Genomic DNA, 50,650 nt, shown 5'->3' with positions numbered 1-50,650 from the left:
CGGCCGGGGCGGGGGCGGAGGCGGGGGCGGAGGGGGAGGCGGAGGCGGCGCCGACTCCGGACGGCCGGCGTCCGCCACCGGCGGCCGGCCGGGCACGGCGGAATCCCGGGTCGGCGCCGGATCGGCAGGCCGGGCCGGCACAGGCGTGGCCGGGGGGAGCGGCGGGGCGGACGGCGGTTCGGGGCGGGGGTTCGGGAAGGCGGCCCGCGACGGCTCCGGCGGCCATGCGGGCGGCAGCGGCGGCACGGCCGGTTCCGGCGGCGCGGCGGCCGGGTCCGTGGTCAGGACCGACGCAGAGCGGAACCGGTTGTCCAGGGTGTCCCCCGGGTCGGCCTCCGGTCCCGCCTCCGGGTCCTCGTAGAGCTTCTGCCACCAGTCGTCCGCGCCCGCGCCCTGCTGACTCATGCCCTCATTCTGGGCCTCCCGCACGGACCGAAAACGTCGAATGCGCGAAAAAAGTCCACCGGGCCCCCGCCCGGTGGACCCCTTCCGCATGACCCGTACGGATGAGCGGACGTCGTACGTCCGCGCGACCGGCTGGGTGACCGAAGCGCCGTTCGCGTCGGTCAGTTCGACCTTCAGCGACACCGGCCTGCCGCCGGCCCCGGCATGGTCCACGACTGCGGTCCACGTGCCGCCGCGCTCGCTCATCTTCGCCGCCGTCAGTTCGCAGCGGCCCTCCTCGGCCGGGATCTCGAAGACGCCGAACGGGTACCAGCTGTCCCCGATGACCTCGCCGTTGCGCTTGAGCACGGGCCCGCCGACGTCACCGAAGGAGCCCTGCTGCGCGGCGTGGCCGCTGTCGCCCCACATCGCGGGGGCGAAGCCGATCAGGTTGCCCTGCCGCTCCGCGGCGAGGGTCTCCTGGCCCGAGAGGTCCCGCGGCTCGGCCGGGTCGATGACCCCGTCGTACCAACTGGCCGTCGTCTTCTGGCCCTTGTGTAGGTGTGCTGCGCGCTGGCCTGCCGGTGTCGAGGACGGCGACCGTGGTGCCCTTGCCGTCGTAGCCGGCGGCCCAGGCGGCGGGGGCGTCCACCTGCTTCGTGGAACGCTCCAGGTTCGCTTGGACCTTGCCGTCCAGCCCGAGCTTGTCCAGGCCGCCGGACACGGAGCCGTCGTAGACCGCGATCAGGGGGAGCGTTTTGGTGTGGGCGTCGTCGTGGCCCTGCCGGATGAGGCCGGTGACGTTGAAGAGTTCGTGGTCGGCCTTGCCCGCGGCGAGCGCCTGACCGCGCTTCGGGTAGATGTACGGGTCGTTGCCGCCCTGGCGGGTCTGCACGAGCGGCTGCGAGCCGTCCGGCCGCGGCATGGCGGTGGCCGCTGTGCGGCCCGCGGTGTCGGTGGAGACCAGGATCCGGTCTCCGGTGACCAGGGTCACGGTGACGGGCGCGGTGGACTGCTTTCCGGCCGCCCCGCTCCCGACGACGGGTCTCCTGTCCGGCGCTCCGCCGCTCGGCTGTGCCGTGGACGGGCCCACGGCGGAGACGGCCAAGGGGGCCGCGGTGGCCGTTCCCAGTGCCGTACGCGATATCGGCGCATCGCTCTCCGCAGGCGAATTCCGGCCAACTACGGCAATGCATGGCAAAGGTGCCGCGCAACTGGCTTCCGGCCGACGGATGTTGGTGCTGCGGCGGCGTCACCTTGGCAAAGGGGCGGGGGGTGCGGCGATGATGGCCCGGGCGGGTTTGCGCCATGGCCGCTTCCCGCCAGGCGCAGGGCGAAAGGGAGGGTGGACGCGTTGCTGGGTGCGATAGGCCTGGACGAGGGCCAGGAGTCGGCGTACCGGGCCCTGGTGGCGCTGGGGGCGGCGGAGGTGCCCGACCTGGCGCACCGGCTGGCGTTGCCGGTGCCGCAGACGGAACGGGCGCTGCAGCACCTGGAGCGGCAGGGGCTGGCCGCGCAGTCCTCGGCGCGGCCGGGGCGCTGGGTCGCGGCGCCGCCCGGGGTCGCCCTCGGGGCCCTCCTCACCCAGCAGCGGCACGAGCTGGAGCAGGCGGAGCTGGCGGCGGCGCTGCTGGCCGAGGAGTACCGGGCGGAGGCCTCCGAGCCGGCCGTGCACGACCTGGTGGAGGTGGTCACGGGCGCGAGCGCGGTGGCGCACCGCTTCCACCAGCTCCAGCTGGGCGCGGTGGAGGAGGTGTGCGCGCTGGTCAGCGGCCGTCCGCAGGTGGTGGCGGGCCCCGACAACGGGGCGGAGGAACGGGCCTCCGTACGGGGCGTCGACTACCGGGTGGTGATCGAGCGGGAGGTGCTGACCGGGCCGAGCGGCATCCGGGAGGCGTCGACGGCGCTGGCCCGGGGCGAACAGGTGCGGGTGACGGGCGAGGTCCCGACGAAACTGGTGATCGCGGACCGGACCCTCGCCATGGTCCCGCTGACCAAGCGCGGCGCGGAGCCGGCGGCGCTGGTGGTGCACGCGTCGGGGCTGCTGGAATCCCTGATGGGACTGTTCGAGGCGGTGTGGCGGGAGTCGCTGCCGCTGCGGCTGGGCGCGACCGGCGCGCCGGAGGAGTCCGACGGCTGTCCGGACGCCACGGACCTGGAGGTCCTGACCCTGCTGTTGGCGGGGATGACGGACGCGAGCGTGGCGAAGCACCTGGAGCTGGGCCTGCGGACGGTACAGCGCCGGGTGAAGGGGCTGATGGAGCTGTCCGGGGTCACGACGCGGCTCCAGCTGGGCTGGCACGCGTACGAACGGGGCTGGGTGGCCCGATAGCCCCTGGTCGGTCACGCTGGGCAGATGGATCTGCCTCAGCTGCTTCTGGTGGGGCTGGTGCTGCTGCTCGGGGTGGTCGGCGTGCTGGTCCCGGGTGTGCCGGGCACTTTGCTGGTGTGGGCGGGGCTGATGTGGTGGGCGCTGCACGAGCGGTCGGCGGCGGCGTGGGCCCTGCTGGTCGCGGCGACGGCCCTGCTGCTGGTGGTCCAGGTGGTGAAGTGGCAGCTCCCGCCGCGGCGGCTGCGGGGGGTGGGGGTCACCCGCCGGATGGCGGTGTTCGCGGGCGCCGGGGCGGTGCTGGGGTTCGTACTGGTCCCGGTGCTGGGGGCGGTCCCGGGTTTCCTGGGCGGCATCTACCTGTGCGAGCGGCTCCGCCTGGGAACGCACGGGGAGGCGTGGGCTTCGGCGCGGGCGGTGATGCGGGCGGTGGGCACGAGCGTGCTGGTGGAGCTGTTCGCGTGCCTGCTGGTGGTGGGGGCGTGGCTGGGCTCGGTGGCAGCGGGGGTCTGACGCCCCCGACCCCCAGGCGGGGCCCCGAGCGCGCCGGTGCGGCTCACCAACCGGGGCTCCGCCCCGCACCCCGCGCCTCAAACGCCGGCGGGGCTGGTTTTGGGCCGGCATCCGCCGTCAGGTGCGGCTCAAAGACCCTCGGGCCCGACAGGGCTGGCCGGCACCGGCCGTCGGTGCGGCTCAAGGACCAGTGGGCTGCTGCGCCCCACCGGGCGGCACGTCACAGGGCAGCTCATCCAATCCAGCCCCGCCAACGCTTGAGGCGCACCCACCCAGCCCCGCCGGCACATGCGCGACACACCCACCCAGCCCCGCCCGCGCATGAGGCACACCCACCCAGCCCCGCCCGCGCATGAGGCGCACCCACCCAGCCCCGCCGGCGTTTGAGGCGCGGGGGTCCGGGGGCTGGCCCCCGGCAGCGGCGCCGCAGCCGGAACCCGGGCCGGAGCCCCGACCCCCGGCCCCGCCGGCGTTTGCGGCGCGGGGGCTCGGGGGCGGAGCATCCGCTGCGGCGGCGCCGGCGGGGGGACGGGGCCCCGGTCGGGTCAGGCGCGGCCGCCCCGCTTGGCGGCGTAATTGGCCCGGCCCTGCGCCGTCTTCAGCCGCCAGTCCCGCCGAAGGTCGGCCCGCAGCCGCGCATCCGTCTTCGCCACGATCCGCTGGTTCTCCCGCAACAGCTTCCGGTAGCTCTCCAGGCGGCGTTCCGGCAGCATGCCCGCCTCCACCGCCCCCAGCACCGCACACCCCGGCTCCGCCTCGTGCGCGCAGTCGTGGAAGCGGCACCGCTGCGCGTACGCCTCGATCTCCGAGAAGACCTGGCCGACCCCGGCCTCGGCGTCCCAGAGTCCCACCCCCCGCAGCCCCGGGGTGTCGATCAGGACGCCGCCGCCCGGCAGGGCGAGCAGGTTGCGGGTCGTCGTGGTGTGCCGGCCCTTGCCGTCGACCTCGCGGGCCTCCTGGACCTCCATGACCTCGGCCCCGAGCAGCGCGTTGGCCAGCGTGGACTTGCCGGCGCCGGAGATGCCGAGCAGCACGCTCGTACCGCCCCCGAGGACGGCGGCGAGGATGTCCGTGCCCTCCCCGGTGACGGCGGACACGGTGAGGACCTGGACCCCCGGGCCGGCGGTCTCCACGTCCTGGACCAGGTGGCCCAGCGTCGCCGGGTCCGGGACCAGGTCCGCCTTGGTGAGGACGACCAGCGGCTGCGCCCCCGATTCCCACGCCAGGGCCAGGAACCGCTCGATGCGCCCCAGGTCCAGTTCGACGGCGAGGGAGACGGCGATGATCGCGTGGTCGACGTTGGCGGCGAGGATCTGCCCCTCGGACCGCTGGGAGGAGGTGGACCGTACGAAGGCGGTCCGGCGCGGCAGGTACGCCTTCACGTAACGCGGGTTTCCGGACGCCTCCACGGCCGCCCAGTCACCGGTGCAGAGGACCCGGAGCGGGTCGTGCGGGGTGACGAAGGCGGTGTCGGCGCGGACGATGCCGTCCGCGGTCATGACGTCGCACTGACCGCGGTCGACGCGTACGACCCGGCCGGGCACGAGGCCCTGCTCGGCGTACGGGGCGAACTCGGCCGCCCACGCGTCGTCCCACCCGAAGGGGGTGAGGACGTGCGAGAGCGAGGCCTGCGGGAAAGAAGAGGAGTAAGACAAGGGGAACCCTTCACAGGGTGGCCCCGGCAGCACGCGCGCTCGCTCGGCGGCGCGCGGAGAAGTGTGAGGTCAGCCGGAGACCACGGAAGTGACATTGATGGTCTTCTGAGTGCGGGCAGCGCCCTGCGCAACGACAGTCATCAATGAACTCACCTCCTGGTCAGGCACGCGCCGGTGTTCTCCGGCCGATCGGCGGGAACGGATCCACCGTAACAAGGCCCCGCGCGCCGGGGCCAATTGTTTTTTCGGCGAGTCCCGGGAGGACGGGCGTTTCGGCGTGCGCGGCGGCTCCTGCGTGGGCGACCGTGGACCCGCCCCTGGCGTTGTCGCACTCCCGAGGAGACCTGCCGTGAACTGGACGCTCGAAGTCGTTCTGGTCCCTGTCACCGACATGGACCGGGCGAAGGAGTTCTACGCCGACAAGGCCGGCTTCCAGGTCGACCTCGACGACGAGGTCGCCCCCGGCGTCCGCATCATCCAGCTCACCCCGCCCGGCTCGCGGTGTTCGATCGCGCTGGAACACGGCATGCCCGCGGCGCCCGGCACGAAGAAGACGGCCCCGGGCACCCTGCAGGGCCTCCAGCTCTGCGTCACGGACATCGAGGCGGCTCGCGACGAGTTGGTCACCCGAGGCGTGGCCGTCTCCCCGGTCCGCCACCTCGGCACGACGGGCTGGGCGGACGGCAAGGGCGACACCTGGAACTCCTTCCTCACCTTCGAGGACCCGGACGGCAACGGCTGGGTGGTCCAGGAGGCACCGTCGGAACTCTCGGAACGCTGACCTGCTCCGTAGGAGGCCTCGGCGCGGCCGACGGCGGCCCGCAGGTCCAGGGTGCGCGGGGAGGCCGGGTCGTGGAGTGCGGGCGGGGTCTCGCAGCGGCCGCCGGTCGCCTCGCAGGTGACGCGGAAGCGGGTGGCCGCGGGCACGGTGAGCGCCACGCGGCCCGAGCCGGCGCGGGCGGTCACGTGGTCCGGCGGGGTGAGGAAGGCCGCGGCGGCCCGGCCGGAATCGACCCGGATGTCGGCCTCGGCAGAGGTGAGGCCGGTGGCCACCAGGTTGCCGGAACCGACCTTGGCGCGCAGGGCCCCGCGGAGCGCCGTGAGGCTGACCCGGCCGGAGCCGATGTCCGCGTCGACGGTTCCGCCGAGGCCGCTGATGTCGACCTGGCCCGATCCGGCCGTCACCTTCACCGGGATGCCGACGGGCACGGTGACGCCCAGCAGGACCGCGCAGCCGGCCCCCGAGGCCGGCCAACTGCCCATGCCGGGGCAGTGCGGGGTCAGTCTCAGCGTGTCGCCGAGCCAGCTCTCCTCGATCGCGGGCGCCTTCAGCGACCAGCTCATCTCGGCGCGGTAGCCGACCTCCTGGTCCGCGCGCGGGGTGACGGTCACGTTCGCGCCGCCGGCCACGATCTCCAGCGCGGTCACCGGGCGGCCGTCGCTGCCGCCGTTCACGACGCGGCTCCGGGAGGTCGTGTACGACCACGCCTGCCAGGTGGCCGGCGCCACGACCAGGAGGGCGCTCAGGATCGCCGCGGTGATCCACGCCGTACGCTGCCATGCGCGGGCCGGGGCGGCCTGGCCGGTCGGGGTCACGGTGTGCCGTCCAGGAAGCGCAGGACCGCGAGGACCCGGCGGTGGTCTCCGTCCGCCGGCGGTAGGTCGAGCTTGGCGAAGATGCTGTTGATGTGCTTGGCCACCGCGCTCTCGCCCACCACGAGTTCGGCCGCGACCCCGGCGTTGGAGCGGCCCTCGGCCATCAGGGCCAGCACCTCGCGCTCGCGTGGGGTGAGGCGTTCGAGGGGGTCCGGACCGCCACCGCGGCGCAGCAGGAGCTGGGCGACGACCTGCGGGTCGAGCGCGGTGCCCCCGGAGGCGACGCGCCGCAGGGCGTCGATGAAGTCCTCGACGTCGGCGACCCGCTGCTTGAGCAGGTAGCCGATGCCCGAGCCGCTCTGCGCGGCCAGGAGGTCGGCGGCGTACCGCTCCTCGACGTACTGCGAGAGCAGCAACACCGCTGTGCCGGGGCTCTGTTGGCGGATCATCAGGGCCGCCCGCACCCCCTCGTCGGTGAAGCCGGGTGGCATCCGTACGTCCACGAGCGCCAGTTCGGGGCGGTGTTGCTCCACCGCGGCGAGCAGCGCCTCGGCGTCACCCGTCTCGGCGGCCACCTCGAATCCGGCCATTTCGAGGACTTTGACAAGTCCTATGCGCAGCAGGACGGAGTCCTCGGCGATCACAGCCCGCACGGCAGCTCCACAGTGATGACGGTCGGGCCCCCGAGGGGGCTGTCGATCATGATGGTTCCGTCGACCGACCCTACGCGTTTGCGCAGGCCCACCAGCCCGGTGCCGCGCCCCGGGTCGGCTCCGCCCACCCCGTCGTCGGTGACGGTGACGGTCAGGACGTCGCCCCGGCGGCCCGCCGCTCGTGTGATCCGTACCGAACAGTGGTCCGCTTGGGCGTGCTTGGCCACATTGGCCAGGGTTTCCGAGACCACGAAGTAGGCGACGGCCTCCACGGTGGCCCCCGGGCGGGACGCGAGGTCCACGGTCAGCTCGACGGGGAAGGGGGCGCGGGCAGCGATCCCGGAGAGCGCGGCGTCCAGGCCGCGGTCCTCCAGCACGGCCGGATGCAGGCCGCGTACGAGGTTGTTGAGCTCCTCGATGGCCTCCTTCGCCTCCCGGTGGGCCTCGTCGATGACGGCCTTGGCCTCGGGCGGCAGGTCGGGCAGGGTGGCGCGGGCGATGCCGAGGTTCATGGCGAGGGAGACGAGCCGCTGCTGGGCTCCGTCGTGCAAGTCCCGCTCGATCCGGCGGCGTTCGAGGTCTGCGGCGTCGAGCACCCCGGCCCGGCTCTCCGCCAGGTCCTCGACGCGCCGCTCCAGTTCGCGGGCCCGGTTCGGGCCGAGGAGGGCGGCCGCGGCGAAGGCGTCCAGGCGGGTGCAGAGCGCGGCGAGCCAGGGCGCGGCCAGGAGCAGCAGGATGCCGCCGGCGGTGATGAGGTCGTAGTCGGCGGTCCAGCCGGGAGTACGGGTTTGCGCGGGCAGGATCCAGAACCAGCCATAGGCGCTCGCGGCGGCCGCGCCGAGCGCCCAGGCCAGGACCACCAGGGCGCCGGCGACGGCAGCGAGCGGGCTGACGAGGAGGTGGTAGCCGTACTGCCGCCAGGTCGCCTCGGAGCGCACCCGCTCGACCAGCCCGCGCGGGCTCGGCCACGGGCTCTGCCGCACGATCGCCGGCACGTCGAGGCCGAGCAGCGCCCGGAAGCGGCTGCGCTGGAGCAGGGTGAGCAGCGGGGACAGCGCCAGGATCAGCAGCAGCGGGACCACGCTGTGCCCGGGCGCCATCGCCGCGTAGGCGAGGCCCAGGAGGGCGGGGAGGGCCGGCGGGATCGCCGCCACCGTGAAGGCGGTGTGGCGCCAGGCCCACGCCGACCACGGTGCGTGGCCCGCGGTCCAGGTGTACGCACGCCGCAGCGGGCCGGGAGTTGCCATGTCCGTACGGTAATCGCACTGATCAGGGGCCTGCCATCACGCTGGTGCCCGCCCGGGGGTGTACCTGGCACCACCCCCGGTTCGGACCGTGGGGTTACTGATCTCGGCGGCCCGGCGGGCGAGGCTGGTGGTGTGCCCAGGGGACGGACCGCCGGGCCGGAAGGAGACCCGCAGCCATGGCACTTGTCACCCCTCAGGCCCGCGCCTGGCGCACCCGGCGCACCCCCGGGCCTGCCAACCCCCGGCCTGTCGACGCCCGGCCGGCCAACGCCCGGCTCGCCACCGCCCTGACCGGAGCCGGTGTGGCGCTGGTGCCCTGGATGCTCGTCCTGGCCAAGACCGTGCCGCAGACCGCCGAGGTCTCGAACTGGGCCACCGCGTGGATCGGGCTGGACCTGATGCTGGCCGCCGGGCTGACCGGGACGGGGATGCTGCTGCGCAAGGGGGACCCGCGCGTCTCCCCGGTGGCGGCCGCGACCGCCGCGCTGCTCGTGACGGACGCCTGGTTCGACGTCACGACCTCGGCCGGGACCGGCGGCCAGGGCATGGCGCTCCTGCTGGCGGCGGGGGCGGAGCTGCCGCTGGCGGTGGTGTGCGCCGTGGTGGCCGCACGCCGCCGGGGCTGAACCACCGTCCGCGCCCCGGCCCCGGACCCCCGTGGCTCAAACGCCGGCGCGGCTGAGATTGCGCTTCGCGGCCCGCAGCAACGGGCTGACGCCGGGCAGAATCCAGCCCCGCCGGCGTTTGAGGCGCGGGGTCCGGGGCGGAGCCCCGGCCACGGCGCCCGGCCAGACCCAGGGGCAGGGCCCGGGAGCCGGCCCCGAGCCGGAGCCAGCCGTCAGGCCCCGGCACGGTTCCCGGCCAGGGCGGCCCCCCGGCCCGCGCGCGGGTCAGTGCTTGCGCAGCCGGGACGAGTAGTCCTCCGGCGGCAGGAACCTCGACCAGCGCTCCGGGAACTCCGACGGCATGCCCTCGTCCTCGTCGTCCTCCGACTCGCCCTCCGCCATCGCCCGCCAGGCGGCGGCCCGCGCGATCAGCTGCGCGGCCTCCGCTTCACGCGCCCGCTCGTTCGCCTCGCGCGCCGCCGCCGTGGCCACGGACGGCCAGACCCGGTCGATGGCCGCGTTCACGGCGGCGCCCACGAGCACCGCGAAGGCCGAGATGCCGATCCACAGGAGGACGGCCACCGGGGCGGCCAGCGAGCCGTAGATCGTGGGCCCCTCCACCGTGTTGGTCAGGTAGATCCGCAGCAGGAACGAGCCCAGCACCCACATGGCGAGGGCCACCAGCGAACCTGGCACGTCCTCGATCCACGGCGAGCGCACCGGCACGGACACGTGGTAGAGCGTCGTCAGGAAGGCGATGGACAGCAGGGTCACGGTCGGCCAGTACAGGACGGCGATGACCTCGGTGCCCCAAGGCACCAGCCGGACCACCGCGTCCGGTCCGACCACCATCAGCGGCAGCACGATCGCGCCGATGAGCAGCGCGATCACGTACAGCAGGAAGGCCAGCAGCCGGGTCTTGACGATCCCGCGGTGCCCGTCGAGCCCGTACATCACGGTGATGGTGTCGATGAAGACGTTCACGGCGCGCGAGCCGGACCACAGGGCGAAGGCGAAGCCGAGCGAGATCAGGTCCGGGCGCCCGCGGCCGGTGACGTCGTCGAGCAGGGGCCGGGCGATGTCGTTGACGCCGCGGTCCGAGAGGACCGTGCCGACGGCCCGCAGGATGTTCTCCTCGATGCTGGCCACGGTCTGTGTATCGGTCCAGCCGTCCACGTAGCCGAGCAGCCCGAGCAGGCCGAGGAAGAGCGGGGGCAGGGAGAGCAGGGTGAAGAAGGCCGCCTCGGCCGCGAGCCCGAGGATCCGGTACTCGATGCACGAGTTGACGGTGTCCTTCAGCAGCAGCCAGCCCATCTTCCGTTTGGAGACGTTCCGGTAGAGGGCGCGGGCCCGGTGGAGCCGTCCATGGCGTCCTGGGATCCCCTCGGGTGTTTCTTTTGCTGGCTGCACGTCCTTACGGTATCCGTATGGCAGCCACCACCCACACAGTCACCAATCAGGCCCCGCCCCTGGTGGGCTACGACGTCTACGGGGGCGACCGCGCCCTCACCGAGGGCGTGGAGCGTCATCTCGCCTCCGCGGACCCCGAACTCCTCGGCGAGGTGCGCGCGGAACTCACCGGACTGGGGCGTACCGCAGGTTCCGCCCAGGCCCAGGAATGGGGGACCCAGGCGAACGAGAATCCGCCGAAGCTGCGGACGCACGACCGCTACGGCAACCGGATCGACGAGGTGGAGTTCCACCCGGCCTGGCACCGGCTGCTCGGGCACGCCGTGTCCGCCGGGCTGACCGACGCCTGGGGGCGGCCGGCGGGGCATCTGCGCCGCGCCGCCGGATTCTTCGTGTGGTCCCAGGCCGAGTCGGGGCACGGCTGCCCGGTCTCGATGACGCATGCCGCCGTACCGGCGCTGCGGGCCGATCCGGAGCTGGCCGCCGAATGGGAGCCCCGGCTGACCTCGCACGTGTACGAGGAGGGGCTGCGGCCGGCCGCGCAGAAGGCCGGTGTGCTCTTCGGCATGGGGATGACGGAGAAGCAGGGCGGGAGCGACGTACGGGCGAACACGACGGCGGCGGTGCCGCTGGACGCGTCCGGCGAGTACCTGCTGACCGGGCACAAGTGGTTCTGCTCGGCGCCGATGTGCGACGGCTTCCTGGTGCTGGCGCAGGCGCCGGGAGGACTGACCTGCTTCCTGGTGCCGCGCGTGCTGCCGGACGGCACGCGCAACGTTTTCGCGATCCAGCGACTGAAGGACAAGCTGGGGAACCGGTCGAACGCGTCGAGCGAGGTGGAGTTCGACGGGACGTGGGCGCGGCGGGTGGGCGAGGAGGGCCGGGGGGTGCGGACCATCATCGAGATGGTGGCGGCGACCCGGCTGGACTGTGTGATCGGCTCGGCCTCACTGATGCGGCAGGCGCTGACGCAGGCCGTCCACCACACGGAGCACCGCTCTGCTTTCGGAGCACCGCTCATCGACCAGCCGCTGATGCGCAACGTCCTCGCCGACCTCGCCCTGGAGTCGGAGGCGGCCACCACCCTGACCCTGCGCCTCGCGGCCGCCTACGACGCCGGCACCGAGCAGGAGAAGGCCTTCCTGCGCCTCGCCGTGCCCGCCGCCAAGTACTGGGTGACCAAGCGCTGTACGCCGATGGTGGCGGAGGCCCTGGAGTGTCTGGGCGGCAACGGCTACGTCGAGGAGTCCGGGCTGCCGAGGCTGCTGCGCGAATCCCCGCTGAACTCCATCTGGGAGGGGTCGGGCAACGTCCAGGCCCTCGACGTGCTGCGGGCCCTCCAGCGCGAGCCGCAGGCACTGGCGGCCTTCCTCCAGGAGGTCGGGCTCGCCCGGGGCGCCGACCACCGGCTGGATTCGGCCATCAAGGACCTGCTGACCGACCTCGCCGACCTGGAGGGCATCGAGGCCCGGGCCCGCCGGGTGGTGGAGCGCATGGCGCTGGTGCTCCAGGGCTCGCTGCTGGTGCGGTGGGCTCCGCCGGAGGTGGCGGACGCGTTCTGCGCCTCGCGGCTGGGAGGCGACTGGGGCACGGCCTTCGGCACGCTGCCGCACAGCCTCGACCTGCGGGGAATCGCGGAACGGGCGCGGATCGCGGGCTAGGAGGGGGAGCCGGGGACCCCCCAAGGTCCCCACGACCCCTCCGAGCCGGGATCCGGGCCCGTCGACCGGGAACAGAGGTGGCGCCGCGCCGACTCGGCACCACCCCTGATCCGAGAAGCCCCGAGGAGGAGCTGTCACGCCGCTGGGCGGCGTCCGGACAGTTTCGGTCGGGTGACCGGGACTTGGCGAGAGTTGCATAGCGTTGCAACCTTTGAATCGGCAGCCGCCCGCGGGGGGGTCGGGGGAATCGGTCTTCGCGGACCGCCCGGGCGGCTTCCGTCGCACGTCCTGACGTCCGCACGTCCGTAGGCCTTACGTCCGTAGGCTTTACGTCCGTAGGGCCTACGTCCGTACGTCCAGTTCGCACGGGGAGGTTCTGGTGGCCAACACCGCTGGCAGCGCGGTCGACGTGGCGCGCATCTCGGCCATGGACGCGCGGGAGGCCGCGCGGCTGCTCAAGGGGGTACGGGCGGCCGCGCTGGCCGGGGACCGGCCGCCGGCCGCGCCGCGCCCGGAGATCGCCGAGTCCTGGCGCCGGATGATGGCGGGCGGGGTGCATCCGGACCGGGACGCGCGCTCGCGGATGCTGTCGGCCGCCGAGACCGAGGAGCGGCGGCACGTCTCGCCCCTGCGGGAGGTCCTTCCGGTACTGCGGGAGGGGCTGCTGCCGGCGCTGGACGAAGCCCTGCACATCATGGTCATCGCCGACGCCGACGGGCGGCTGCTGTGGCGGGAGGGCCACAGCTCCATCCTGCGCAAGGCGGACCGGCTCGGCTTCGCCGTGGGGGCCCACTGGGACGAAGCCGTGGTCGGCACGAACGGGGTGGGCACCGCGCTGGTGGCCCGGCGGCCGGTCCAGGTGTTCTCGGCGGAGCACTTCGTCTCCAGCCACCACGACTGGACCTGCGCGGGGGCGCCCGTACGGGACCCGCGGGACGGGCAGCTGCTGGGCGTGGTCGACGTCAGCGGGCCGCTGGCCACCATGCACCCGGCGACCCTGACGTGGGTGAGCTCGGTGGCGCGGCTCGCCGAGCGGGAGCTGCGCATCCGGCACCTGGAGTCGCTGGAGCGGTTGCGGGCGGTGGCGGCCCCGCTGCTGGCGCGGCTGCCGGGGCGGGCCCTCGCCGTGGACGCGAACGGCTGGACGGCGGCCGTGACGGGCCTGGCCCCCGTGGACCGCGTCCCGCTGCCGAAGTCCCTGGGGCCGGGCCGGGTGTGGGTGCCGCAGCTCGGGGACTGCGCGGTGGAGCCGCTGCCGGGCGGCTGGCTGCTGCGGATCGCGCAGGACCGTACGGGTACGGGGGTGACGCGGGTCGTGCTGGACCTCAGCCGGGCCGGATCCTGGTCGGCGACGGTGTACGGGGCCGCCGGGAGCTGGTCGCAGGAGCTGAGCCCGCGCCACGCGGAGCTGCTGTTCCTGCTGGCGGAGAGCCCGCGGGGCCGCTCGGCGGCCGAGCTGGCGGCGGAGCTCTTCGGGGATCCGACGCGCACGGTGACGATCCGGGCGGAGCTGTCGCGCGTACGCCGCCACCTGGCGGGCGTCCTGACGCACCGGCCGTACCGGTTCGCGGAGGACGTGGAGGTGGAGCTGATCCGCCCCCAGGACCCGGCGGCGCTGCTGCCCCACTCCACCGCGCCGGCGGTGATCCGGGCCCGGCTGGGCCGTTCGGGGCCCGGCGTGGTTCCCTGACGTGCATGAGCACCATCACCCTCACCACCTGGTCCCTGGAGATGACCTCTCCTTCGGACCTGATACCGGCGGCTCCCCCGGGCCCGGAGATCACCATCGCCCGGGCGGAGGTCCCCTCCCCCGAATTCAGCCGCTTCCTCTACGCGTCGGTCGGCGGCGACATCCACTGGACGGACCGGCTGTCCCTGACCCGCGCCGAGTGGGTGGAGCAGCTGGGGCGGCCGGGCGTGGAGACGTGGGTGGCGTACGACCGGGGCACGCCGGCGGGGTACGTGGAGTTCGACCCCCAGGACGACGGGGTGGTGGAGATCGTCTACTTCGGCCTCCTGCCGGATTTCCGGGGCCGGCGGATCGGGGGGCACCTGCTGTCGGTGGGGGTCGCCCGGGCGTGGGACCTCGCGGAGCGGTGGCCCGGCCGGGCCCCGACCCGGCGGGTCTGGCTGCACACGTGCAGCCTGGACGGCCCTACGGCGATGGACAACTACCTCCGGCGCGGCTTCAAGGTCTTCAAGACGGAAATCGAACCGAAGCCGCAATCCCCCACCCCGGGCCCCTGGCCGGGCGCCTCCGCCTGACCCGGCCGGACCCGTGCACCCCGCGGGGGTGAGCCGCATCGCGGCCGGTCCGTCAACCCCTGCGAGGGCACACTCGGCCTCGCCGGCGCTTGAGGCGCGGGGTCCGGGGCGGAGCCCCGGTCCTGAAGCCGCACCCGCGTACTCAGGCAGGGCATACTCAGCCCCTCCGGTGTTTGAGGAGCGGCGTGCGGGGCGGAGCCCCGGTCTTTGAGGCGCGCGGGACCGCTCGGCCGCACCACCAGCCAGCCCCGTCGGCGACCGAGGCGCGGGGTGGGCCACGGGACGGGCGGCGGGGTTCGCGGGGTGACCCCGGTCACGCCATCCCGCGATGCGAGACGAGTTCGTCCGGATCCTGGACAGTAGTGGACTCCTCCAATCGGCACATGACACGCTTCCGCCATGAATGGAGCTGGAATTGCCTTGGTGAGTCGGCGGCACGTCGACCTCGGCCGCATGTCCAGCGCCATCTGTCCGGCTCGCTGACGGAACCAGCAACCGCCGCACATCGCCACAATCCCGGCATCGTCGCCGCGGAAGTGTCGATCACCGCAGTCCCCTGAAGGCCGATACCGCCCTGCCCGCCGGCCACCCCGGCAAAGGTGCGGCGATCAGCCACACCCGCTCAGCGTCTCTGACCTGACAGGGGCTCGCCGCGCACCCCTCCCCTGCCCCTGCCCTGAGCCGCCGAAGAAGGACGTACCGCCATGGCCGCCACCCCCGAAACGCCCGCAGCCGCCCCCGCAGCCGCCGCGCGCCGCAAGACCGGCCGTCACCGCGGTGAGGGTCAGTGGGCCGTCGGACACCACACGCCCCTCAACGGCAACGAGCAGTTCAAAAAGGACGACGACGGTCTCAATGTGCGGACACGCATCGAGAACGTCTACTCCAAGACGGGCTTCGACTCGATCGACCCCAACGACCTCCGCGGCCGCATGCGCTGGTGGGGCCTGTACACCCAGCGCAAGCCCGGGATCGACGGCGGCAAGACGGCGATCCTGGAGCCGGAGGAGCTGGACGACAAGTACTTCATGCTGCGCGTCCGCATCGACGGCGGCCGGCTGACCACCGAGCAGCTCCGCGTCATCGGCGAGATCTCCGAGGAGTTCGCGCGCGGCACCGCGGACCTCACCGACCGCCAGAACGTGCAGTACCACTGGATCCGGATCGAGGACGTCCCCGAGATCTGGCGCCGCCTGGAGGCCGTCGGCCTGTCCACCACCGAGGCCTGCGGTGACACGCCCCGCGTCATCCTCGGTTCGCCCGTGGCCGGCATCGCCCAGGACGAGATCATCGACGGCTCCCCCGCCATCGACGAGATCCAGCGCCGCATCGTGGGCAACCCGGCCTTCTCCAACCTGCCCCGCAAGTTCAAGTCCGCGATCTCCGGCTCGCCCCTGCTCGACGTGGCGCACGAGATCAACGACATCGCGTTCGTGGGGGTGAACCACCCCGAGCACGGCCCCGGCTTCGACGTCTGGGTCGGCGGCGGTCTCTCCACCAACCCCAAGCTGGGCGTGCGCCTGGGCACCTGGGTCTCGCTCGACGAGGTCCCGGACGTCTACGAGGGCGTCATCTCGATCTTCCGCGACTACGGCTACCGCCGCCTGCGCACCCGCGCCCGCCTGAAGTTCCTCGTCGCCGACTGGGGCCCGGCCAAGTTCCGCCAGGTCCTGGAGGACGAGTACCTGAAGGGCAAGCTGACCGACGGCCCCGCGCCCGAGCAGCCCAGCGGCCAGTGGCGCGACCACGTCGGCGTGCACCAGCAGCAGGACGGCAAGTTCTACGTCGGCTTCGCGCCCCGCGTCGGCCGCGTCGACGGCGCCATGCTGACCAAGATCGCGGACGTCGCCGAGCAGCACGGCTCCGGCCGCCTGCGCACCACCGCCGAGCAGAAGATGATCGTGCTCGACATCGAGGCGGACCAGGTCGACTCCGTCGTCGAGGCACTGGAGGCGCTGGACCTGCGGGTCAAGCCGTCCCCGTTCCGCCGCGGCACCATGGCCTGCACCGGCATCGAGTTCTGCAAGCTGGCCATCGTCGAGACGAAGGCGCGCGGCGCCTCGCTGATCGACGAGCTGGAGCGCCGCCTGCCGGAGTTCGCCGAGCCGCTCACCATCAACATCAACGGCTGCCCGAACGCCTGCGCCCGTATCCAGGTGGCGGACATCGGTCTCAAGGGCCAGCTGGTCCTGGACGAGGACGGCAACCAGGTGGAGGGCTACCAGGTCCACCTGGGCGGCGCCCTCGGCCTGGAGGCCGGCTTCGGCCGCAAGGTCCGCGGCCTCAAGGTCACCTCGGCCGGTCTGCCCGACTACGTCGAGCGGGTCGTCACGCGCTTCGAGGAGCAGCGTGAGGACGGCGAGCGCTTCGCCGCCTGGGTCGGCCGTGCGAAGGACGAGGACCTCTCGTGAGCGAGCGCGCCGCACCGTTCTACTGCCCGTACTGCGGCGACGAGGACCTGTTTCCGAACGAGACGGGTCACGGCGCCTGGGAATGCAGGGCCTGCAACCGAGCCTTCCAGCTGAAGTACCTCGGGCTGCTGGCCCGGGGCGTTCAGTCGAACACCGCTGGAGGGGACGAGATATGACCACCACTCAAGACACGGGTCTCAAAGCGCTGGCCGAGCAGGCCGGACGGGACCTCGAGGACGCCTCCGCGCTGGAGATCCTCACCTGGGCGGCCGAGACCTTCGGCAAGAAGTTCTGCGTCACCTCCTCCATGGAGGACGCGGTCGTCGCCCACCTGGCGTCCCGCGCCTTCCCCGGCGTGGACGTGGTCTTCCTCGACACCGGCTACCACTTCGAGGAGACCATCGGCACCCGCGACGCGGTCGAGGCCGTGATGGACGTCAACGTCATCACCCTCACCCCGCGCCGGACCGTGGCCGAGCAGGACGCGGAGTACGGCCCCAGGCTGCACGACCGCGACCCCGACCTGTGCTGCGCGCTGCGCAAGGTCAAGCCCCTCGAAGAGGGCCTGACCGCGTACGACGCGTGGGCGACGGGCCTGCGCCGCGACGAGTCCCCGACCCGGGCGAACACTCCGGTGGTCGGCTGGGACGAGAAGCGGCAGAAGGTCAAGATCTCCCCGATCGCCCGCTGGACCCAGGACGACGTGGACGCGTACGTCGCGGAACACGGCGTGCTCACGAACCCGCTGCTGATGGACGGTTACGCCTCCGTCGGCTGCGCCCCCTGCACCCGCCGGGTGGCGGAGGGCGAGGACGCGCGGGCCGGCCGCTGGGCCGGGCGGGGCAAGACCGAGTGCGGACTGCACGGCTGATGACGACCGAGCGTACCGAAACCGAACGTACGGAACTTACGGAGACAGAGCAGATGAGCGTGAGCGACCAGGGCGCCACCGTGTGGCTGACCGGGCTGCCGAGCGCGGGCAAGACCACCATCGCCTACGCGCTGGCCGACCGGCTGCGCGCCGAGGGCCACCGCGTGGAGGTCCTCGACGGCGACGAGATCCGCGAGTTCCTCTCCGCCGGCCTCGGTTTCAGCCGTGAGGACCGGCACACCAACGTGCAGCGGATCGGCTTCGTCGCCCAGCTCCTCGCGAGCAACGGCGTCAAGGCGCTGGTGCCGGTGATCGCGCCGTTCGCGGACAGCCGTGAGGCCGTCCGGGGGCGCCACGCGGCCGCCGAGACGAACTACCTCGAAGTGCACGTGGCCACCCCGGTCGAGGTGTGCTCCGAGCGTGACGTGAAGGGCCTGTACGCCAAGCAGGCGGCGGGCGAGATCTCCGGTCTGACCGGGGTCGACGACCCGTACGAGGCGCCGGAGTCCCCGGACCTCCGTATCGAGTCGCACACGCAGACCGTCCAGGAGTCGGCTTCGGCCCTGCACGCGCTGCTCACCGAGAGGGGTCTGGCATGACGGCCACCGTCGCACACGTCCACGACGCTGCAGATGATTCTTTGGGGTCCGCGCCCTACGCGCTGTCGCACCTCGACGCCCTCGAATCCGAGGCCGTGCACATCTTCCGCGAGGTGGCGGGCGAGTTCGAGAAGCCGGTGATCCTCTTCTCCGGCGGCAAGGACTCCATCGTCATGCTGCACCTGGCGCTGAAGGCGTTCGCGCCGGCGCCGGTGCCCTTCACGCTGCTGCACGTCGACACGGGCCACAACTTCCCCGAGGTGCTGGAGTACCGCGACCGCACGGTCGAGAAGCACGGCCTGCGCCTGCACGTGGCGTCCGTGCAGGACTACATCGACGCGGGCAAGCTGCGCGAGCGCCCGGACGGCACGCGCAACCCGCTGCAGACCGTCCCGCTGACCGACGCGATCCAGCAGCTCAAGTTCGACGCCGTCTTCGGCGGCGGCCGCCGCGACGAGGAGAAGGCCCGCGCCAAGGAGCGGGTGTTCAGCCTGCGCGACGAGTTCTCCCAGTGGGACCCGCGCCGCCAGCGCCCCGAGCTGTGGCAGCTCTACAACGGCCGCCACGCCCCCGGCGAGCACGTGCGCGTCTTCCCGCTGTCCAACTGGACCGAGCTGGACGTCTGGCAGTACATCGCCCGCGAGGGCATCGAGCTGCCGGAGATCTACTTCGCCCACGAGCGCGAGGTCTTCCAGCGGGCCGGCATGTGGCTGACGGCCGGCGAGTGGGGCGGCCCGAAGGAGGGCGAGACGCCCGAGACCCGTCTCATCCGCTACCGCACCGTCGGTGACATGTCCTGCACCGGCGCCGTCGACTCCGACGCCGCCACGCTGGACGCCGTGATCGCCGAGATCGCCGTCTCCCGCCTCACCGAGCGGGGCGCGACCCGCGCCGACGACAAGATGTCCGAGGCCGCGATGGAAGACCGCAAGCGCGAAGGGTACTTCTAAAGATGACCAGCACCACCGATCAGGTCGCCCACCTGGCTGACCTCGCAGCGACCACCCTGCTGCGCTTCGCGACCGCCGGATCCGTCGACGACGGCAAGTCCACGCTGGTCGGCCGCCTGCTGCACGACTCCAAGTCGGTCCTGACCGACCAGATGGAGGCCGTCGAGGCCGTCTCCGCCCAGCGCGGCCAGGAGGCCCCCGACCTCGCGCTGCTCACCGACGGCCTGCGGGCCGAGCGGGAGCAGGGCATCACCATCGACGTCGCGTACCGCTACTTCGCCACCGCGCGCCGCCGGTTCATCCTCGCGGACACCCCGGGGCACGTGCAGTACACGCGGAACATGGTCACCGGCGCCTCCACCGCCGACCTGGCCGTGGTCTTGGTCGACGCCCGCAACGGCGTGATCGAGCAGACCCGCCGGCACGCGGCCGTCGCCGCGCTGCTGCGCGTCCCGCACGTGGTGCTGGCCGTCAACAAGATGGACCTGGTGGGCTACGAGGAGTCGGTCTTCGCGGCGATCGCCGAGGAGTTCACCGCCTACGCATCCGACCTGGGCGTCCCGGAGATCACCGCGATCCCGATCTCGGCCCTGGCCGGGGACAACGTGGTCGAGCCCTCCGCCAACATGGACTGGTACGGCGGCCCGACGGTGCTCGAGCACCTGGAGACCGTCCCGGTCAGCCACGACCTCACCGCGTGCCCGGCGCGCTTCCCGGTGCAGTACGTGATCCGCCCGCAGTCCGCCGAGCACCCCGACTACCGCGGCTACGCGGGCCAGATCGCCTCCGGCGTGCTGCGCGTCGGCGAGGCCGTGACCGTGCTGCCCTCGGGCCGTACCAGCACCATCGTGGGCATCGACGCGCTCGGCGAGAGCGTCGACATCGCCTGGGCCCCGCAGTCGGTGACCCTGCGCCTGGCGGACGACATCGACATCTCGCGCGGCGACCTGATCGCGCCGTCCGCGAGCGCCCCGGCCACCACGCAGGACGTCGAGGCGACGGTCTGCCACGTGGCGGACCAGCCCCTGGCCGTGGGCGCCCGGGTGCTGATCAAGCACACGACGCGCACGGTCAAGGCGATCGTCAAGGAGATCCCCTCGCGGCTGACCCTGGACGACCTGTCCCAGCACCCGAACCCCGGGCAGCTGGTGGCCAACGACATCGGCCGCGTGGTCGTCCGCACCGCCGAGCCGCTCGCGCTCGACGCGTACGCCGACTCGCGCCGCACCGGGTCCTTCCTGCTGATCGACCCGGCCGACGGAACCACTCTGGCGGCGGGCATGGCGGGCGAGTCCTTCGCCTCCAAGGCCGAGACCACCGTGCAGGCGGATGAAGAAGGGTGGGACTTCTAGATCATGCTCGACATCTACTCCACCTTCGCCAAGGAGGGCGGCCGCGTGGGCAGCGGCGCCCTCGGGAGCGGCCAGGGAGGGGTGGCGCGATGTGTGCGATGACCGAATTGCCGTCGGCATCCCGCCTTCGCGCCCTCACCCCCCACGAGCCGTACCCGCCCCTGTTCCACAAGCGAAGACGTGCGTCATGAGATGACCACGTCACGAGAGGAAGTCCTCCCGTGCCTGCCATCCGCACCCCCCGAACCACCCTGCGCGGCGTCGCCGCCGCTGCCGCCCTGCCGCTGCTGATCGGCGCGCTCGCCTCCTGCGGCTACGGCTCCCAGGCCGAGAAGGCCGAGGACAAGCAGGCGAACGCCGCGACCGGCGGCAAGAAGCTCTCGGCCCCCGAGGTCCGCATCGGGTACTTCCCGAACCTGACGCACGCCACCGCTCTGGTCGGCCTCCAGGAGGGCCTGATCCAGAAGGAACTGGGCGGAACCGCGATCAAGCCGCAGTCCTTCAACGCCGGCCCGTCCGAGATCGAAGCCCTCAACGGCGGCTCTCTCGACATCGGCTTCATCGGCCCCTCGCCGTCGATCAACGGCTACGTGAAGTCCAAGGGCTCCAACCTGCGGATCATCTCCGGCTCCGCCTCCGGCGGCGTCAAGCTGGTCGTGAACCCGGACAAGATCAAGACCCTGGACGACCTCAAGGGCAAGAAGATCGCCACCCCGCAGAAGGGGAACACGCAGGACGTCGCGTTCCTCAACTGGATCGCGGAGAAGGGCTGGACGGTCGACCCGGAGTCCGGCAAGGGCGACGTCTCCGTCGTCCGTACGGACAACAAGGTCACCCCGGACGCCTTCAAGCAGGGCTCGATCGACGGCGCCTGGGTACCGGAGCCCACGGCCTCCAAGCTCGTCTCCGACGGCGGCTCCGTCCTCCTCGACGAGACCAGCCTGTGGCCCGACAAGAAGTTCGTGATCACGAACGTCATCGTGTCCCAGAAGTTCCTCAAGGCGCACCCGGACGTGGTCGAGGCCGTGCTCCAGGGCACGGTGAAGACCAACGAGTGGATCAACGCCAACCCGGACAAGGCGAAGGCGTCCGCGAACGCGAAGCTGGCGGCGGACGGCGGCAAGCCGCTCGACGCGAAGATCATCGACCCGGCGTGGTCGAGCATCCTCGTCACCGACGACCCGCTGGCCGCGACGCTGCAGAAGCAGGCCGACTCCGCGGTCAAGTCGAAGCTCATCGAGCAGCCCGACCTGGCCGGCATCTACGACCTGACGCTCCTGAACAAGGTCCTGAAGGCCGCCGGAAAGCCCGAGGTCTCCGACGCCGGCCTCGGCGCCAAGTAATCCCGTAATCCCAGCTATCCCAGGAGGTGACGACCATGGCCACCACGCTTGCCAAGGCTGCCGAGGGCACCGTAGCGGAGCAGCTCACGCACGCCGCGCGCATCGAGCACGTCTCGAAGTCCTTCTCCGGCCCGGCCGGATCGCAGCTCGTCCTGGACGACATCAACCTCGATGTCGCTCCCGGAGAGTTCGTCACCATCCTGGGGGCCTCCGGGTGTGGAAAGTCCACCCTGCTGAATCTGGTCGCGGGCCTGGACAAGCCGTCCGCGGGGTCCATCGAGACCCCCGGCGGCCGGCCGGCGCTCATGTTCCAGGAGCACGCCCTCTTCCCGTGGCTGACCGCGGGCAAGAACATCGAACTCGCCCTGCGCCTGCGCGGGGTGGCCAAGGCCGACCGCAAGCCGGAGGCCGAGCGGCTGCTGGAGCTGGTCCGGCTCGGCGGCGCGTACGGCAAGCGCGTGCACGAGCTGTCGGGCGGCATGCGCCAGCGCGTGGCCCTGGCCCGGGCGCTCGCCCAGGACAGCCGGCTGCTGCTGATGGACGAGCCGTTCGCGGCCCTCGACGCCATCACCCGTGACGTGCTGCACGGCGAACTGACGCGCATCTGGGCTGAGACGGGGCTCTCCGTCCTCTTCGTCACCCACAACGTCCGCGAGGCCGTACGGCTCGCCGAGCGCGTGGTCCTGCTGTCCTCGCGGCCCGGCCGGGTCGCGAAGGAATGGACCGTGGACATCCCGCAGCCGCGCCGCATCGAGGACGCGGACGTCGCGGAGCTGTCCCTTGAGATCACTGAACACCTGCGTGGGGAGATCCGCCGCCATGGCCAGCACTGACACCACCCCGAAGGTCGCGGCCAAGGGCAAGACCGAGGACCTGGCGGGCCTGGAGGCCGGCCTGGACGCCCTCGACGCCGTCGAGACCCACCGCACGCCCGTCCGCGAGGTCCTCGTCAAGAAGGTCCTGCCGCCGTTCCTGGCCGTGGGCCTCGTGCTCCTGGTCTGGCAGATCCTCGTCGCGGCGAAGGTCACCGAGGAGACCAAGCTGCCCGCGCTGTCCGCGGTATGGGACAGCCTGTCCGACATGTGGCTCAAGGGCACCCTGCTGGAGGTCGTCTGGACCAGCGTCTCGCGCGGTCTGCTCGGCTTCCTGCTGGCCCTGGCCATCGGCACCCCGCTGGGCCTGCTCGTCGCCCGGGTGAAGTTCGTCCGCGCCGCGATCGGCCCGATCCTCCAAGGCCTCCAGTCGCTGCCGTCGGTGGCCTGGGTGCCGCCGGCCGTCCTGTGGTTCGGCCTCAACGACGCCATGATGTACACGGTGATCCTGCTGGGCGCCGTCCCGTCCATCGCCAACGGCCTCGTCTCCGGCATCGACCAGGTCCCGCCGCTGTTCCTGCGGGCCGGCCGCACCCTCGGCGCCACCGGCCTGCGCGGGGCCTGGCACGTCGTCATGCCGGCCGCCCTGCCGGGCTACCTGGCCGGTCTGAAGCAGGGCTGGGCCTTCTCCTGGCGCTCGCTGATGGCCGCCGAGATCATCGCCAGCTCCCCCGACCTGGGCCTCGGCCTCGGCCAGCTGCTGGAGAACGGCCGCAACAACATCGACCTGCCGGGCGTGTTCCTCGCCATCATCCTGATCCTGGTCGTCGGCATCGCGATCGACCTGCTGATCTTCAGCCCGGTCGAGCGGTGGGTACTGCGCAGCCGCGGCCTGCTGGTCAAGAGCTGACCGCCATGTCCCGCACACCCGCACTCCTGGTCATCGCCCACGGCAGCCGCGACCCGCGGCACGCCGCGACCGTGCACGCCCTCACCCGGCGTGCGCGGGCGCTGCGGCCCGGGGTGCGGGTGGAGACGGCCTTCCTGGACTTCAACGCCCCGTCGGTCGGGCAGGTCCTGTCCTCGCTCCACCTGTCGGGCGTACGCGATGTCGTGGCCCTCCCGCTCCTGCTCACCCGGGCCTTCCACGCGAAGTCCGACATCCCGGCGGCGCTGGCCGAGTCGACGGTCCGGCTGCCGGGGCTCTGCATGCGGGTGGCCGATGTCCTCGGACCGTCCCCGCTGCTGCTCTCGGCCCTCGAACTCCGGCTGGCCGAGGCCGGAATCACCCCGGCGGACCGCGCCACCACCGCGGTGGTGCTCGCGTCCGCCGGATCCACAGACCCGGAGGCGATCGCAGCGATCGCTGAAACCGCGCGGGAGTGGCGGCACACCGGTTGGTGCGCCGTGCGGCCTGCGTTCGCCTCCGCTGCCCTTCCTCGGACGGAGGACGCCGTACGGGCCCTGCGCGCCGAGGGCTTCGCCCGCGTGGCGGTGGCCCCGTACGTCATAGCCCCCGGCCGGCTGCCGGACCGTATCGCGGCGGGCGCCGCGGCGGCGGGCGCGGATGTCGTCGCGGACGTCCTGGGCGCGGCCCCGGAGCTGGCCCGTCTCCTGCTGCGCCGCTACGACGCCGCCGCTCAGGCCCCGGCCCGTCTCCCGGCCCTGACGGCCTAGCCCAGGCCTGGGCTGCAGCCCGGCGTCTCCCCGGCCCGGCGCACCGCCGGGTCGTCCGAATGGGCTAGGCCGACCGAGGCCGCCCCGGCTCCGGCACGGTCCTACGCACGCGCCGCGGCCTCGTCGGCCAGGGCCGTGAGGTCCTCGATGGACATCGCGCCCGGGGGCAGGCCTTCCCGCGCGAAGATGTTCGCGGCGTGCCGCAGGACGTCGTTGACCGGGGTCGGCACCCCGTGCAGGCGGCCCAGCAGGCAGATCTCCCCGTTCAGGTAGTCCGCCTCCACCGAGCCGGTGGCGCGGGCCAGGCTCTGCCAGGAGGAGCCGCCGCGGACGCCGGGCGGCTGTTCCACCTTGCCGTCGCGCGCCGCCGCCTGCTCGGCCTCGGAGGCGTAGGCGATGCCCGCGGCCCCGAAGGCGGCCTTCGCCTCGCGGACGGCCCGCAGCAGCAGCGCCCCCTTCGCCGGCTCCGGGTCCGGACCCGTCGTCGCCTGGATCGCGTTGCCGAGGTTCCCCAGCAGCTTCGCGTACTTCCACCGCATCACGTCCCCGACCACCGGCGCCTCGAAGCCGGCCTTCCCCAGGTCCGCCGCGACCGCCCGGGCGAGCGCGTCCGTGCCGCCCGCCGCCGGGCCCAGGTGCAGGATGCCGGTCAGCGGCGCGCACAGCGCGGAGACCACGCCCGGCTCCAGGAAGGTGGCGGGCAGCCATACACACATCCCGTACACGCGCGCGAAGCGCCGTAGGGCCAGCCTCTCGCTCTCCACGCCGTTCTGCGCGCACAGCACCGGCAGCCGCTGCGCCGCCGTCCCGCCGCCCGCGACCTCCGCGTCGCCCCACGCGTCGAGCGCGGCGATCGCGTCCTGGGTCTTGACGGCCAGCAGCAGGACGTCGTCCGGCCGCAGTTCGCCCAGTTCGGCCGGTCCGGTGACCACGGGCAGCCGGTGTACGCGCTCCCCGTCCGCCGTCGTGAGCCGCAGCCCGTCGGCCCGCAGGGCCTCCGCGTGCGCGCCGCGGGCGACGAGGACGACCTCGCCGCCCGCCTCCGCGAGCCGTCCGCCGATGGTGGCGCCCACCGCGCCCGCGCCGATGATGATGTAACGCATGCCATGAGCCTGGCACATCCGGCGCCCTGCGTTACGGTCGGGGCATGGCGGAAGAGATATTCACCGTGGGCGGGGATCTGCCGGTACGGCGGCTCGGGTTCGGCACGGGCGGTCTCGTCGGCCCGGGCTACTGGGGCCCGCGCGGCGGTCGGGCGGAAGCCCGGGAGCTGCTGCGCACGGCGGTGGAGCGCGGGGTCACCCTCATCGACACGGCCGACAACTACGGCCCCGAGGTGGCGGAGGAGCTGATCGCCGAAGCCCTGCACCCGTACGGGGAGCAGCTGGTCATCGCCACCAAGGGCGGGGTGGTGCGTACCGGCCCCGACCAGTGGCATGTGGCGGGCCGCCCGGAGCAGCTGCGGGAGATGTGCGAGGCGAGCCTGCGGCGGCTGCGGGTGGAGCGCATCGACCTCTACCAGCTGCACCGCTTCGATCCGTCGGTCCCGATGGCCGAACAGCTCGGCGCTCTCGCGCAGTTGCGGGCGGAGGGCAAGATCCGGCACATCGGGCTGGACACCGTCACGGCCGGGCAGCTGCGGCTCGCGCTGGAGTCGGTCCCGGTCGCCTCGGTCCAGAACGCGTACAACCTGCTGGAGCGCGGCTCGGCGGAGGTGCTCGCGCTGTGCGAGGAGCGGGGGATCGCCTTCCTCCCGTACTACCCCCTGGGCAGCGGGTCCCTGACCCGGGAGAGCGCGGCCGCCGTCACCGCGGTGGCCGCGGCGCACGGCGCGGGGACGGGCCAGGTCGCGCTGGCGTGGCTGCTGCACCACTCCCGGGTCCTGTGCCCCACGCCGGGCACCGGTTCCCCTGAACACCTGGCGGAGAACCTGGACGCGGCGACGATCCACCTGTCGCCGCGCGAGCTGGCGGTGCTGGACGTGCTGTAGGCCGGCCGGTCAGCTTGCCGCCGCGGCCGTCAGTCCGACGAGTTTGGCGACGGTGTTCCAGTTGCGGCTGGTCGCGTCGATGCCCTTGGTCACGGCGGGCTTGGCGAGGGCCTCGGCCAGTTTGGAGCGGCCCAGGCCTTCGGGAGCGTAGAGGTAGAGGACGCGGTCGCCGAGCCGGTACTCCTCCGGGAGGAACGCGGCCCGGTCGATCCCGGCGAAGCGTTCCGCGCCGGGCTGTTCGGAGAAGAAGGTGACGTGGAGCTGCCTGCCCTCCAGCTCGGCGGCCGGGAAGGGACAGGCCTCGGCGACGGCGCGGAAGTACGGGCCGTCGACGACCAGGCACGCCACCCGGAAGCCGAAGTGGTCCTCTATGGCGGCCTCCAGCTCCCGGGCGAGCGCCACGGTGTCCTTCTTCGCGCTGCTGAAGACGGCATTGCCGCTCTGCAGGTACGTCTGCACGTCGCGGTGCCCGAGCCCCTCCAGCACCGAGCGCAGCGCCGCCATCGGCACCTTCTTGCTCCCGCCGACATTGATGCCGCGCAGCAGCGCCGCGTAGGTGGTCGGCGCGGCTTCCTTCGTCTCCGCCTTCTTCGTCATGGGGCAAGCCTAGGGACCGGCTCTGACAGTTCGGCCTCGATCAGGTCGGCGGCCTGCCGCGTGCCGCCCTCGGTGGCCATCTGCGCGCGGACGGCCTGGCAGCGGGCCGCGACGGCGGGGTCGGACACGAGGGCGAGGACCGCCTCCCGGAGGGTCGCGGCGTCCGCGTCCGCCATCGGGACGTGCCGGGCCACGCCGAGCGAGGCCAGCATGCCGGCGTTGCCGAACTGGTCGGCGGCCTGCGGGACGGCGACCATGGGGGTGCCGGTGGCGAGGCCCTCCTGGCTGCCGCCGGCGCCCGCATGGGTGATGAAGGCGTCGGCCTGGCGCAGGATGTCCAACTGGGGTACCCATCGGTGCACTTCGACGTTGGCGGGGACGGGGCCCAGCTCGGCCTCGTCGGTGAACCTGCCGATCTGGAGGACGACGTACCAGTCGGGCAGGTCCCCGAAGGCCTCGACGCAGGCGCGGTAGAAGGCGGGCTGCTTGGTGAAGGTGGAGCCGAGCGAGACCAGCAGCAGCTTCCTGCCCTCGGCGGCCGCCGGCCGCTGCCAGGCGTCCTGGGCCGCGGTGCGGTCGTCGCCCTGGCAGGCGCCGACGAAGGTGTACACGGACGGGTCGACGCGGTCGGCGTGCGGCTGGAGCGCCTTGGGGATCAGGACGATGCTGCGGCGCGGGCGGCCCTGGAAGCGGTCGACCTGGCCGTCGAGGCCGTTCTCGGTGAGCCAGGCGGCGAAGCGGGCGTAGTACGCCTGCCCGCGCTCGGAGGCCTTGAGTTCGGCGAACATCGGCTCGGCCACCTCCTCCTCGTACCCGTCCCAGGCGACCAGGTTCGGGGAGAGGGAGACGGCGGGGACGCCCCAGCGGTGGGCGAGGACGGGCGCCGGATAGGAGGTGATGTCGTGGAGGACGAGGTCCGGCTCGTCGCCCTCGAAGGCGGCCGCGAGCTGCGGGAGGGCCTGGACGGCGTCGTTGAGGAACGTCTCCAGGTTGTCGATGAGTTCGGTGCCCCAGGCGTCCGGGTCCTCGTCGGCGGGGAGGGTGGAGCGGTATACCACCGGCGTGGCGCCGGTCTCCGCGATCTTCTCGGCGAAGGGTGCCGGGATGGCGTAGCTGACGCGGTGGCCCCGGGCGACGAGTTCCCGGATCACTTCGATGCTCGGGTTCACGTGCCCGTGGGCGGCGATGGAGAACATGGCGAGGTGTGCGGGCTTGGCTGAGGTCATGCACCGACCCTAACGAGACGATACGTCTCGTACAATGCATTTTTCCGGCCGCCTCCTTTACCTCTGGTACCGAGCCAGCACCCGGTTCCCGTCCCCCACCAGGCGTTTCTCCAGCTCCGCGAGGTCGATGGCGCCGCTGTAGAACTCCTGGAGGGCCGGGGTCGCGACCTTGTCCTTCCACTCCGGATAGCCGCGCACGGACTGGGCCGGCGCGGGGCGCAGGGCGCCCGCCAGCGCCACGCCCGTGGCCCAGCCGAGCTCGGGGGTGTGCAGGGCGGGGTCGGCGAGCGCCTGCGTACCGGTGGGCAGCATCCAGTCGCCGCGGGCGAGGCGGACCATGTTGGCCGGGCGCAGCAGGAAGTCGACGAAGGCCGCCGCCTCCTTCTTGTACGGGCTGTCCTGCGCGATGGAGAGGGTCTGCGGGCTGACCCCCTGCGCCAGGCCGTCGGCGCCGGCCGGGGGCGGCAGCACCTGCCAGGCGAAGCCGGGCGGCGCCTGCCGGACGATCTGCTGGCGGTACGAGAACCCGAGCGGCACCATCGCGTACCGGCCGCCGAAGAAGCCGGGCAGGGTGTCGGAGCCACCCGTTCCGAGGGTGGTCCGGGAGGCGCTGTGGTCGGTGTCGATCTGGGCCCGGATGGTGGCGGGGACCACGGCGTCGCCCTCGGACCAGCGCAGGACGGCCTTCCCGTCGGCCTCCCGGTGGAAGAGCCTGCCGCCCGCGGAGAGGCCGAGGTTCAAGGTGGCCGACACCGGGTCCTTGAGCGGCCAGGCCACCCCGTACCGGCCGTCCTCCGTCAGCCGCTCGGCGGCGGCGCGGAACTCCTCCCAGCTCCAGGGGGCTTCGGGGGTCGGGACGCTGACCCCCGCGGCGCGCAGCAGTGTGGTGTTGGCCATCAGGACCCGGGGTTCCTGGAGGAAGGGGATCCCGTAGATCCCGTCGCCGAAGGTGGTGGTCTCCCAACTGCGGGCCGGGATGTCGGCCTTGAGGCGGTCGGAGAGCAGCGGGCGGAGATCGGCGAGGTAGCCGCCGTAGGCGAAGTCGGCCAGGTCGTCGGAGGCGTCGTGGATGACGTCGGGGGCCTCACCGCCCTCGAAGGAGGTCAGGAGCTGGTCGTGGATGCTGCTCCAGCTGCCCTGGACGTACTGGACCTGGATGTCGGGGTGGGTGGCGTTCCATTCGGCGACCAGGGCCCTGTTGGCGTCGACGGACTCCTTCTGCCAGGCCAGGGACTGGAACCGGATCCGCACCTTCCCTCCGGCTGCGCCGGCGGCACCGCCGCCGGAGCAGCCGGCGAGCAGGAGCGCGGTGGCCGTGACGGCGGCGACCAGAGCCCGGAGCGGGAGCCGGAGCGGGAGCCGGAGGGAGGCCATCAGCTCTTCACCGCCCCTGCCATCATGCCGCCGGTGATCCGCTTCTGGATCACCGAGAAGATCACCAGGGAGGGAAGGGTCGCGAGGAACGCGGCGGCGGCGAGCGGGCCGAGGTCGGCGGCTCCCTCCGCGCCCAGGAAGTGGGTCAGGACGACCGGCAAGGTCTGCTTCTCCGGGGTCTTGAGGAGGACGAGGGCGAAGAAGAACTCGTTCCAGGCGGTGATGAAGGCGAACAGCGCCGTGGCCGCGATCCCCGGCGCCAGCAGGGGCGCGACCACCGAGACGAGAGTGCGCAGCCGCCCGGCCCCGTCCATCGCCGCCGCCTCCTCCAGCTCCGGCGGCACGGCCCGGACGTAGCCGACCAGCATCCACAACGCGAACGGCAGCGACCAGACGACGTACACCAGGATCAGGCCCGGCACCGCGTTGACGAGGCGGAGGTTCTTCAGCACCAGGAACAGCGGGCTGATCACCAGCACGAAGGGGAAGGCCTGGCTGACGACCACCCAGCCGGTGGCGGCGGCCGACAGACGGCCCCGCTTGCGGGCGAGGACGAAGGCCGTCGGGGTGGCGAGGACGACCGCGATCACGGCGGCGCACAGCGCGGCGATCAGGCTGTTGAGCGCCGCGTGCAGCAGCGGCTGTTCGGCGAAGGCCTGCCGGAAGTTGCCCAGGGTCGGCTCCTTCGGGATCCAGGTGGGGTGCAGGCTGCCGAGCTCGCGCGCGGGCTTGAAGGCGGTGGAGACCAGCCACAGGAACGGGAACGCCAGGAAGACCAGATACGAGACGAGCGCTGCGTACTGTGCGGCGCGGCCGGTCCGGGCGGCACGGCGCGGTGCGGTCATCAGGCGTCGCCTCCCCTGAGCCGGCCGGCCAGGTACCCGGCGAGGAGGACCGAGATCACCGCCACCATCACGCAGCCCATGGCGGCCGCGTAGCCGAACTGGCCGTAGCGGAAGGCCTCCTCGTACGCGAAGAGCATGGGAAGCCGGGTGCGGCCGCCGGGCCCGCCGTTGGTCAGTACGTAGACCAGGGCGAAGGAGTTGACGTTCCAGATGAAGTTGAGGGCGGAGATGGACAGGGCCACCGGCCGGATCGCGGGCCAGGTCACCGTCAGGAAGCGGCGCCAGGCGCCGGCGCCGTCGAGGGCGGCGGCCTCGTGCAGTTCGTGCGGCGTGTTCTGGAGGCCGGCCAGCAGGGCGACCGTGGTCTGGGGCATGCCCGCCCAGATGCCCACCACGACGACGGCGGGCAGCGCGGTGGCGAGCCCGCTGAGCCAGTCGGTGTCCCCGGCGAGGCCGAGGCCGGACAGGGTCTCGTTGAGGACCCCCGCGTCGGGGTGGTAGACGAGTCGCCACATGATGCCGACGACCACCTCGGGCATGGCCCAGGGGATGATCGCGAGCGACCGGGCCAGCCAACGGAAGCGGAGGTTCTGGTTGAGGAGCAGGGCGAGGCCGAGGGCCAGCAGGAACTGCGGAACGGTGACTCCGACCGCCCACAGCAGGCCGATCCGGAAGGACTCCCAGAAGAGCCGGTCGTGCAGCAGGTCCCGGAAGTTGAGGAGCCCGACCCACTGGGTGGGGGCGGTCCGGCCGGACTGCGCGTCGGTGAAGGCGAGGGCGGTCCCGTAGAGCAGCGGGCCGACGCTGAGCAGCAGGATGGGGATGAGCGCGGGCAGGACCAGGAACCAGGCCCCGTGGTCGGCCCGGCGGCCCTCGCCGTCCGGCCGAGGGGGGTCGCGGTGGCGGTGGCGGCGGACCGGGACGGCAGTGGTCACCTTCGCCCCCTTTCGTTGCGGTCATCGTCCGCAGGGCCTGATGGCGCGTCAAGACGGGCCGCACCCGGATGGGAGACTTGGCGCATTCACGACGATCCGGATCCGGAGAACGACATGGACGAGGCGCGGGCCAGGGACGTACTGGCGGCCGCCGGGCTGGGGAGCGGCGCTGCGCTGCTGGCCCTGGGCGAGAACGCGGTCTTCGCCGTCGGCGGGCTGGTGGTGAAGGTCGGCCGGGAGGCGGCGCTGCTGGAGCGGGCCGAGCGGGAGCTCGCGGTGGCGGGCTGGTTCGCCGGGTCCGGGGTCCCGGCGGTCCGCGCGGCCGAGCCGAAGCCGCGGCTGGTGGACGGGCACCCGGTGACCCTGTGGCACCGGCTCCCGGACGCGGTCCGGGCCGCCGGGCCCGAGGACCTGGCTGTGCTGCTCCGCGCCGTCCACGCCCTGCCGGCGCCGCCGTTCGCCCTGCCGGCGCGGGACCTGCTGGGCGGGGTCGAGCGCTGGCTGCGGCTCGCCGGGGATGCCGTCGACCCGGCGGACGCGGCGTACCTGCGGGCCCGGCGCGACGCCTACGCGGACGAGGTGGCGGCCCTGACCCCGCACTTGGCCCCGGGCACGGTGCACGGGGACGCCCTGCCGCGCAACGTCCACGTGGGCCCGGACGGGCCGGTCCTGGTCGACCTGGAGACCGTATCGGCGGACCTGCGCGAGCACGACCTGGTGGTGATGGCCCTCTCCCGCGACCGGTACGGCCTGCCGGCCGAGGCATACGAGGCGTTCACGGCCGCCTACGGCTGGGACGTCCGGGAGTGGGAGGGCTGCGCGGTCCTGCGCGGCGCCCGCGAGACGGCCAGCTGCGCCTGGGTCGCCCAGCATGCCCCGACCGACCCGAAGGCGCTCGCCGAGTTCCGCCGCCGGGTGGCCTCCCTGCGCGAGGGCGCGTCCGAGGTCCGCTGGCACCCGTTCTGAGGCACCCGTTCTGAGGCATCCGGCAGCGAGGCGTGCCGCGGTCCGGCGTGCCGGACAGCCGTGCCGCGGTCAGGCAGCCGTCCCCGCGGCGGTCTCACCGACCGCCAGCGCGAAGGCCTCCGCCTGCGCGGAGGGCCGAAGGCGATGCCGGATGAGGCCCAGCTCGGAGTCGGCCAGGCCCTGCACCGGGACGAAGGTGACAGAGTCGCGGCGCCCGTGGTAGTCGGCCGTGGACTTGCACAGCAGCATGGCGCCGCGGTTGGCCGCCGTCAGACTCAGCCCTTCCTGGAGCGTGTTGACGCTGGGCCCGGCCGGTACGGGGAGGCCGCCCGGGGTCAGGCCGGGGGCCTGGGCCCGCCGCCAGTACTCGGGGGCACCGCCGTCGATGCCGATGAGCCGGCAGTCGGCGAGCTCCTCGGCGGACAGCGAGTCGCGGGCGGCGAAGGGGTGCCGGACGGACACGGCGAGAGTCTGCGGCTGCCGGGAGAAGACCGGGCCGAGGACGAGGTCGTCCTCGGCCACCGGCAGCAGGACCACCGCGCAGTCCACCTCCTGGCGGCGCAGCGGCCCGAAGGGGTCGGAGAGCGGAATCTCGACGATGTCGATCCCGACGTCGGGATGCCGGTCCCCGAACCGTGCGATCGCCCGGCTGAGGTAGTCGTCGACGGTGCCCTGGAAGCCGATGCGCAGTTCCCCGCCCATGCCCCGCGCGGCGGCCCGGGCCTCGTCGACCGTGGCGCGCAGGGCGTCGCCCTGGGCAAGGCCCCCTCGTCCGACCGCCTCTGAGACCGGTCCCGGCGCCCACCCCCGGGCCACGCCACCCCTGATCCCGGGGTCGGCGGAGCCGGGCGCCGGGCCCCACGACCGGCCGGCCGCCACGGGACGGTACGGGCCGGCGCGGGCGGTACGGGCGGGCCTGCCCGTACCGCCCGCGGTGATCAGCTCCGCCCTGGGACCTGAGGGCCGTCCCGGCCAGGGGTGTCGCGCTAACCGCCCGCCGGGACCAGCCCCCGCAGCGGCCAAGCCGTGTCGATCACCGCGTCCGGGGTGCCCTGGCGGCGCAGGTAGGCCTGGAAGTCCCGGGCCCAGCGGGCGTGCCAGGTGCCCTGCCGGGCATGCAGGTCGCCGGGGGTGAGCGCGGCCACCTCCGGATGCCGCTCGGCTATCGCCCGGGCCACTTGGACCGCGGCCAGCGCGTCGGCCCCGGCGTCGTGCGCGGCGTCGAGGGTGACCCCGTACACCCCGCAGACCGCCTCCAGGGTCCGCTTGCCGCGCCGGTAGCGGTCCACGGCCCGGTCGATGGTCAGCGGGTCGACCACGGGCCCGGTCTCCACCCCGCGCAGCCGGTCGGCCAGCGACGGCAGCCCGTGCCGCGCCAGCTCCGCCGTGAGCAGGGTGAGGTCGAAGGCCGCGTTGTACGCGACGACCACCGCGCCCCGCCGCCAGTGCGCGACCAGTGCCTGCGCGAGCTCGTCCGCGACCTCCCGCACGGGCCGCCCCTCGGCGACCGCGCGCTCGGTGCTGATGCCGTGGATGGCCGAGGCCTGTTCGGGGATCGGTATCCCCGGGTCCGCGAGCCAGCCGCGCCGCTCGCGCACCTCGCCGCCCCGCACCTCGACCAACGCCGCCGTCACGATCCGCGACTCCCCCGGCTCCGTGCCGGTCGTCTCCAGGTCGAACCCGATCAGCACACCGCCGTGCCAGTCCCCCATGCCGCGCCCCTCCCCCGTACACCTTCGGTCAACGGCTTTCAGCCTGCCACGGGGCACTGACAGGCCGGCCGACGCCCCCTGTCACGGCGGCCACAGCGGACAAGACGGACACGTCTGACAGGGCTGACACGGCGGTCACGGCCGTCACGGCCGTCACGGCGGTCACGGCCGTCACGGCGGTCACGACACCGGGCGGGAGTCCTCCCACACCGATTCGAACTCCTCCCGGTACGTCGTGAACAGCCCGTGGTCGGCGTCCTTCGGGACGCCGCGGCCCCCGCCGCGCAGCACCAGGACCGGGGATTCCATGCCGCGCGCCCGGCGCAGGTAGGACTGGACCACCGCGATGCCCGAGGACTGCCCCTCCACCAGGTAGGCGGTGAAGCGGGGGGTCTCGTCGAAGACGTGGATCTCGAAGCGCGAGGGGTCCCGCAGCCCCGCCCTGACCCGGCGGACGTGGAGGATGTTCATCTCCACCGAGCGGCTCAGCTCGCCCTTGCGCAGCCCGAGCTCCCGCTCGCGCCGCTTGACCGCGCTGCTCGCCGGGTTCAGGAACAGCAGCCGCACCCGGCAGCCGGCTTCCGTGAGCCGGACGAGTCTTCGGCCCGAGAAGTTCTGGACCAGCAGGTTGAGCCCTATGCCGATGGCGTCGAGCCGTCGCGCGCCCCCGAAGAGGTCCTCCGCCGGCAGCTGCCGCTGGAGCCGCACCCGGTCCGGGTGGACGGAGATGACGTCCGCGTACCGGTCGCCCACCAGGTCCTCGACGGCGTCGATCGGCAGCCGGTCCGCCGACGGGCTGCCCGCCCCGCCGCCCAGGACCTCCAAGAGCCGGGCCGAGGCCCGCTCCGCCTGCTCCAGCACCGCCCGCGACAGGGCCCGGTTGCGGGAGACCACGTTGCGGGTGACCTCCAGTTCGTCCAGCGCGAGCTCGATCTCGCGCCGGTCGTCGAAGTACGGCTCGAAGCACGGCCAGTGCTGGACCATCAGCTCGCGCAGCTGCGGCAGCGTCAGGAAGCTCAGCACGTTGTCGTCGGCCGGGTCGAGCAGGTAGCCCTTGCGCCGGCTGACCTCGCGCACGGCCACGGCCCGCTGCACCCACTCCTGTCCGGCGGGCCCGGCGGCCGCGACCACCCAGTCGTCCCCGCCGTGCACCGGCTCGTAGATCGGCCGCAGCACCGCGCCGACCACCGACCGCAGCCGCTGCTCGATCAGATTCAGCCAGATGTAAGCACGCCCGGCGCGCTGCGCCCGCGTACGGACCTCGCTCCAGGCCTCCGCACCCCAGTCCAGCTCCGCCCCGGCCCGCGCGCTCCCCGTCGCCGCCGGCGGGGCCAGCGACACCGCCCCGGCCGGAACCCCGCCGGGGGTTCCGCCGGCGGCGTCCGCCGGGCCACCCTCGTGACCGCTGTCACCAGGGGGCAGCTCCAGACCTCCCGAGCTCACCCGTGCACCGCCTTCTGCGTCTGGACGCCCGTCTCCAGTGATCACGGAAGGGTACTCCGCGCGCGCGTCCCGGTGCAGCCCGATGGCCCGTAGACCGGCTGTCCGTTGACCCATTATCCGATGCCCGGACAGTCCGCTGACCCGCAAATCAGCTCTGCGGGTCACCCGGCAGCACCAACCCAAGTCCGCGCGTGGGGACCCTCTTTCGGGGAAGATCTGGCAGTGACGTGGTCCAGCCGGATCAACCGCATCAGTCGGAGCAGGATGGGAAGAGTCGTTATCTATGCAGGTCTGGCCGGGACAGGCTTATCCGCTCGGCGCCACTTACGACGGCGCCGGGACCAATTTCGCGGTCTACTCCGAGGCCGCCCGACGCATCGAGCTGTGCCTGCTCCACGACGACGGTTCGGAGACCGCCGTGGAGCTGCGCGAGACGGACGCCTTCGTCCGGCACGCGTACCTGCCGGGCATCATGCCGGGCCAGCGCTACGGGTTCCGCGTGCACGGCCCGTACGAGCCCGAGCGCGGCCGGCGCTGCAACGCGGCGAAGCTGCTGCTGGACCCGTACGCCCGGGCCATCAGCGGCCAGGTGAACTGGAACGAGGCGGTGTACGGCTACCACTTCGGGCGGCCGGACTCGCGCAACGACCTGGACTCCGCCCCGCACACCATGAGTTCGGTCGTGGTGAACCCGTACTTCGACTGGGCCAACGACCGGCCGCCGCGCCACGAGTACCACCACACCGTGCTGTACGAGGCCCACGTCAAGGGTCTGACGATGAACCATCCGGACCTCCCGGAGGAGCTGCGCGGCACCTACGGGGCGCTCGCGCACCCGGCGGTCATCGGACACCTGACCAAGCTCGGGGTGACGGCGCTGGAGCTGATGCCGGTGCACCAGTTCGTCAACGACCACCGGCTGGCCAACGACGGGCTGAGCAACTACTGGGGCTACAACACCATCGGCTTCTTCGCCCCGCACAACGGCTACGCCTCGGGTGACCGCGGCCAGCAGGTGCTGGAGTTCAAGTCGGCGGTACGGGCCCTGCACGAGGCCGGGATCGAGGTGATCCTGGACGTGGTCTACAACCACACCGCGGAGGGGAACCACCTGGGCCCGACGCTGTCCTTCCGCGGGCTGGACAATGCCTCGTACTACCGGCTGGCGGAGGACCCGCGGCACTACATGGACACCACCGGCACCGGGAACTCGCTGCTGATGCGCTCCCCGCACGTGCTCCAGCTGATCATGGACTCGCTGCGGTACTGGGTCACCGAGATGCACGTGGACGGCTTCCGCTTCGACTTGGCGGCGACGCTCGCCCGGCAGTTCCACGAGGTGGACCGGCTGTCCTCGTTCTTCGACCTGGTCCAGCAGGATCCGGTGGTCAGCCAGGTGAAGCTGATCGCGGAGCCCTGGGACCTGGGCGAGGGCGGCTACCAGGTGGGCAACTTCCCGCCCCTGTGGACCGAGTGGAACGGCAAATACCGCGACACCGTACGGGACTTGTGGCGCGGGCAGCCGCGCACGCTGGCGGAGTTCGCGGGGCGGCTGACCGGCTCCTCGGACCTCTACCAGGACGACGGGCGGCGGCCGCTGGCCTCCATCAACTTCACCACCTGCCACGACGGTTTCACGCTGCACGACCTGGTCTCGTACAACGAGAAGCACAACGAGGCGAACCGCGAGGGCAATCGGGACGGCGAAACCCACAACCGGTCCTGGAACTGCGGGGTGGAGGGGCCGACCGAGGACCCGGAGGTCCTGGAGCTGCGCGAGCGCCAGATGCGCAACTTCACGGCCACCCTCATGCTGTCGCAGGGCGTGCCGATGCTCAGCCACGGGGACGAGTTCGGCCGCACCCAGGGCGGCAACAACAACGCCTACTGCCAGGACAACGAGTTGTCGTGGGTGCGGTGGCCGGAGCCGGGCAAACCGGCGCCCGCGCTGCTGGAGTTCACCCGTCGGATGGTGTGGCTGCGCCGGGACCACCCGGTGTTCCGGCGGCGCCGGTTCTTCCACGGGCGGCCGGTGGAGGGGACGCACGACGAGCTCTCGGACATCGCCTGGTTCACCCCGCACGGCGAGGAGATGCGGGCGCGCGACTGGCAGGCTCAGCACGCGCGGGCGCTGACGGTGTTCCTCAACGGGGAGGCGATCTCCGAGCCGGGCAGCCGCGGGGAGCGGATCACCGACGACTCGTTCCTGCTGATGTTCAACGCGGGCGCCGAGCCGCAGGACTTCACCATTCCGGCGGGGCACGGGGCGCAGTGGCGCCTGGTCGTGGACACGGCTCGGCCGGACGTACTGCCACCCGGCACCGGGCCGCAGTACGCGGCCGGGGACCGGGTGGCGCTGACAGGACGGTGCCTGGTCGTGCTTCAGCGCCCGGCGTAGGCGGCTCCGGTACCGGTTTCGGTTTCGGTTTCGGTACCGGTTTCGGTACCGGCACCGCCGCCGGTGCGACCGCCGGCGGCCGTGCTGTCGCCGGTCGCCGGGGAAGCGCTCTGCCCCGCCTGAACGAAGGCCTTGGCGTCGGGCCGGGCGGCCGGGACCCGGGTGACGAGGGCCAGGGTCAGACAGAGCGCGGCCGCCCCGACGGCCACGGCGAAGGCCCCGGCAGGCCCGTACCACTCGGCGAGCCGCCCGGAGACGGCGAGGGCGACGGCCTGCCCGGCGACCAGCGAGCTGGCGGCGAAGGCCATCGCCTCGGCGAGCCGGGCCGGCTCGACGACGCGCTCGGTGAGCGCGAAGGCGGTGATGAGGTGCGGAGCGTAGGCCGCGCCGAGCACGGTGACGACCGCGTACAGCGGCCACAGGCTGTCGGTGAACAGCAGCGGCACCGAGAGGGCCAGCGCGGCGGCGGTGGCCACCCGCCAGCGCAGCCGCAGCCCGAAGCGGGCGGGCAGCGCGCCGAGCGCGAGGCCCACGGCGGCGCTGACCACGCCCATGGCGGCGTAGACGGTCCCGGCCTGGCCGGGCACGCCCAACTGGGCCGTCAGCGCGGCGATTCCGGCCTGGCAGCCTCCGAACATGGCGCCCTGGAGGGCGAGCGAGCCGCGGACGGCGTGCACCACACGGGGTTGCCGGCTGCGGCCGTTCCTGCCGGCCGAGCCCTTGCCGCGTGCCTGCGCGGGGGCCCCGGCCGTGACGGCGGCGGTCGGGTGCAGCGCGTAGGCGGTGCCGAAGACGGCGACGAGTCCGGCGGCCCCGCCGAGGGCGACGGCCGGGTGGGCGACGAGGGTGGCGAGCCCGACGAGGGCGGGCCCGAAGACGAACGAGACCTCGTCGAGGGTGCCTTCGAGCGAGTGGATGGCGCCCACCACGCTCTCGTCGGCCTTGGCTCGGTGGGCGAGGGCGACGGAGCGGGTCCGGGCGAGCGGCCCGATCAGCGGTACGGAGGCGCCGGTGACGGCGCCGATCGCGGCGAGCGGGGCGGTGGCGAGGCCGCCCAGGGCTCCGGCGACGAGGGCCGCGGTGGCGACGGCGTTGACGGCCGCGGCGGTGAGGACGACGGGCCGCTGCCCGTGGCGGTCGGCGAAGCGGCCCAGGACGGGTCCGAAGACCACCTGGCCGGCCGAGAGGGTGCCGCCGACGATGCCGGCGGTGGCGAGGGAGCCACTGGTCTCGGCGACCAGGAGCACACTCCCGAATTGGGACATCGCGACGGGCAGTCGGGCGAAGAAGGAGACGAGCGGAAGTAGGGGCCCGGTCAGGGCGATGACTCTTCGATAGGTGTTGACGGTTCCAGCCACTTGATCGACATTAACCCGCCGCAGTCACCCGGATGCATTGGGTCATGGCACGGAATCCGGCAGGCTGGGTACGTACGTTCTCATGAGCCAGCCGCAGTCAAGCATTCAACCGGAATCTGATGTTCCGAAACCTGTCACTCCGGCGTCGACCTACCGCCTGCAACTACGCCCCGAGTTCCCCTTCGCGGCGGCCGAGGCAGCCGTACCCTACCTCGCCTCGCTCGGCGTGTCGCACCTGCACCTGTCCCCGGTACTGGAGGCGGCGCCCGGCTCGCCGCATGGATACGACGTCACCGATCACACTGTTGTGCGAGCGGAGCTCGGCGGCGAGCCGGGGCTGCGGGCACTGGGCGCGGCCGCCCGGGCGCACGGACTGGGCCTGGTGCTGGACATCGTGCCGAACCACATGGCCGTGCCGACGCCGCTGCGGCTGAACCGGCCCCTGTGGGAAGTCCTGCGGGAGGGCCCCAGCTCGCCCTTCGCACGCTGGTTCGACATCGACTGGGAGGCGGACGGCGGGCAGGTCCTGCTGCCGGTGCTCGCCGGGCCGCCGGAATCCTGCGCGCTCGAGGCGGACGGGGAGGTGCTGCGCTACGGGGAGCAGGAGTTCCCGCTGCGGGAGGGCACGGCGGGGCTGGAGCTGCCCGCGCTGCTGGCCGCCCAGTGGTACCGGCCAGCTTGGTGGCGTGAGGCCCGGACCGCGCTCAACTACCGCCGTTTCTTCACCATTTCGGATCTGATCGGGGTCCGGGTGGAGGACCCGGAGGTGTTCACGGCCACCCACGCGAAGGTGCTGGAGCTGGTCCGGGACGGGGTCGTCGAGGGCCTGCGGATCGACCACGTGGACGGTCTGGCGGATCCCGGGGAGTACCTGCGGCGGCTGCGGGCCGCGGTGGGACCGCACTGCTGGGTGGTGGTGGAGAAGATCCTGGGCCGCCAGGAGCGGCTGCCCGCGTGGCCGGTGGCGGGGACCACCGGCTACGACGCGCTGCACCGGGTGGACGGGGTGTTCACCGACCCGGAGGGCGCCGCCGAACTGTCCCGGCGGTACGTGCGGTTCACCGGGATCCCGGAATGGGAGCGGACGGCGGCGGCGTGCGCGCGGGAGGTGCTGACCGGCGACCTGGCCTCCGAGCTGGGCGCGCTGGAACGCCAAGCCGGCCCGGAGCTCGCCGACGCGGTACGGGAGTTGCTGATCGCCTACCCCGTCTACCGGCCGTATCCCGACGAGCCGGAGCCGGCGCCGCAGGCCCTGGAGCGGGCCGCCTCGCCGGCCGGTCCGGCCGCGGTGGCCGGCGTACGGGAACTGCTGCTGCGGGATCCGGCCTTCGCGGCCCGCTTCGCCCAGACCTCGGCCGCGCTGCGCGCCAAGTCCCTGGAGGACCGGGCCTTCTACCGGTACGGGCCGCTGCTGTCGGCCACCGAGGTCGGCGGTGACCCCGGGCATCCGGCGGTGCCGGCCGCCGAGTTCCACGCGTACTGCGCCGAGCTGGCCCGGGAGTGGCCCCGGTCCGGAACGGTGCTGTCCACGCACGACACCAAGCGCAGCGCGGACGTCCGGGCCCGGATCTCGGTGCTGTCCCAGGCACCGGAGCTGATGGACGGCCTCGCCGGCCAGGACCCCCAGCTGGCGTGGACGGCCCGGCAGACCGCGCTCGGCCTCGGCGAGGTCCCGCAGGCCGTGCCCCGGCTGGCGGAGGCGCTGCTCAAGGCGGTCCGCGAAGCCGCCCTGCACACCAGCTGGACGGACCCGGACGAGGCGTACGAGGCGACCGTCCCCGGATACGCCCCGCGCGCCCTGGACCTGCCGCCGCAGCTCGCGGAGGCGGCCCGCGCGAACCTGCTCGGCATGGCGCTGCTGCACCTGGCGATGCCGGGGGTCCCGGAGGTCTACCAGGGCGCCGAGACGGAGTACCGGGCCCTGGTCGACCCCGACAACCGGCGTCCGGCCCGCTTCCCGGTGGAGGCACTGGCCGGGCTGGACGCGGGGGGCGTCCCGCACGGGCCCGGGCAGGAGAAGCTGGCGCTCACGGCCGCCGTACTGCGGCTGCGCCGGAGCCGGCCCGAGCTGTTCGACGGCTACACCCCGCTGGCCGCGCGGGGCCCGGCGGCGGAGCACTGCCTGGCCTTCGCCCGCTCGCCCGGGCTGCTGGTGGTGGTGACCCGGCTCTCGCACCGGCTGGCCGGTGCGGGCGGCTGGCGCGGCACCGCCCTGCCCCTGCCGCCGGGGCGGTGGTCCCCGCTGCCGGGGGCGCCGGGGAGTTCGCACCGGACCGTGTACGGAACCTCGTACGGGACCTCGTACGGGACCTCGTACGAGGGCGAGGCGGACCTGGCGGCCCTACTGGCCTTCGCGCCCGTGGCGGTCCTGCTCCGCGGCGACTAACCCGGCGAAGGCCGCCGCCGCACCGGTCAGCGGGACCCGGGAGAAGACCGCGAGGGGCCGGTGCCACGGGGGGTCGAGGGAGAGCAGCACACAGTCCTCGCCGACGGCGCCCCGGACCATGTGGGCCGGGGCCACGACGATGCCCACCCCGGCGGCCGCCATCCGTACGGCCGTCGAGGTGTGTTCGGTACGCAGGACCGTGCGCGGAGTGAAACCCACCGCTCCGCAGGCCCAGTCCAGGACGGGCTGCCCCTCGACCAGCGGTTCCATCGCGCAGCGGATCCAGTCGCGTTCGGCGAGCTCGGCGAGGCGGACGGAGCCCCGCCCGGCCAGGGGGTCGTCGAACGGGACCACGAGCACCAGCTCCTCGCGGCCCACCCGGAGCACCGGGCCCGTCCACTCCTTGGGCTCCGGGCCCACCGCGAGGTCGGCGACCCCGCGCTCCAGCTGCTCCTCCAGGGCCTCGTTGGAGCCGTACTCGCGCACCACCAGCGAGACGCCCGGGTGCAGGGCCCGCCAACGGGCGGCGATGCCGGGGAGCATGCCGACGGCCACGGCGTGGACGGTGGCGATGTGCAGCTCGCCGCCCACCACGCCGGCGGCGGCGCGGGCGGCCCGCTCCGCCTGGCGGGCGCTGCGGACGGCCAGCTGTGCGTGCGGAAGGAAGGCGCGGCCCATGGAGGTGAGCCGGACCCCGCGCGGCATGCGCTCCAGCAGTGCGCCGCCCACGGACCGCTCCAGCGCCTTGACCTGGTGGGAAAGGGCGGGCTGGGTGACGTGGAGGGCGTCGGCGGCCCGGGTGAAGGAGGACTCCTCCACGACGGCGAGGAAGTACTCCATCTGACGCAGGCTCATGAGCGGGAAGCATAGAGATCGTGCATGGAGTCCAGAAGATCATTGCCTTGGACTACGGGCAACGGCCGGGACAGGCTGGGCACATGGACAACGAAGACAGCACGGTGGACGCAGCGGACGCAGCGGACGTATCGGATGCAGTGGATGTAATAGTGATCGGCGGGGGCACGGGCGGCTACAGCACGGCCCTGCGCGCCTCGGCCCTGGGCCTGACCGTCCTGCTGGCCGAGCGGGACAAGGTCGGGGGGACCTGCCTGCACCGCGGCTGCATCCCGAGCAAGGCGATGCTGCACGCGGCCGAACTCGTCGACGGCATAGCCGAGGCGCGCGAGCGGTGGGGGGTGCGGGCGAGCGTGGAGTCGGTGGACTGGTCGGCGCTCACCGCGACCCGGGACGACATCGTCTCCCGCAACCACAAGGGCGTGGAGGGGCACCTGCAGCACGCCGGCGTGCGCGTGGTGCGCAGCGGCGCGCGGCTGACCGGGCCGCGGTCCATCCGGACCGAGGACGGGCGGGAGTTCACCGCGACCCGGGGGATCGTGCTGGCCACCGGCTCCCGGCCGCGGACGCTGCCCGGGCTGGAGCCGGACGGGAGCACGGTGGTGACCAGCGACGACGCGCTGTTCGCCCCGGGACTGCCGGCGTCGGTGCTGGTGCTGGGCGGCGGGGCGATCGGGGTGGAGTACGCCTCCTTCCACCGCTCGATGGGGGCCGAGGTGACGCTGGTCGAGGCCGCGGACCGGCTGGTTCCGCTGGAGGACGCGGACGTGTCCCGGCATCTGGCGCGGGGCCTGAAGAAGCGCGGGATCGACGTGCAGACGGGGGCCCGGCTGGAGGGGGCCGTCGTGGAGGGCGGGGTCGTACGGGCCACGGTGCGTACCGCACGCGGTGAGCTGCGCGAGCTCAAGGCGGAGCGGCTGCTCGTGGCGGTGGGCCGGGTCCCGGTCACCGACGGGCTGGACCTGGCGTCGGCCGGGCTGGCCACCGACGAGCGGGGGTTCGTGGCGCCGGCCGACTGGTCCCGGCTGGAGACCGCCGTCCCGGGGATCCACGTGGTGGGCGACCTGCTGCCGCCGCCGTCGCTGGGGCTGGCCCACGCCTCCTTCGCGGAGGGGCTGCTGGTGGCGGAGACCCTGGCGGGGGTGCCGACGGTGCCGGTGGACTACGCGGCGGTGCCGCGGGTGACGTACTCGGCGCCGCAGACGGCGGCCGTCGGCCTGACGGAGGCGCAGGCGCGGGAGGCGGCGTACGACGTGGTGGTGAACACGATGCCGCTGACGGCGGTGGCCAAGGGGATGGTGCACGGGCAGGGCGGAACGGTGAAGGTGGTCGCGGAGCGGGGTGGGCGGGTGCTCGGCGTGCACCTGGTGGGGCCGCACGTCTCCGAGATGATCGCGGAGAGCCAGCTGATCGTGGGCTGGGACGCGGAGCCGGGCGATGTCGCCCGCCACATCCACGCCCACCCGACGCTGTCGGAGGCCGTCGGCGAAGCCTTCCTCTCCCTGGCAGGCCGCTCCCTCCACCAGCAGTAGCCCCCTCCGGCGGCCCCGAGCGCGGCCGCGCCTCATCCGCCGGACCGCGGGCGAGGACGGCTCGGGGCGGCCGCCAGGACCCACGCCCCAGGGGGTTGGAACTGATCCAACCCCGCCGCCGCACCACCCAGCCCCGCCGGCGATTGAGGCGCGGGGCCCGGGGCGGAGCCCCGGTCTTTGAGCCGCACAGGCCCGCCCAGCCGCAGCACCACCCAGGGGCCTGGGAAGTGTCGGGGCTGCGCAGCGGTAGGGGGTGGGCGCGGCGGGCATGGCATCCCTTGTGACCCTCCTTCGTGACATGCGCTACCCCACACCGCTCGAACTCGCGCTGGCCGCCCGCGCTCTGGCGGACGAACACCCCGCCGAGGCCCGGCTCCGACAGGCCGGGACCTCCCGGGCCGGGCAACCCCTCTGGCTGCTTTCCGTCGCCCCGGCCGCCGGCGGCGGCGCCGCGTCCGCCCGCCCGCGACGGAACGTGCTCGTCGTCGCCGGAGCGCACGCCAACGAACCCGTCGGCGGAGCGACCGCCCTCTCCCTCGCCCGCCGCGTGCTCCACGACCCGGCCCCGCGCGCCGCCTGCGGCTGGCACTTCCTCCTCTGCGCCGATCCGGACGGCGCGGACCTGCACCGCACGCCCCGCCCGTACTCCCTGCTCGACTACCACCGGAACTTCTACCGCCCGCCCGGCCCCGAACAGCCCGAGTGGGCGCCGTCTTTACTGCCCCCGGACCGGCTGCCGCCGGAGACCCTGGCCCTGACCGCGCTCATCGACGAGCTGCGGCCCGTCCTCCAGGTCTCCCTGCACGCCACCGACCTCGGCGGCTCCTGGGTGCAGCTCACCCGGGACATACCCGGCCTCGCCGAGCCCTTCGGCAAATCGGCCGCCGAGCTGCGCATCCCGGTGGAGAACGGCGCCTCGGACGCCGCCGGCTGGCCCTCCCCCGGGCCCGGGATCTTCGTGATCCCGCAGCCGGGGAGCGAGGCCGCCGGGGTCTTCCACCCGGAGGACACCCGGCTCAGCACCTGGTACCACGCCCACCGGTACGCCGGCACCACCGCGATCGTCGAAGTCCCCATGTGGGCCTCCGACCTGGTGGACGACCCGGCCCCGCACCCCGACCCGCGCGGCGCCCTCCGCATGCTGGCCGGGCGGCTCGCCGCGGACACCGCGCTCGTCGCCGGGATGCGGGAGGCGTTGCGGCCCCGCCCGCTGCCGTACGGGGATCCGGCCGCGGCGCCCCTGCTGCGCGCGGTGGACTGGACGCTCGCGCTCATCCCCCGGATCACCGCCGAGTGGGCCGGCAGCGGGGCTCCGGCCGAGGCCACGGCGGCGCACATCGCCAGCATCGACGCCTTCGGGCGGCGCCTGTCGCTGCGCGCCGCCGCGATGCTGCTGCGCGTACTGCGCGGACAGGGGCATCCGGCGGCGCCCGCGCTGGACCGGCTGGTCACGGGGTGGTGCGAGGAGTTCGCGGCGCGCTTCCAGGCCCGCTGGGTCCCGGTGGCCACCCAGGTGGAACACCAGGCCCGCACGGTCCTGGCGACGTATGAACGCCTCCTGGCCCAGCACCGTCAGTTCACGGACAGCCCGTAGCGCCGCTTCGGCAGGCCGGTGGCCCCGAGCCGGTCGTAGAAGCGGACCGCGCCCTCGTTCCAGTCGGGTGTCTGCCACTGGACCTGGACGAGGCCGAGTTCCCGGGCGAGGCCCGTCACCCCGGCCATCAGGGCGGCGCCGAGCCCGTGGCCGCGGGCGCCCCCGGCCAGGTAGAGGCAGTCCATGTGGAGGTAGTGCCGGGCGTCCCAGAAGGCGAACTCGGCCGAGCAGGCGGCATATCCGACGACCGTGCCGTCCGGGGCCCCGGCGAGCAGCACCCACATCCGGGCGTCCTCGGCGAACAGCTGCGGCCCGAGCCGCTCGGCGAGGCCGGGCGGTCGCGGGGCCGACTTCTCGTACGCGATGTGCTCGTGCATGAGCTCGACCAGCCGGGGCAGGTCCCCGACGCGGGCGCGGCGCACGACAGGCATGCCGTCCGCGGGTTCCTGATGTTCCGTGCGTTCCATGGACGCCATCCTGCGCCGTGGATCCCGACGGCGAACCGGCGGGTCCCGGGACGGAACCCCTAGTGCGCCGACAGCCGGAACATCATCTTCCCGAAGCCGACCTGGTCCCCGTCCCGGACCACCGCGGAGCCCGTCACCCGGCGCCCGTTCACGGTGGTCCCGTTGGTGGATCCCAGGTCCTTGAGCACCCACACCCCGTCGCGCAGGCTCAGCTCCGCATGCGCCCGGGAGACGGTCTCGTGGCTGAGCCGCAGCCCGCTGCCCGGATCGCGGCCGATCCGCAGGGCCGCCGCGCTCGGATGCGGCAGCAGCAGCTTGGGCAGCCGCTCGGCGGCCCAGGCCCGCCGGATACCCACCGAGACGGCGGAGGCCCGGCCCACCCAGCCGAACAGCCGACGGGTCCACGGGCTTTCGGCGGCCTCCCGTGCCTGGAGGTCGGCGGTGAGGACGGCGAGGTCCTCGGAGCAGCGTGCGACCAGGGCGAGTTCCATCCGGCGCAGGAACGTGTCGTGGGACAGCTTGCCGAGGGCGGCGCCCTCCCTGAGCTGGCCCAGCGCCCGGTCGCGCTCGGCGTCGGAGAGCCGCGGCGCGGGGAAGGCGGGAAACTCGAAACTCGACGTCACAGGGTGATTGTCGGCCCGTCGGGGCCGGAGTGTCCAGAACTCCCCCGCCGCGCCCGGAATGATGGGCAGGATACGCATGCTGGACACCGCCGGAGACGAGGGGACCGTCCGTGCAGTTCGAGGTGTGGGCACCGTTGGCAGGTCGTGTCGCCATGCGACTCGACGACGCGACGTACGACATGGCACGCGATCCGGACCGGGACGGCTGGTGGACCGCGACGGCGCCGGCCGCCGACGGGAGCCGCTACGGGTTCCTGCTGGACGGCGATCCCAGCGTGCGCCCGGACCCGCGCGGGCGGCGGCTGCCGGACGGGCCCGGCGGACCGTCGGCGGTGGTCGGCTTCGAGGCGCTGCCCGGGCCGGGGGCCGCGGCGCCCCGCACCCCGCTCCAGGACGCGGTCCTGTACGAGCTGCACATCGGCACCTTCACCCCCGAGGGCACCTTCGACGCCTCCGCCAGCCGCCTCGGGCACCTGGCCGCCCTCGGGGTCACGCACGTGGAGCTGATGCCGGTCTGCCCCTTCCCCGGCCGGCACGGCTGGGGGTACGACGGGGTCGCGCCGTGGGCGGTGCACGAGCCGTACGGCGGACCGGCCGGCCTCGCCCGGTTCGTGGAGGCCGCGCACGCCGCCGGGCTGGGCGTGGTGCTGGACGTGGTCCACAACCACCTCGGCCCCTCCGGCAACCACCTCCCCGCCTTCGGCCCGTACTTCACCGACACCCACCACACCCCCTGGGGCTCGGCGGTGAACCTGGACGCGCCCGGCTCCGACGAGGTGCGCGCGTACTTCCTCGGCAGCGCGCTCGGCTGGCTGCGCGACTACGGGATCGACGGGCTGCGGCTCGACGCCGTGCACGCGCTCGCCGACGAGCGGGCGCTGACATACCTGGAGGAACTGTCCGCCGCCGTGGACGTGTTGGCGGCCGAGACCGGCCGGCCGCTGTTCCTGATCGCCGAGTCCGACCGCTGTGATCCGCGCACCACCACCGCGCGCGAGGAGGGGGGCCTGGGCCTGCACGCCCAGTGGAACGACGACTTCCACCACGCCCTGCACTGCGCGCTGACCGGTGAATCGCAGGCGTACTACGGCGACTTCGCCGAGGCCCCGCTCGCCGCCCTCGCCAAGACCATGACCCGGGCCTTCTTCCACGACGGGACCTGGTCCTCCTTCCGGGGCCGCACCCACGGCCGCCCCGTCGACCGCCGCCGGACCCCGGCCCACCGCTTCCTCGGCTACACCCAGACCCACGACCAGATCGGCAACCGGGCGCTGGGCGACCGGCTCTCCGCCTCCCTCTCCCCCGGGCTGCTGGCCTGCGCCGCCGCGCTCGCGCTGACCGGGCCCTTCGTGCCGATGCTGTTCATGGGCGAGGAATGGGGCGCGACCACGCCGTGGCAGTACTTCACGGACCATCCCGACCCGGAGCTCGCCGAGGCGGTACGGACCGGCCGGCGCCGGGAGTTCGCGGCGCACGGCTGGAAGGCCGAAGAGATCCCCGATCCGCAGGACCCGGCCACCCGGGACCGCTCCTGCCTGGACTGGGCGGAGCCCGCACAGCCCGGGCCCGCCCGGCTGCTGACCTGGTACCGCACCCTCGTCGCGCTCCGCCGCACGCACCCGGACCTGCGCGACCCGGACCTGGCCGCGGTCCGGGTCGCCTACGACGAGGAGCGCCGCTGGATCACCTTCCGGCGCGGCGACGTACGGGTGGCGGTGAACCTCTCGCCCGACCCGGCGACGATCGCGCTGGGGCGCAACGGCGTACGGGTGCTGGCCGCCTGGGAGCCGCTCCACCCTCCCGGTCCGGACGGGCGGATCCTCGTACCGGGCGAGTCGGCGGTGGTCCTGGGCCATTGAGCGCCCCTACTCGACGATGGCCAGCTCGCGCGGGGCGTTGTTCAGGCGCAGCCCGCCGTCCTCGGTGACGGTCACGATGTCCTCGATGCGGACGCCGAAGCGGCCGGGCAGGTAGACGCCCGGCTCCACGGAGAAGCACATGCCGGGGACGAGCGGCTGCTCCTCGCCCTCGACCATGTACGGCGGCTCGTGCGTGGTGACGCCGATGCCGTGGCCGGTGCGGTGGATGAAGCGCTCCCCGTAGCCGAATTCGGTGATCACCGCGCGCGCCGCCCGGTCCACCTCCTGGCAGGAGACGCCGGGGCGGACCGCTGCCACACCGGCCTGCTGGGCCTCGCGGACGATGTCGTGGACCCGCTGCTCCTCGGCGGTCGGCTCGCCGACGTGCACGGTGCGGGAGATGTCGGAGCCGTAGCCGTAGCGCAGGCCGCCGAAGTCGAGGACCACCATGTCGCCGTGGCGGATGACGCGGTCGCCTGCCTCGTGGTGCGGGTTGGCCCCGTTGGGGCCGGAGCCGACGACGGTGAAGTCGACCTGCGAGTGGCCGTGGGCCCGCAGCAGCGCGGCCAGGTCGGCGGCGACGTCCGTCTCCCGGCGGTCGGCGAAGGGGAGGTGGAGGATCTGGGCGTAGGCGGCGTCGGCGGCGGCGCCCGCGGCGGCGAGGCGCTCCAGCTCCCGTTCGTCCTTCACCGCGCGCAGCATGGGCAGGGAGTCGGTGAGGGGCACGTAGGACGTGGTGGGCAACTCCCGCTGGAGGCCGAGGAGATGGAGGGCCCAGGTGTTGTCGCTCACCCCGAAGCGCCCGGCGGCGTCCAGCAGCGGGGCGGTCAGGGCGTACGGGTTCTTCCCGTCGGTCCAGTCGCGCAGGGTCAGCGCCGGGGCGCCCGGGGCCTTGGCGGCGTCGGGGGCCTCCAGGGCGGGCACCACGAGCACCGGGTCCTGCCCGGCGGCGAGCACCAGCAGCGTGAGCCGCTCGGTCTCGGCGGTGGGCCGGTAGCCGGTGAGGTGCGCGAGGTCGGGGCCGGGTGCGATCAGCAGCCCGGCCAGGCCCGCGTCGGCGGCGGTCTGCGCGGCCGCGGCCATCCGGGCGGCGTAGTCGGCGGCCGTGAAAGGGGCGGGGGCGGTGTGTGCCGGCTCAGGAGCTACGGAAGTCATACGGGGATCCTGCCGCGAGGCGTGCGGCGAGCGCAGCGGCCGCGCCGGTCGGAGTTCCGGCCGAGAGCAGTTCCGTACGGTGCACCAGGCGGGGTGCGGACAGCGGTACGGCGACTCCCGCACCGGCCGCCTCGGCGACGCGGCGCGGCAGCAGCACGAGGCCGTGTCCGGCGGCGGCGAGGGCGCAGAGGGCCAGCAGGTCGGTGCCCTCGTAGCGGGCGGCGGTACGGGTCGCGGTGCGGGCGGCGGTGAGCGGCAGGCCCACGCCCGGCGCGTCCAGCCAGCGCGCGTCGGCGAGATCGTCCATCCGGACGGCGGCCCGACCGGCGAAGGGATGCCCGGCGGGCAGCAGCACGGCCAGCTCCTCCTCCCCCACCCCGGTCACGGTGAGCGGGGCCACGTCGGGCAGCCGCAGCGGATCGCTGGGCGCGGCAGGGCCGTCGACGAGACCGAGGTCACAGTCCCCGGTGGCGACGGCGGCGGGCACCTCGGCCGGGGGCAGCACCCGCAGGGTGACCCCGGTGGCGGGCAGGGCGGCGAGCAGCCGGGGGCCGACGGCGAGGGGGGACGCGGCGAGGGTGACCCGCCCGGGCGGGCCTGCGGCCAGCCGCAGCACGTCGGCCCGCGCGGCGTCGAGGCGCAGCAGCAGCGGCCCGGCGTGCTCCAGCAGCCGCACCCCGGCCGGCGTCGGCGCCACGGGGCGCCGCGTGAGCAGCTCGGACCGCAGGTCGCCTTCGAGGGCGGCGATGTGCTGGGAGACGGCGGACTGGGTGTAGCCGAGCTCCCGGGCGGCAGCGGAAAAGGAGCCGAGCCGGGCCACGGCGACGAAGGTACGGAGCAGATGCGGATCCATACGGCCCAGCATCCCGCGCCGCCCCTGCGGTCAGCCCGGCCACCCACCCCCTCGGGGCCGCCCGCACCCCGCCGCTCCGGGGCTCCGCCCCCGGACCCCGCGCCTCGATCGCGTGCGCGGCTCACCACACGGCGCTCCGCGCCCGCGCC

The 50,650-nt window shown here is 73.6% G+C and carries 45 protein-coding genes and 2 pseudogenes; 26 read left to right on the top strand and 21 right to left on the bottom strand.

Annotation, left to right across the window (positions count from 1 at the left end):
• Both J7E94_RS35490 and J7E94_RS25315 read right to left on the bottom strand, forming a co-directional pair.
• Positions 1 to 813, bottom strand: a pseudogene (locus J7E94_RS35490) (hypothetical protein); the annotation flags it as partial.
• Positions 767 to 1,492, bottom strand: coding sequence for a hypothetical protein (locus J7E94_RS25315; protein WP_215019096.1), 726 nt, complete (start codon positions 1,490 to 1,492; stop codon positions 767 to 769). The gene J7E94_RS25315 and the pseudogene J7E94_RS35490, both read right to left, overlap by 47 nt.
• 246 nt (positions 1,493 to 1,738) lie before the next feature.
• On the opposite strand from J7E94_RS25315, the gene J7E94_RS25310 reads away from it, so the two are divergent.
• A complete protein-coding gene (locus J7E94_RS25310; RefSeq protein WP_215019095.1) occupies positions 1,739 to 2,716 on the top strand; it encodes a helix-turn-helix domain-containing protein in 978 nt (325 codons plus the stop codon).
• Positions 2,717 to 2,740: 24 nt separating this feature from the next.
• Positions 2,741 to 3,226: a DUF456 domain-containing protein gene (locus J7E94_RS25305; RefSeq protein ID WP_215019094.1), complete on the top strand. Its 486-nt coding sequence runs from the start codon at positions 2,741 to 2,743 to the stop codon at positions 3,224 to 3,226.
• A 545-nt stretch (positions 3,227 to 3,771) separates the two neighbouring features.
• Here the strand turns inward: J7E94_RS25305 and rsgA are convergent.
• The gene (rsgA, locus tag J7E94_RS25300) at positions 3,772 to 4,881 is read right to left on the bottom strand and encodes a ribosome small subunit-dependent GTPase A (RefSeq protein WP_251057200.1); all 1,110 of its coding nucleotides are present in this window, start codon (positions 4,879 to 4,881) and stop codon (positions 3,772 to 3,774) included.
• 349 nt (positions 4,882 to 5,230) lie between these two features.
• On the opposite strand from rsgA, the gene J7E94_RS25295 reads away from it, so the two are divergent.
• Both J7E94_RS25295 and J7E94_RS25290 read left to right on the top strand, forming a co-directional pair.
• Positions 5,231 to 5,662, top strand: a complete 432-nt coding sequence (locus J7E94_RS25295) for a VOC family protein (RefSeq protein WP_215019093.1) — start codon at positions 5,231 to 5,233, stop codon at positions 5,660 to 5,662.
• A 318-nt stretch (positions 5,663 to 5,980) separates the two neighbouring features.
• On the top strand, positions 5,981 to 6,238 hold the full coding sequence (locus tag J7E94_RS25290; protein ID WP_215019092.1) for a hypothetical protein: 258 nt from the start codon (positions 5,981 to 5,983) through the stop codon (positions 6,236 to 6,238).
• A 235-nt stretch (positions 6,239 to 6,473) separates the two neighbouring features.
• Here the strand turns inward: J7E94_RS25290 and J7E94_RS25285 are convergent, their stop codons facing one another.
• A complete protein-coding gene (locus J7E94_RS25285) occupies positions 6,474 to 7,130 on the bottom strand; it encodes a response regulator transcription factor (protein ID WP_215019091.1) in 657 nt (218 codons plus the stop codon).
• A complete protein-coding gene (locus J7E94_RS25280) occupies positions 7,118 to 8,377 on the bottom strand; it encodes a sensor histidine kinase (RefSeq protein WP_215019090.1) in 1,260 nt (419 codons plus the stop codon). The genes J7E94_RS25285 and J7E94_RS25280 overlap by 13 nt, the downstream gene beginning before the upstream one ends.
• Before the next feature lie 176 nt (positions 8,378 to 8,553).
• On the opposite strand from J7E94_RS25280, the gene J7E94_RS25275 reads away from it, so the two are divergent.
• Entirely contained in the window at positions 8,554 to 9,003 is a 450-nt protein-coding gene (locus J7E94_RS25275) for a hypothetical protein (protein WP_215019089.1), read from the top strand.
• A 264-nt stretch (positions 9,004 to 9,267) separates the two neighbouring features.
• Here the strand turns inward: J7E94_RS25275 and J7E94_RS25270 are convergent, their stop codons facing one another.
• Positions 9,268 to 10,392, bottom strand: a complete 1,125-nt coding sequence (locus J7E94_RS25270; RefSeq protein WP_215019088.1) for a YihY/virulence factor BrkB family protein — start codon at positions 10,390 to 10,392, stop codon at positions 9,268 to 9,270.
• A 17-nt stretch (positions 10,393 to 10,409) separates the two neighbouring features.
• On the opposite strand from J7E94_RS25270, the gene J7E94_RS25265 reads away from it, so the two are divergent.
• From J7E94_RS25265 to J7E94_RS25200, 14 genes are all read left to right on the top strand, one after another.
• Positions 10,410 to 12,053, top strand: coding sequence for an acyl-CoA dehydrogenase family protein (locus tag J7E94_RS25265; RefSeq protein ID WP_215019087.1), 1,644 nt, complete (start codon positions 10,410 to 10,412; stop codon positions 12,051 to 12,053).
• Positions 12,054 to 12,480: 427 nt separating this feature from the next.
• Positions 12,481 to 13,743, top strand: a complete 1,263-nt coding sequence (locus J7E94_RS25260; protein WP_215019100.1) for a GAF domain-containing protein — start codon at positions 12,481 to 12,483, stop codon at positions 13,741 to 13,743.
• Positions 13,744 to 13,748: 5 nt separating this feature from the next.
• A complete protein-coding gene (locus J7E94_RS25255; protein WP_215019086.1) occupies positions 13,749 to 14,318 on the top strand; it encodes a GNAT family N-acetyltransferase in 570 nt (189 codons plus the stop codon).
• A gap of 399 nt (positions 14,319 to 14,717) precedes the next feature.
• Positions 14,718 to 14,801, top strand: coding sequence for a putative leader peptide (locus tag J7E94_RS36025; protein WP_312847410.1), 84 nt, complete (start codon positions 14,718 to 14,720; stop codon positions 14,799 to 14,801).
• Between the two features lie 221 nt (positions 14,802 to 15,022).
• On the top strand, positions 15,023 to 16,729 hold the full coding sequence (locus J7E94_RS25245) for a nitrite/sulfite reductase (RefSeq protein WP_215019084.1): 1,707 nt from the start codon (positions 15,023 to 15,025) through the stop codon (positions 16,727 to 16,729).
• A complete protein-coding gene (locus J7E94_RS25240; protein WP_053785636.1) occupies positions 16,726 to 16,905 on the top strand; it encodes a hypothetical protein in 180 nt (59 codons plus the stop codon). Before J7E94_RS25245 ends, J7E94_RS25240 begins: the two co-directional genes overlap by 4 nt.
• On the top strand, positions 16,902 to 17,600 hold the full coding sequence (locus tag J7E94_RS25235; protein ID WP_215019083.1) for a phosphoadenylyl-sulfate reductase: 699 nt from the start codon (positions 16,902 to 16,904) through the stop codon (positions 17,598 to 17,600). Before J7E94_RS25240 ends, J7E94_RS25235 begins: the two co-directional genes overlap by 4 nt.
• A gap of 53 nt (positions 17,601 to 17,653) precedes the next feature.
• Positions 17,654 to 18,199 carry an adenylyl-sulfate kinase gene (gene cysC, locus J7E94_RS25230; RefSeq protein ID WP_215019082.1) on the top strand — a complete coding sequence of 182 codons (546 nt, stop codon included), beginning with the start codon at positions 17,654 to 17,656 and terminating at the stop codon, positions 18,197 to 18,199.
• Positions 18,196 to 19,149: a sulfate adenylyltransferase subunit CysD gene (cysD, locus tag J7E94_RS25225; protein ID WP_215019081.1), complete on the top strand. Its 954-nt coding sequence runs from the start codon at positions 18,196 to 18,198 to the stop codon at positions 19,147 to 19,149. The genes cysC and cysD overlap by 4 nt, the downstream gene beginning before the upstream one ends.
• Before the next feature lie 2 nt (positions 19,150 to 19,151).
• Positions 19,152 to 20,501, top strand: a complete 1,350-nt coding sequence (locus tag J7E94_RS25220) for a sulfate adenylyltransferase subunit 1 (protein WP_215019080.1) — start codon at positions 19,152 to 19,154, stop codon at positions 20,499 to 20,501.
• A gap of 221 nt (positions 20,502 to 20,722) precedes the next feature.
• Entirely contained in the window at positions 20,723 to 21,844 is a 1,122-nt protein-coding gene (locus tag J7E94_RS25215; RefSeq protein ID WP_215019079.1) for an aliphatic sulfonate ABC transporter substrate-binding protein, read from the top strand.
• Between the two features lie 35 nt (positions 21,845 to 21,879).
• Complete coding sequence (locus tag J7E94_RS25210; RefSeq protein ID WP_215019078.1) at positions 21,880 to 22,677, top strand: ABC transporter ATP-binding protein; 798 nt, start codon at positions 21,880 to 21,882, stop codon at positions 22,675 to 22,677.
• Positions 22,664 to 23,566 (top strand): ABC transporter permease, encoded by a 903-nt coding sequence (locus tag J7E94_RS25205; RefSeq protein ID WP_215019077.1) that lies wholly within the window; start codon positions 22,664 to 22,666, stop codon positions 23,564 to 23,566. The genes J7E94_RS25210 and J7E94_RS25205 overlap by 14 nt, the downstream gene beginning before the upstream one ends.
• A gap of 5 nt (positions 23,567 to 23,571) precedes the next feature.
• Positions 23,572 to 24,333, top strand: a complete 762-nt coding sequence (locus tag J7E94_RS25200; protein ID WP_215019076.1) for a sirohydrochlorin chelatase — start codon at positions 23,572 to 23,574, stop codon at positions 24,331 to 24,333.
• Between the two features lie 101 nt (positions 24,334 to 24,434).
• On the opposite strand, the gene J7E94_RS25195 is transcribed toward J7E94_RS25200, so the two are convergent.
• A complete protein-coding gene (locus J7E94_RS25195) occupies positions 24,435 to 25,436 on the bottom strand; it encodes a ketopantoate reductase family protein (protein ID WP_215019075.1) in 1,002 nt (333 codons plus the stop codon).
• Between the two features lie 44 nt (positions 25,437 to 25,480).
• Here J7E94_RS25195 and J7E94_RS25190 point away from each other — a divergent pair, with 44 nt between their 5' ends.
• Positions 25,481 to 26,323: an aldo/keto reductase gene (locus tag J7E94_RS25190; RefSeq protein WP_215019074.1), complete on the top strand. Its 843-nt coding sequence runs from the start codon at positions 25,481 to 25,483 to the stop codon at positions 26,321 to 26,323.
• A gap of 9 nt (positions 26,324 to 26,332) precedes the next feature.
• Here J7E94_RS25190 and J7E94_RS25185 read toward each other — a convergent pair whose 3' ends face one another.
• From J7E94_RS25185 to J7E94_RS25165, 5 genes and pseudogenes are all read right to left on the bottom strand, one after another.
• Positions 26,333 to 26,920 (bottom strand): DUF1697 domain-containing protein, encoded by a 588-nt coding sequence (locus J7E94_RS25185; RefSeq protein ID WP_215019073.1) that lies wholly within the window; start codon positions 26,918 to 26,920, stop codon positions 26,333 to 26,335.
• Positions 26,917 to 28,181, bottom strand: a pseudogene (gene mgt / locus J7E94_RS25180) (macrolide-inactivating glycosyltransferase). Before mgt ends, J7E94_RS25185 begins: the two are co-directional and overlap by 4 nt.
• A gap of 22 nt (positions 28,182 to 28,203) precedes the next feature.
• The gene (locus J7E94_RS25175; protein WP_215019071.1) at positions 28,204 to 29,520 is read right to left on the bottom strand and encodes a sugar ABC transporter substrate-binding protein; all 1,317 of its coding nucleotides are present in this window, start codon (positions 29,518 to 29,520) and stop codon (positions 28,204 to 28,206) included.
• On the bottom strand, positions 29,520 to 30,365 hold the full coding sequence (locus tag J7E94_RS25170; protein WP_215019070.1) for a carbohydrate ABC transporter permease: 846 nt from the start codon (positions 30,363 to 30,365) through the stop codon (positions 29,520 to 29,522). Before J7E94_RS25170 ends, J7E94_RS25175 begins: the two co-directional genes overlap by 1 nt.
• Positions 30,365 to 31,300, bottom strand: coding sequence for a carbohydrate ABC transporter permease (locus tag J7E94_RS25165; protein ID WP_215019069.1), 936 nt, complete (start codon positions 31,298 to 31,300; stop codon positions 30,365 to 30,367). The genes J7E94_RS25170 and J7E94_RS25165 overlap by 1 nt, the downstream gene beginning before the upstream one ends.
• Positions 31,301 to 31,414: 114 nt before the next feature.
• Here J7E94_RS25165 and J7E94_RS25160 point away from each other — a divergent pair, with 114 nt between their 5' ends.
• Entirely contained in the window at positions 31,415 to 32,266 is an 852-nt protein-coding gene (locus J7E94_RS25160) for an aminoglycoside phosphotransferase family protein (protein ID WP_215019068.1), read from the top strand.
• A 69-nt stretch (positions 32,267 to 32,335) separates the two neighbouring features.
• Here the strand turns inward: J7E94_RS25160 and J7E94_RS25155 are convergent, their stop codons facing one another.
• The 3 genes from J7E94_RS25155 to J7E94_RS25145 all read right to left on the bottom strand — a co-directional run bounded on the left by J7E94_RS25155 (position 32,336) and on the right by J7E94_RS25145 (position 35,421).
• On the bottom strand, positions 32,336 to 33,082 hold the full coding sequence (locus J7E94_RS25155; protein WP_308345446.1) for a substrate-binding domain-containing protein: 747 nt from the start codon (positions 33,080 to 33,082) through the stop codon (positions 32,336 to 32,338).
• A 170-nt stretch (positions 33,083 to 33,252) separates the two neighbouring features.
• Positions 33,253 to 33,978 carry a 3'-5' exonuclease gene (locus J7E94_RS25150; RefSeq protein ID WP_215019067.1) on the bottom strand — a complete coding sequence of 242 codons (726 nt, stop codon included), beginning with the start codon at positions 33,976 to 33,978 and terminating at the stop codon, positions 33,253 to 33,255.
• A gap of 180 nt (positions 33,979 to 34,158) precedes the next feature.
• Complete coding sequence (locus J7E94_RS25145) at positions 34,159 to 35,421, bottom strand: SAV2148 family HEPN domain-containing protein (protein ID WP_215019066.1); 1,263 nt, start codon at positions 35,419 to 35,421, stop codon at positions 34,159 to 34,161.
• A 283-nt stretch (positions 35,422 to 35,704) separates the two neighbouring features.
• Between J7E94_RS25145 and glgX the strand changes: the two genes are divergently transcribed.
• Positions 35,705 to 37,819, top strand: coding sequence for a glycogen debranching protein GlgX (gene glgX, locus J7E94_RS25140; RefSeq protein ID WP_215019065.1), 2,115 nt, complete (start codon positions 35,705 to 35,707; stop codon positions 37,817 to 37,819).
• Here the strand turns inward: glgX and J7E94_RS25135 are convergent.
• On the bottom strand, positions 37,804 to 39,177 hold the full coding sequence (locus J7E94_RS25135) for an MFS transporter (RefSeq protein ID WP_308345445.1): 1,374 nt from the start codon (positions 39,175 to 39,177) through the stop codon (positions 37,804 to 37,806). The genes glgX and J7E94_RS25135 overlap by 16 nt on opposite strands.
• 82 nt (positions 39,178 to 39,259) lie before the next feature.
• On the opposite strand from J7E94_RS25135, the gene treY reads away from it, so the two are divergent.
• A complete protein-coding gene (gene treY / locus J7E94_RS25130) occupies positions 39,260 to 41,563 on the top strand; it encodes a malto-oligosyltrehalose synthase (protein ID WP_215019064.1) in 2,304 nt (767 codons plus the stop codon).
• Here the strand turns inward: treY and J7E94_RS25125 are convergent.
• On the bottom strand, positions 41,519 to 42,418 hold the full coding sequence (locus tag J7E94_RS25125) for a LysR family transcriptional regulator (protein ID WP_215019063.1): 900 nt from the start codon (positions 42,416 to 42,418) through the stop codon (positions 41,519 to 41,521). The genes treY and J7E94_RS25125 overlap by 45 nt on opposite strands.
• An 83-nt stretch (positions 42,419 to 42,501) precedes the next feature.
• Between J7E94_RS25125 and lpdA the strand changes: the two genes are divergently transcribed.
• Both lpdA and J7E94_RS25115 read left to right on the top strand, forming a co-directional pair.
• Positions 42,502 to 43,950 (top strand): dihydrolipoyl dehydrogenase, encoded by a 1,449-nt coding sequence (gene lpdA, locus J7E94_RS25120; RefSeq protein WP_215019062.1) that lies wholly within the window; start codon positions 42,502 to 42,504, stop codon positions 43,948 to 43,950.
• A gap of 280 nt (positions 43,951 to 44,230) precedes the next feature.
• Positions 44,231 to 45,544: a M14 family zinc carboxypeptidase gene (locus J7E94_RS25115; RefSeq protein WP_215019098.1), complete on the top strand. Its 1,314-nt coding sequence runs from the start codon at positions 44,231 to 44,233 to the stop codon at positions 45,542 to 45,544.
• Here the strand turns inward: J7E94_RS25115 and J7E94_RS25110 are convergent.
• Both J7E94_RS25110 and J7E94_RS25105 read right to left on the bottom strand, forming a co-directional pair.
• A complete protein-coding gene (locus J7E94_RS25110; protein ID WP_251057198.1) occupies positions 45,523 to 46,011 on the bottom strand; it encodes a GNAT family N-acetyltransferase in 489 nt (162 codons plus the stop codon). The genes J7E94_RS25115 and J7E94_RS25110 overlap by 22 nt on opposite strands.
• Positions 46,012 to 46,070: 59 nt before the next feature.
• Positions 46,071 to 46,634, bottom strand: coding sequence for a DUF1707 and FHA domain-containing protein (locus J7E94_RS25105; RefSeq protein ID WP_215019061.1), 564 nt, complete (start codon positions 46,632 to 46,634; stop codon positions 46,071 to 46,073).
• Positions 46,635 to 46,744: 110 nt separating this feature from the next.
• Here J7E94_RS25105 and treZ point away from each other — a divergent pair, with 110 nt between their 5' ends.
• Positions 46,745 to 48,493: a malto-oligosyltrehalose trehalohydrolase gene (gene treZ / locus J7E94_RS25100; protein ID WP_215019060.1), complete on the top strand. Its 1,749-nt coding sequence runs from the start codon at positions 46,745 to 46,747 to the stop codon at positions 48,491 to 48,493.
• A 6-nt stretch (positions 48,494 to 48,499) separates the two neighbouring features.
• Here the strand turns inward: treZ and J7E94_RS25095 are convergent, their stop codons facing one another.
• A complete protein-coding gene (locus J7E94_RS25095) occupies positions 48,500 to 49,648 on the bottom strand; it encodes an aminopeptidase P family protein (protein WP_215019059.1) in 1,149 nt (382 codons plus the stop codon).
• Positions 49,629 to 50,501, bottom strand: coding sequence for a LysR family transcriptional regulator (locus J7E94_RS25090; RefSeq protein WP_215019058.1), 873 nt, complete (start codon positions 50,499 to 50,501; stop codon positions 49,629 to 49,631). Before J7E94_RS25090 ends, J7E94_RS25095 begins: the two co-directional genes overlap by 20 nt.
• Positions 50,502 to 50,650 lie beyond the last annotated feature (149 nt).

Source organism: Streptomyces sp. ISL-94 (genome assembly GCF_018614075.1).
GTDB lineage: Bacteria > Actinomycetota > Actinomycetes > Streptomycetales > Streptomycetaceae > Streptomyces.
The sequence above is the reverse complement of the archived record's forward strand: the minus strand, read 5'-3'. Positions and strand labels throughout refer to the sequence as shown.

Coding starts and splice junctions, on each gene's coding strand:
- J7E94_RS25305 (WP_215019094.1), top strand. CDS start 2,741: ATGGATCTGCCTCAGCTGCTTCTGGTGGGGCTGGTGCTGCTGCTCGGG.
- J7E94_RS25280 (WP_215019090.1), bottom strand. CDS start 8,377: ATGGCAACTCCCGGCCCGCTGCGGCGTGCGTACACCTGGACCGCGGGC.
- J7E94_RS25275 (WP_215019089.1), top strand. CDS start 8,554: ATGGCACTTGTCACCCCTCAGGCCCGCGCCTGGCGCACCCGGCGCACC.
- J7E94_RS25265 (WP_215019087.1), top strand. CDS start 10,410: ATGGCAGCCACCACCCACACAGTCACCAATCAGGCCCCGCCCCTGGTG.
- J7E94_RS25260 (WP_215019100.1), top strand. CDS start 12,481: ATGGACGCGCGGGAGGCCGCGCGGCTGCTCAAGGGGGTACGGGCGGCC.
- J7E94_RS25255 (WP_215019086.1), top strand. CDS start 13,749: ATGAGCACCATCACCCTCACCACCTGGTCCCTGGAGATGACCTCTCCT.
- J7E94_RS36025 (WP_312847410.1), top strand. CDS start 14,718: ATGAATGGAGCTGGAATTGCCTTGGTGAGTCGGCGGCACGTCGACCTC.
- J7E94_RS25245 (WP_215019084.1), top strand. CDS start 15,023: ATGGCCGCCACCCCCGAAACGCCCGCAGCCGCCCCCGCAGCCGCCGCG.
- J7E94_RS25235 (WP_215019083.1), top strand. CDS start 16,902: ATGACCACCACTCAAGACACGGGTCTCAAAGCGCTGGCCGAGCAGGCC.
- cysC (WP_215019082.1), top strand. CDS start 17,654: ATGAGCGTGAGCGACCAGGGCGCCACCGTGTGGCTGACCGGGCTGCCG.
- cysD (WP_215019081.1), top strand. CDS start 18,196: ATGACGGCCACCGTCGCACACGTCCACGACGCTGCAGATGATTCTTTG.
- J7E94_RS25220 (WP_215019080.1), top strand. CDS start 19,152: ATGACCAGCACCACCGATCAGGTCGCCCACCTGGCTGACCTCGCAGCG.
- J7E94_RS25210 (WP_215019078.1), top strand. CDS start 21,880: ATGGCCACCACGCTTGCCAAGGCTGCCGAGGGCACCGTAGCGGAGCAG.
- J7E94_RS25205 (WP_215019077.1), top strand. CDS start 22,664: ATGGCCAGCACTGACACCACCCCGAAGGTCGCGGCCAAGGGCAAGACC.
- J7E94_RS25200 (WP_215019076.1), top strand. CDS start 23,572: ATGTCCCGCACACCCGCACTCCTGGTCATCGCCCACGGCAGCCGCGAC.
- J7E94_RS25195 (WP_215019075.1), bottom strand. CDS start 25,436: ATGCGTTACATCATCATCGGCGCGGGCGCGGTGGGCGCCACCATCGGC.
- J7E94_RS25190 (WP_215019074.1), top strand. CDS start 25,481: ATGGCGGAAGAGATATTCACCGTGGGCGGGGATCTGCCGGTACGGCGG.
- J7E94_RS25185 (WP_215019073.1), bottom strand. CDS start 26,920: ATGACGAAGAAGGCGGAGACGAAGGAAGCCGCGCCGACCACCTACGCG.
- J7E94_RS25175 (WP_215019071.1), bottom strand. CDS start 29,520: ATGGCCTCCCTCCGGCTCCCGCTCCGGCTCCCGCTCCGGGCTCTGGTC.
- J7E94_RS25170 (WP_215019070.1), bottom strand. CDS start 30,365: ATGACCGCACCGCGCCGTGCCGCCCGGACCGGCCGCGCCGCACAGTAC.
- J7E94_RS25160 (WP_215019068.1), top strand. CDS start 31,415: ATGGACGAGGCGCGGGCCAGGGACGTACTGGCGGCCGCCGGGCTGGGG.
- J7E94_RS25150 (WP_215019067.1), bottom strand. CDS start 33,978: ATGGGGGACTGGCACGGCGGTGTGCTGATCGGGTTCGACCTGGAGACG.
- glgX (WP_215019065.1), top strand. CDS start 35,705: ATGCAGGTCTGGCCGGGACAGGCTTATCCGCTCGGCGCCACTTACGAC.
- treY (WP_215019064.1), top strand. CDS start 39,260: ATGAGCCAGCCGCAGTCAAGCATTCAACCGGAATCTGATGTTCCGAAA.
- J7E94_RS25125 (WP_215019063.1), bottom strand. CDS start 42,418: ATGAGCCTGCGTCAGATGGAGTACTTCCTCGCCGTCGTGGAGGAGTCC.
- lpdA (WP_215019062.1), top strand. CDS start 42,502: ATGGACAACGAAGACAGCACGGTGGACGCAGCGGACGCAGCGGACGTA.
- J7E94_RS25110 (WP_251057198.1), bottom strand. CDS start 46,011: ATGGAACGCACGGAACATCAGGAACCCGCGGACGGCATGCCTGTCGTG.
- J7E94_RS25095 (WP_215019059.1), bottom strand. CDS start 49,648: ATGACTTCCGTAGCTCCTGAGCCGGCACACACCGCCCCCGCCCCTTTC.
- J7E94_RS25090 (WP_215019058.1), bottom strand. CDS start 50,501: ATGGATCCGCATCTGCTCCGTACCTTCGTCGCCGTGGCCCGGCTCGGC.